Source organism: Micromonospora sp. LZ34 (assembly GCF_052981855.1).
The window spans coordinates 1-57671 of record NZ_JBRIQN010000028.1 but is presented as its reverse complement, the minus strand read 5'-3'; the positions used below and the strand labels follow the sequence as shown (position 1 = coordinate 57671).

Genomic DNA, 57671 nt, shown 5'->3' with positions numbered 1-57671 from the left:
TCGTTGAGCACCTTGGGGCTGACCCCGCCGATCCGGGTGAGGAGCACCGCCGGACGCATCGGACCGTGCGCGGCGATCGTGAAGACAACGACGCTGTCCCAGCGGTTGGCGAGCACCTCGAATGCCACGCGGGCCCGGCAGTCGGAGGTGTAGTCATCGTCGAGCTGGTCAGCGGGATTACCCATGCGTTCATCCTGCCCGGTGTATTGCACACCGTTCGGTGTGCATCGACCTGCCTATCGTCCTGCACAGCGGTGTGTACCGAGCCGCCGCAGAGCGAGAAAACGGAGCAGGCGGATGAAAATCGGCATACTCGGCACGGGCGGTATGGCGGCGGCGCTCGGCGGCGCATGGACTGCGGCCGGGCACGACGTGGTGATCGGCGGCCGGAATCAGGGGCGGGCGAAGCAGACCGCCGAACGAATCGGCGCCGCCGGGCACGGCAGCCTCACGGACGCGGCGGGCCACGGCGATGTCATCCTCGTCGCTGTCCCGGCGGCAGAGGCGCCGCAACTGGTGGGCGGCCTCGCCGAGAATCTCGCCGGTCGGACGGTCATCGACTGCACCAACCCCGTCGTACCGACCAGCGACGGGTTGATGCTCAACACCGGTGGCACCACGTCTATGGCGCGGCAACTGGCAACTGCCGCGCCCGACGCGCACGTGGTCAAGGCGTTCAACCTCTGCCACGTGAGCATCTGGACACTGCGTCCACCAACCTTCGAGGGCGTACCGCTGGCCGTGCCCTACTGCGCCGACCAGGCCGAGGCAGCCGCAGCGACGGAGAACCTCATCAGCTCCCTCGGCTGCACCCCGGCGCCGTGCGGCGGGCTGGCGCGGGCGGCGTACCTGGAGGCGACCGCGGCGCTTGCGATCGGGCTGTGGTGGGCGGGCCAGCAGCCGCGCGCCGCGTTCCCCTCCCTGACAGAGGTGCCGCATAGCTGAGTTACGGCGGATCCAGGAGACGTGGGCCCGGGCTCAGCCTGGCTCGGGTACCCCGCAAGCAACCACCGCCCCGGGCGCCGCGCGGAGCATCCGCACATGCCCCCACCCGGGCGTCATTCTCCGTGATGGAGGTAAGGCCTCGCTCGTTGCGCTGTCTTGCCGATTGGCGGTACTACTCGGACGGTTTCCTCCTCAACGTCCTCGGGAACGTGCGGTCGTCGCGTAACAGGTAACTTGCGAACGGACGAGGTGAGGAGGAGACAGGTGACTACTGGTGGCTTCTCGCTGAAACGGCTGGCTCGGGTGCGAGAGCTGCTCGAGCGTCACGTCGACTCCGGCTTCGTCCCGGGTGTGGTGGCCGTCCTCGCGCGCCACGGCGAGGTGCACATCGAAGCAACGGGCAATCTCGCGTTCGAGGGCGCAGGGTCGAGGACGCCGATGGCGGGCGACACGATCTGTCGCATGGGCTCGATGACGAAGCCGATCGTCGCCGCGTGTGCGATGACGCTCGTCGAGGACTTCACCCTCCGCCTCGATGACCCGGTCGACGACCTCCTCCCGGAGCTGGCGGACATGACCGTGCTCGCCGATCCCGCCGGGCCACTGGACGACACGGTTCCGGCGAACCGCCGGATCACGCTGCGGGATCTGCTGACCTACACCCTCGGCACCGGCATGGTCCTTGCCGAGCCGGGAACGGTCCCGATCGCCGACGCGCTGAACGCACTCGGCAAGCCGCCGCTGGACGAATGGATGCGCCGGCTCGGCACGCTTCCGCTCGTCCACCAGCCAGGTGAACGCTGGATGTACGACACCGCCGCCGACGTGACGGGCGTGCTCATCGCCCGGGCCACCGGCAGGTCCTTCGGGGATGCCTTGCGCACGCGGATCTGCGATCCGCTCGGGATGAAGGACACCGCCTTCCGCGTGAGCGGCGAGAGCATCGGCCGGTTGGCGACGGCATACGAGCGCGACAACGCCGCCACCGGTGAGCCAGTCGTCGAAGACGGCCCCGACGGGCGGTGGAGCCGACCACCGGCGTTCGAATCAGGTGGCGGCGGGCTCGTCTCGACCGCCGACGACTACCTCGCCTTCGCCTCGGCTCTGCTCGCGGGCGGCACCCACCACGGCGAGCGGGTGCTCTCGCGGCCATCGGTGACGCTGATGACCAGCGACCACCTGACCCCGGCGCAGAAGGCGGGCTCCGGGTTCTGGCCGGGATACTTCGACACCATGGGCTGGGGTTTCGGGATGTCAGTCCGCACCCGCCGCACACACCTCGGCCCCTCGGTCGGGAGCTACGGATGGCCCGGCTTCTACGGCACCGCCTGGTACAACGATCCAGCCGAGGACATGACGACGATCTTCATCATGCAGCGGGCGCACGCGGGCGACCAGAGGCTGCCGATGTGGCACGACTTGTGGACCGCTGTCTACCAGGCAATCGACGACTGACCACGCGAGCCGAAGACGCCAGTTCACGCGGCGGTGTCCGCACGCGCCGCCCGCCGACCGGACCAGTGACCTACTCATTCGAAGGTGTTCTCCCGGTTCGGGGGGCGGGACCTGGCCGCGATGACGACCAGCCGCACGCTCATGGGCCGATGAGAGCACGATTGCCGCGAGCAACGACGGATCAAGTTGATCCCGCCGCTATGCTGCCGTCGGGTGACGATCGCGCATCCGCGACATAGTCTTCGGCAGTGGACACACCGGCCCTCACACCCCGCGTGCTCGTGATCGGACTCGATCCGTATCGGGTGCCCGGGCCTTGGGACCCCAAGCCGGTAGCAGACGGCATCGACGTCGGACGCACCCGCTTTACCGAACACGGCGTGGGGGCCGAGTTCTGCTTGTTCGGTCTCGACGGCAGCGACGACATAGATGCGGTCGTCACGGCCCCCCTTCGCGCGCAGCTTGGGAATGCGTCGTCATCGGTGGCGGTGTCCGCGGTCAGCTGGAACTGTTCGAACGCGTGGTGAACCTGGTGCGTCGGCATGCTCCCGACGCAGCGATTGCCTTCAACACCACCCCGGCGGACACCTTCGAGGCAGCCGCCCGCTGGGTGGAGATCCCCGAATGATTGCCCACTCGGCCGAGCGGGCGGCCCGCTGCCGGGGTGGCTGGTTTCGATGAGGACCGTGGCCCACCTACTGCAGCGGAGCGCAGAGAGTTGGCGGGTCGGCTGTCACGGCGGTCAGTGAGCCTTCTCCAACCTGATCTTGCAGGTCAGGGCGGGTGTGGCAGACCCGGACATCGATGAGAGCGAGGCTCCAGGTAAGACAGCAAGCGACCAAGACCCTCTTCGGTGGACCTCGTGCCGTGCCCGTGCGTCCATGCCCGCCGCGTCGTCGTGAACCAGGCCACCCCGGCACGCGCCAGGCGGTCGCGCACCCGCGCCCACTCCGGCGGACCGCGCCCTCCTCGCCTACCGCGCGTCGTGCTCCGCCACCGGATCCCTCACGCGATCAGCCATGCCGACCGACCCTAGTGATGAGTTGTCGCGCCCGCACCCGTCACACCTACGACGGGACACGACGAGGCGGAAGGATGACGTGATGAGTGCGGACACGCGGCTGGAGGAGCTGGGCGTGAGCGGTCTGGGCGAGAGCAGGCTGGGCCGGAGCGGTCTGGGCGAGGTCGACGAGCCAACGTTCTCGGGGCTGGCGGAGCGGCACCGGCGGGAGCTGCACGTGCACTGCTACCGGATGCTCGGGTCGTTCGAGGACGCCGAGGACACCGTGCAGGAGACGTTCCTCCGTGCCTGGCGGCGGCGGGAGACCTTCGAGGGGCGGTCGACGTTCCGGGCCTGGCTGTACCGGATCGCCACCAACGCCTGCCTGGACCTGCTCGCCAAGTGCCGCCCGGAGCCTGCGACCGGCGGCGAGGTGCTGTGGCTGCAGCCCTACCCGGACCGGCTGCTCGACGAGCTGCCCGCGGGCGACGCGGACGAGCCGGAGACCGTCGCCGTCGCGCGGGAGACGATCGAGCTGGCGTACCTGGTCGCAGTCCAGCACCTCGCGCCGCGCCCGCGGGCCGTGCTGATCCTGCGGGACGTGCTCGGCTGGCCGGCGAAGGACGTCGCGGAGCTCCTCGGAGACTCCGTCAACTCCGTGAACAGCGCGCTGCAGCGGGCCCGCGCCGGCATGCGGGAGCACCTGCCCGCCGAGCGGCAGGACTGGACCGGCGGCGAGGAGGACGCCGGGACACGCGAGTTGGTGCGCCGCTATACCGACGCCAGCGTGGCCACGGACATCGACGGGCTCGCCGCACTGCTGCGGGACGACGTCCGCTGCTCGATGCCGCCCACGCCGGGCCTGTACGTCGGTCGCGACGCGGTGGTGAACGACTGGGTCGAGAGCGGCTTCGTGGGCATGAAGCACCTGCGCGCCGTCCTCACCTCCGTTAACCGGCAGCCCGCCGTCGCCTTCTACCTCTGGCGGAAGCGGGAGGGCGCGTACCTGCCGCTGACGATCGACGTCCTGCGCGTCACCGGCGGGGCGATCACCGAGATCGTCACGTTCCACGACGACCAGTTCCCGCGGCTCGGGCTGCCGGAGCGCCTGCCGGCGGACGGCACGGAGTAGTCCCGGTGTGGACCCTCGCGCTGCGCGGTGGCGCGCGTGTCGCGGTGGTCGCGGCGGAGTGGTGCGACGCGTTCGGCGTCGTCACCCGCGGGCGGGTGCAGCTGGAGCTGCGCGACGGCGAGCCCGGGCCGGTCCTCGGACGCGACGCCGGGTTCTGGCTCCGCGGCGCCGGCGTCCGCGCCCTGCGGAACCCCGGCCGTCGCACGGCGAGGGTGCGCATCGTCACCCCCAGGGCCAGGACCGTCACATGCCAGTCAACACACCCCGTACGCCAGTTACCGAGTGATGGAGGAACGACATGAGCAGCATGAATGACACCGGGGGCGTCGCAGGCCCGGCATCAGGCCAGACCAGCCACACCCACCGACTCCGCGGGCTCGCCGGCACCGGCTTCATTGCCACGCTCGCAGCGATGGTGGCCACCACCCTCGCCGCTGCGCTTGCCCAGGCCCTTGGCGTCGACTTCGAGGTCCCCGATGGTGGCCAGACGATCCCGCTGTCCGGGTTCGCCGTGGTGACCGGCTTCTTCTCGGTCGTGGGCATCGTCATTGCCGTCGCTCTTCTTCGTTGGAGCGCTCGCCCCGCCGAGCGATTCGTGTGGACGGCAGTGTCGCTGACCGCGATCTCGCTGGTCCCGCCCCTCCTCTCCGGGGCAAACACCGCCACCACCACCGCCCTCCTCGGGCTACACCTCGTCCCTGCGACGGTGATGATCCCCACCCTGGCGCGGAGCCTCCGCACCCGGACCGATTGACGATCCCGCAACGGGACAACGCGCGGCGCAAGGGCGTGCGCGAGCGCACTAACGTGGGCCCCCGGTGCTGCCACCCTCCATTCCAGGTTTCTTTTCTTGGCCAATTCGACGTCGTGACGAGTCATCGGTGGCCCACTGGGCGCCGTTGGAGGGAAAGTGTCTGGGGTGGGCGATAGCGTCACCGCCATGAGCGTGCTCGACCGCCGCACCCTCAACCGGTCGCTCCTGACCCGCCAGCTCCTGCTGCAGCGGCACGACATGCCGGTCGCCGACGCCCTCGAGCACCTGGTGGGATTGCAGGCGCAGGAGCCCCCGGAGCCGTACGTCGGGTTGTGGAGCCGGCTGGCCGGCTTCCAGCCGTCGGCGCTGGCCGAGCTGCTGCTGAGCCGCCGGGCGGTCCGCACGCTGCTGATGCGCCGCACCCTGCACCTGGTGACCGCGCGCGACTGCCTCGCGCTGCGGCCCGTGCACCACTCCATGCTGGTCTCACGCATGTGGTCGACACTGCGCCGGGTGCTGCCCGGTGTCGACCTCGACGAGCTGGCGAGACTGGGCCGGCCGCTGTTCGAGGAGCGGCCGCGGATGCTGACCGAGGCGGCCCGCGTAATCGCCGACCGCTGGCCAGGGGTGGAGCCGCGCTCGCTGGGTGATGCGCTCAGCACGCTCGTGCCGCTCGTGCAGGTGCCACCCCGCGGCGTCTGGGGCGAGCGTGGCGCCGCGTACAACACCACGATCGAGGCGTGGCTGGGCCGCCCGCTGGAGCCGGAGTCGCCAGCCACCGTCGACGCGTTGGTCCTGCGCTACCTCGCCGCATACGGCCCGGCGGCCAGTGCTGACATCCGCGCCTGGTCGGGGCTGAGCGGGCTGCGGGAGTCCGTCCAGCGGTTGCGACCGTCGTTGCGGACGTTCCGCGACGAGCGCGGCCGCGAGCTGCTGGACGTGCCCGACGGCGCGCTGCCCGACCCGGAGACCCCGGCGCCGCCGCGCTTCCTGCCAGCGTTCGACAACGCGGTGCTCGGCTACGACGACCGCAGCCGCGTCATCGACACCAAGCATCGCGGGCTGAGCGTCGCGGGTGCCCGCTTCCTGCTGGTCGACGGCCGGGTCGCGGGCACCTGGGCGGTCACGGTCGACGACGGCGCGGCGACGTTGCGGATCACGCCGCTGCGCGCGCTCACGACGGGCGAGCGCGACGCCGTCGTCGCCGAGGGCGAGAGCCTGCTGACCATGTTTCAGCCCGAGCCCCGGCACGCCAATCACGTCCTGATCACGGACGCCTGACGCAGGTGTAGGCGCCGTAGCAGGGGTGCCTCTGGCTTCGGGCGGTGGTCGAGGCGGCCGATTCCGTCGGGTAGGCAGTCGGAGCATCGGGGCGGCCGCAATCTCAGCGAAGGGAAAACGCCTGTCGAAGCCCGACGCGCGCTCTAACGACGCCTCACCAACGTCCTTTACCGACACCTCATCATTGATTCATGCCTGGCCGAGCTGCAGTCGTACCACCAGTAGATAAGTAGCTGCTGAGCGTGCACTGTGTTTGATTGGGGCTGTTGCGGTCCTGCACATGACCGCTGCGCCTGATTGAGAGCGGCCACCAGGATTTCCCGAGGAACGGCCAGTGAGCGGTGTGGCCCTGAGTGACGAGTCTCGGCGTGGCGGCCTCCACCTGCAGCGCTCGCAGGTGTGAGCCGTACTCGTTCTGGCAAGCTGTCGGTCAGCGCCTTCGGGCTCTGGCCAGGGCGTTCTCGGCCTGGGCGGCCAGGGCGGTGACCAGGTTGGCTGCGGAGGGCACGTCGGTGATGAGGTCGACGGCTTCGCCGGCCCAGACCGGTAGTGGAGGGATGGCGCCTCGTGCCAGGTCGCTCTGGTAGTCCTGTCTGGCCTGGGAGTCGCCAGCGAGCTCGGCATCGCGGCCGCGCCATTGGTCAAGGTAGGGGTGGCCGAGGGTACGGGCGGTGTACGTCGACGGCCATCGGGAGCCACGGGCGATGTCCAGCACACTGCTGCGTTCGGTGTCCTGCCCCCGTCCTTCGATGATCGCCTTGGTGATCTCGGGAGCGACCAGAGCCTCGGCGGTGGCCTGGAAGCGGGTGCCGATCAGGGCTCCCGCAGCGCCCAGGGCCAGGGCTGCGGCGAGGCCGCGGCCATCGGCGATCCCGCCGGCCGCCAGGACCGGCACCGGCGCGGCGAGGTCCACCACGACGGGTACGAACGGCAATGTGGATCGGCCGCGCCGGGCTCCATGGCCGCCGGCTTCGGTGCCCTGCGCCACGATGACATCGGCGCCCAGGTCCACGGCCCGGTGGGCCTCCTTCAGATCGGTGACCTGGATCATCAGGACTGCCCCCGCCTGACGGACACGTTCCACGAACGGGCTCGGGTCGCCGAAGGACAACATGACCGCCCTCGGCCCGTACTCCAGGGCACGCTCCACCGCACCGACGTCGATCGCCCAGGTCAAGAAGCCGACACCCCAAGGCTGGTCCGTGCCCGAAGCGACGATCGGCGCCTCGCGATCCAGCCACTCCCGATCCCCGTCAGCTGCGCCGAGCATCCCGAGGCCGCCGCCGCGCGAGACGGCCGCCGCCAACGCGCCACCGGCCGACCCGCCCATCGGGGCCAGCACGATCGGATGCCGCACCCCGAACAACTCCGTGAACTCCGTCGACAACGCCATAGCCACATCATCAGCTCAAGAGCGCGAGGTGATCCGGGCCGCGGCGTCGCGGAGCAGCCCGGGTACCAGTCGACGATGGATGGCGGACAGCGGGGGCCACACGCCATGGCCCAGGCGCCGGTCATAGTGCAGGAAGGTCGCCAGCGACACCCGCCCACCGGCTGTCTGCACGAGGAGGTTTCCGGCCAGGAAGCAGGAAGCAGCCTCGAGCCGGATCCAATCGTCGCCACGGTCGCCGATCTGCCATCCAGCCACGGTGGCCGGCGATCGTCCTCGGGTGAGTCGCAGGCCGAGAAGACCACGCCAGATCAGCAGCTCAGCGACGCTGGGGACGTCGCCGAACATCGCTCGGGCCCACTGCTCCGGTGTGGCGTCCGCGTCCGTGCAGAGGGTGAACTGGTCGGCGTAGTCGATGTCAGGCAACGAGCTGAGCGCGCGGACGGACTCGGGGATGTTGTGCGCCCCCACGGCACTGGCAAGAAGGCCGACGGTCATCTCGCTGCCTCCATTCATGTATACGATGCCGTATAAGACCAGGCTAGCTCAGGTTATACGGTGGCGTATATAGAAAGGTGAGGTGAGACATACCGTGGGCGCGACTCGCACGCCGCGTGGCAGGTGGATCGAGGAAGGGCTGCAGGCGCTGGCCGCCGGCGGTCCGGATGCCGTCCGCGTCGAGTCGCTGGCGAAGAAGCTCGGCGTCACGAAAGGCGGGTTCTACGGGTCTTTCGCCGACCGTGACGCGCTGCTGGCGGCGATGCTGGACGCCTGGGAGCGGGAGAGTATCGACGAGGTGATCGACCGCGTCGAGCGCGAGGGCGGCGACCCGAGGACAAAAATCCAGCGCGCGGGCGTGCTCACCTTCTCCAGCGACCGCCTGCTGCCGATCGACCTCGCGATCCGAGACTGGGCTCGGCGCGACGAGGCGGTCGCCGAGCGCCTGCGCCGGGTGGACAACCGGCGCATGGCACTACTGCGCCAAATAATCGGCACCTTCTGCGCCGATGCCGACGAGGTCGAAGCCCGCAGCCTGCTCGCCTTCTGCGTAGCGATCGGCGAGCACTTCCTCGCCGCCGACCATGAGGGCCGCACCCGCGCCCAGATCCTCGTCCTCGCTGCCGACCTGCTGCTCAACCGCCCCACAAAGACCACGGCCACCGATCCGGGCCCCTTCGTTGAGGGCTCAGCGAATTGTTGATCAAGCGCGAGGAAGAGCCCTCTAATAGCGCCGCCACCCCTGCGACAGCGGTCAGCACGCTGGCGATCAGGTCGTGGCCGTAGAAGTTCTCCTCCTCGATGAAGTGGTCGAGCGCCTCGTGTAGAGCCGGTATCACTGCGTCGGTGAGCGGCCGTGGGCCGGCGGAGTGTGGCGACGAGGTTGCCGGGTAGGGGTAAAGAACGCGGACGAGGAGGTGCATCATGCAGGACAAACACGAGCAGGCCGAGCAGATGCGCGAGTACGTGCCGTCGACCGTCGCCCGCTCGGATGACAAGGCGGTACGGACCTACAAGAAGACGCTGGAATCGGCCGAAGAGACCTACGGCGATGGCGAGCGCGCCCACCGCACCGCGTACGCCTCCTTGAAGCACACACACGAGAAGGTGGGGGACCACTGGGAGCCCAAGGAACATCCGGGTCCATCCGACCCGCAGGCTGCCTTGGGCACGCCGGCGTCGCGCGAGCGGACCCGCGAGACGGCCCAGGGGGTCGATGTCTACGCGAGCAAGGGTCACCTCGACGACGTGGCCCGCAAGGTCGGGATCAGCGACCCGGAAAGCCTGAACAAGGACGATCTGATCCGCGAGATCGAGAAGGCGAACGCCCGGGCAACCGCCCGGGCGCGAAAGAAGTGACCTGATCCGGCGGGTCGCCGGATCGGCCGGTTCATCTGGGCAGCTGGCTGCCGGAACGAACCATCTGACGGAGATCCGCCGGGAGCGCCTCCCGAAGGCGGTCCATGACCCGGCCCTGCGTCGCGTCGCCGACGACGTCGAAGACGACGCGGGCGGCATCCGAGGCCTGTGACCGGCTCATCCCCGCTCGATCGGACACTCGAGCGAGGAACTCCTCCTTGTCGAACCGAACGCCCTTGCTGGGCGACGGCGCGGTCATCCGCAGGTATTCGCCGATCTCCCGGGGAAGGTCAGCGGCTACGTTCCCGGCCAGTCCTTCGGGGATCCGCTCGCCAAGTGTCTGCAATGTGGCGCGAATAGCGGATGTCGCCTCACCGATGTCGGCAAGTTGTGCCCTGGCCTGAACCTGACCAACGAACTCGTGATGTTGCACGTTGGACCACCTCCGGTCATCGTCCACTCTTCAGTTCGTCGCAGAGCTTTTCCGGATCATGAAAGAACGGCTTCTTCGAGTCTCGAAGCCGGGAGAAGTCGTCGATCATGCGCCGCACTTCGCCAGGGGTGAACCGCCGGTCGGCATCCCCCTTCACCTCGAGCCACTGAATCACCTCGTCGTAGCTTTGCCAGTCGCGCTTACCCATGAGGCGCTCGATGTCTGTTACGTCGTAGTCCTTTTCCTTTGCCTGACTGGCCGGGTCGTGGATCTTCAATGGTTCCCTCCGAATCGACAAGCAGCCGGACCGGACGCGCGGAGCGGCTTGAGCCGCCGTCGCGCCGACGCGTCTTCCCGTTGGGCCTTGGACCAAACTCGCTCCGTCGCCACTGCAGGTCCTCGACGACGGATCTGCCGCCGAGCGAGCACGCTCGGCACGGTTCAGGTCGCGTCTGCTGCAGCGTGCGCCTACGAGACTGGTGAGGCGAGCCGCATCGTACGGATCGACGGCAAGCGGTTGATCGAGCTGCTGGCGCGGTCAAGAGTGCCCCAAGCCGCACCGCCGGCTCTGAGGAGCGGGACGTCCGCTCTTGCCGCTGGTGACGCTGATCCGCAGCTGGGCCTATGGTCTGGCGCCATGGCAGGCAGTCCCATCCCATCCGCACCCCCATCCCGATCCAGGCCGACCCCGCGGCCAACCGCCGCAGGAACGGGTCCCGCGGCGGCCGGCCACCGACCTTCGACCGGGAACGCTACAAGCAACGCAACACCGCCGAACGAGCGTTCAACAAGCTCAGACAGTTCCGGGCGGTCGCCAGGCACGACGAGCGCGACTACATGTACAAGGCCACTGTCGACATCGTCACGACAAAGATCTGGCTACGCGAGCTCACCCAAGATCGACGAGCCACCGCCTGGCGCTACTCCGTCCGGAGTGCGGTGGCGACCCGGGTACGGGCGGCCCAGCCAGCCGGCACGAGTGCGCCGAGTACGGCCAGGACCACGCCAGCCAGCCCGAGGGCGGCCAACAAGCCGGGCTGGTAGACGTCGCCGACGCTGTCGGGAAGGCCGGTCTCGGCCGCGTCGGCCATCACCGGGAGGACGCCGCGGTGCAGGGCGAGCCCCACGGGAACCGCGAGGGCGCCGGCGAGGAGCCCGATGCCGCCCACCGAGGCGATCACCATGGTGCGCACCTGGCGGGGTGTCATGCCGATCGACTTGAGGACGCCGATCTCGTGTGTCCGTTCGCGGGTGTTCAGCACGGCGGTGTTGAACACGCCCAGCGCCGCGACGATCGACAACAGCAGGGTGAGCGTCCCCACGAGGGCGAGCATGATGTCGATGACCTCGTTCCGCTCGTCCCGTAGCTGGACCCCGTCCGACACACCCGCCAGCGCCACCGACAGCGAATCCGCATAGGACGCCGGGTCGGTCCCGGACGTCAGCCCGATCTCGTAGGCATCCGGTGCCGCATCGGTGGACAGACCGGTCCGGACGGCGGCCCCGCCGACCAGTGTGTAGCCGCCGTTGTCGCTGTCGAGGATCTCGCCGACGACGAGGACCTGGCGCTGGCCCTCCTCGGAGGTGAGAGTCAGCGTGTCACCCACCGCATGGCCGGTGGTGCGCAGCAGGTGCGAGCCGGCCACGACCTCGTCCGCGGAGGCGTACCAGCGGCCGGAGATGAGCTGGTACCCCATCCACGTGGCGTCGGCGTCGTAGCCGGTGACCTCCACGTCCTCGTCGACGCCGGACATCTGGACCTGGCTTCGCCAGGCGGCCACCACGCGTGCCGTCCCGGGCTGCGCCTCGATGATCGGGCGGACGGCCGCCGGATCGGCCGCCTCGCGGGGGGCGCTCCTCTCCATCCCACCGGGGCCGGGCCCACCCAGCCGCACCTCGACCGGCACGGCGTCGGTCCGGGCAAACCCGGCTGTCACCTGGTTCAGCGAGGCGGACAGGCCGACCGCGAAGACCACGGTCGCCGCGCCGACGAGCACCGCGAGCAGCGTCGCGGCGGAGCGGGCGGGCCGGGCGAACGGCGTACCCAGGCCGAAGCTGACCGGCCGGGGCAGCCGGGTGGCAGCCAGCCAGCGGCGGACCCGGAAGCCGCGGCCCGCCCGGGGCGCCCGCCCCACGCTGATCGCCTGCACGGCGGGAAGCCGCCCGGCCCGCCAGGCCGCCGCCACCGCGGCGACACCGACCACAGCCAGCAGCACGAGGACGACGATCACGTCGACCCAGGGTGGCAGGATCGCCGACGCCTCGGCCCCGTACGCCTCCTGGGCGTCACCCAGCAGCGGCATGGCCAGCGCGTTGCCCACCGGCACACCGACCAGGCAGCCCAACAGCCCCGGCCCGAGCACCTGCCCGGCGTAGACCGCGATCACCTGTGGCGGGGTGAAGCCGAGCGACTTGATCACACCGATCGTGCGGTACCCGGCGACGACCGCGCCGCTGACCACGTTCGCCACGATGAGCGCCGACATCACCAGACCCAGCACGGCGAACGCGACCACGAACGGCACGATCGGCCCCGCGGCGCCGTCGGCGGCGCGCTTGCTGTCTAGGTACGACTCCGAGCCGAGCACGGCACCCACGGGCAAGCCGGCGACGGCGGTGGCCAGGCTGTCCTTCAGGGCGGCATCGTCAGTGGCGGACCCGAACCGGTACAGCATCTGGCGGCCGGTGACGGCGTCACCGGTGTGCAAGACGTCGTCCTGGCTGGGCCAGACCCAGGCGTCGGCCGTACCCGTGACGGAGTGGGCGATCCCGACCACCCGCAGGGTGGGCGAGCCCGGCAGGTCCACGGTCATCGAGCCGGCGGCGCCGGACCCGACCGGCGCCCGCCCCCGGGCGAGCACGATCTGCCCCGGACCGGTCAGCCATCGGCCGCTGTCGAGGGTGATCCGGTCGACCGGACCGCCCTGCTCCGCGCGGCCCACCACCCGCGTGCTGGCGAAGGGCGCCCGCTGCGCGCCGGTCGGACGCAGGCCGACGGTGACCGTGTCGAACGGACCGGCCGCCGCGCTCACCCCGGGCCGGCCGCCGGTGGCCGCGAGCGCGTCACCGCCGACCGCGGCCGCGTCGAAAGAGACCGCGGCGTGCGCCCCGGACTGGCGGGCGAAGGCGCGGTCGAAGGGCGCGTTGGAGACCACCAACAGACCCACCCCAAGTACGGCGGTGCCGGTGGACAGCAGCAGCACCACGCCGACCACGAGGCTCTGCAGGCGACGGCGCACCACCGCGGCCCGGACCGCCGTCGCGACCGCCCTCACGATGCCACCCCCGCCGGCGCGGACGTGCCGACCCGGCCGTCGGACAGTTCGACGACCCGGCGTGCGCACCTGCCGGCCAGCGTGCGGTCGTGGGTGACCAGCAACAGCGTCTGGCCGTCGCCGTTGAGCTCCCGCAGCACCTCGGTCACCTGGGCACCGGTGCGGGCGTCGACCGCCCCGGTGGGTTCGTCGGCCAGCAGCAGCGCCGGCCGGTTCACCAGCGCCCGGGCGATGGCCACCCGCTGCCGCTGGCCGCCGGACAGCCGCGCCGGGTAGGCGTTGGCCTTCCCGCCCAGGCCCAGCACGTCGATCAGCTCGGCGGCGCGGGCCCGCGCGGCGCGGGCCGGTACGCCGGCGAGCTGGGCCGGCAGCAGGACGTTGTCCCGCACGGTCAGGTCGTCGAGCAGGTGGAAGAACTGGAAGACGATGCCGATATGGGTACGGCGGAATACGGCGAGCCGCTTTTCGGACAACCCTCCCAGGTTCACCCCGGCGACCTCGACCGTGCCGCCGGTCGGCCGGTCCAGTCCGCCGACGAGGTTGAGCAGGGTCGACTTGCCGCTGCCGGACGGTCCCATGACCGCCACCGCCTCACCGGTGCCGACCTCGACGTTCACCTCGTCGAGCGCCGGCGGCCCGGTCGGTTCGTACCGCTTGCTGACGCCCGTCAGCCGGACCAGCTCCGTCATCGGTGACCACCCTCTCGTGACTGTCTGTGCCCGGTGACGCTAGGCGGACGCGCTGCCGACGGGCGTCGCGCGCGAGGATGCTTCCGGATACATCGGCGGGTGGACCCGGCCACGCTGTCATCCTCGGGATGTAGGCAACGCGGTTGACGCCGGGTGGACGGGGCCGCCGCCACAATGGGGGGATGTACCGGCACGTACCCTCGTGGCTGGCGCGGCACCGCAGCCTGGCCACGGGCCTGTGGGCCGAGCGGACGTACCCGTTCTGGGTGGACCCTGCGGTGGCGCTGCTGCTCAGCGTCGTGGCGGTGTGGCTCGCCCTGGGCGGCGCCGGGGCACCCGAGTTCGCCGACGTGGCGCGGCTCGGCCCGGAGCCCAACGCGCCGGCGCCACCCGTCGGCCCATGGCGCGAACCCGAACCGGATCTTCTTCCCCTCGTGGCGGGCACTCTGCTGGTCACGATCCCCCTGGCGGGCCGGCGCCGGTGGCCACTGCCCGCGTTCGCGGTGCAGTTCGCCGCGGTCCTGGCCGTCGGCGACGACAACACGTGGGTAACCGTGCTGGCCCTCCTCGTCGGCGCCTACTCGCTGGCCGCGTGCGGCCGGTCGCCGCTGATGTCGATCGGCGCCCTGCTCGCCGCGGCGAGCCTGGTGGCGGTCGCCTTCGGCCCCGTCGAGCTGCCGGTGCCGGACTGGGCCACGCCGTTCGCCATCCTGCTGCCCTTCGGCCTCTTCGGCGTCATGGTCCGCGCGCTGCGGGCCCGAGCCGCGGCGTCGGCGGAGCGTGCCGAGGCCCTGCGCGCCGGTCAGGAGGCGGCCACCCGCGCGGCGGTGGCCGACGAGCGCGCCCGCCTGGCGCGGGAGCTGCATGACGTGGTCAGCCATCATGTGAGCGTGATGGTGATCCAGGCCGGCGCGGCCGACAAGGTGATCGAAGCCCGCCCGGACCTGGCACGCGACGCCATCCACGCCGTCACCAACAGCGGCCGCCAGGCCATGACCGAGCTGCGCCACCTGCTCGGCGTGCTGGCGCCGGACACCGGGGGCGACGACCTGCTGCGGCCACAGCCCGGCCTGGACCAGCTCGACGCCCTGGTCGACAAGGTCCGCGCCGCCGGGCAGCCGGTCACCGTCGCGCACACCCCGGTCAGCCTGCCCCGCGGGGTCGACCTCGCCGCCTACCGGGTGGTGCAGGAGGCGCTGACCAACGCCTTGCGGTACGCACCCGGCGCGCCCACCACCGTGGTCGTCGAGCCCGACGGCGGCGCGCTCAGGGTCGAGGTCACCGACGCCGGCACCGCCAACGGCGTCCCGACCACGGTGGGTGCCGGCTCGGGCCTGCGCGGGCTGTCCGAGCGGCTGCGCCTCTACGGCGGCACACTGCAGGCCGGCCGCCGGCTCACCGGCGGTTACCGCGTGTCCGCACGCTTTCCGCTCGAAGCGGCAGCGACCGCGGCGGGACGGCCGGAGTGAGCGCGACACGAGTGGTCATCGCCGACGACCAGGCCCTGGTGCGCAGCGGCTTCGCGATGATCCTGGCCGCCGACGGGATCGACGTCGCGGGCGAGGCCGCCGACGGGGAGCAGGCCGTCGCCGCCGTCCGCAAGCTGCGCCCCGACGTCGTGCTGCTCGACATCCGCATGCCGGTCATGGACGGGCTGGAGGCCACCCGCCGCATCCTGGCCGAGCGGCCCACGACGACGGCCGGCGAACTCACCCGCGTCATCATCCTGACCACCTTCGACCTCGACCAGTACGTCTACGCCGCGCTGACCGCCGGCGCCAGCGGCTTCCTCCTCAAGGACGTCAGCCCGGACCAACTCGTCCACGCGGTGCGCGTCGTCCGCACCGGCGACGCCCTCCTGGCCCCCGCCATCACGCGCCGGCTCGTCGAGCGCTTCGCCCGGCCCGACGACCGCCGCCACGCGGCGCACCGCGACCTCGACGCGCTCACCCCGCGTGAGCGTGAGGTGTTGACCCTGCTCGCCGGCGGCCTGAGCAACGTCGAGCTGGCCGGCCGGCTGCACCTCAGCGAGGCAACCGTGAAGACCCACATGACCCGCATCCTGACCAAGCTCGGCCTGCGCGACCGGGTACAGGCCGTCGTCCTTGCGTACGAGACCGGCCTGGTCACGCCCGGCCAGAGCGACACCGGCGCCTGAGAAAGCGCTGTGTAACCGATCGACTACCTAAGGTCGTCGATCCCGGAAGCCCTGGCACTGACCGGTGTGTTGCCAACCGACGGGGTGGGAACGAAGATCGCCGTATGGCAGTTAGCAGGATCGTTCCGGACCTCAAGAGCATGTCGCTGGAGGCGGCCAAGGCCTTCTACACGCAGGTCCTCGGGCTGCAGGTGGTCATGGACCACGGCTGGATCGTGACGCTGGCGGACCCTCGGCGTCCCCACGTGCAGTTGAGTCTCATGACCCATGACGCGACGGCTCCCGTCGTCCCGGTTGCCTCGATCCAGGTCGACGACGTGGAGGCGAGCTACCAGGCCGCCCGGGCCGCAGGAGCCGAGATCGTGCACGAGTTGACCGAAGAACCGTGGGGTGTGCGACGATTTTTCGTCAGGGATCCCGACGGCCACGTGATCAATGTCCTCGCGCACGACTGAGCCGAGGGAGTGTTGGCCCGGATCGGGGTCGCGCCGTGACGGCCGTCGTGCAGTTGGCCCGCGCCCTCGGGCCGTAGACCGGTTACGACGAGGCGGCGCGGATGTACCGGGAGGCGCTGCGGGACCACCCCGACGACGATCCCGCTGCGGCTCCCGGGACCGCACCCGCCGATATCCGGCCTCCCCCACCCGTACCCGCCGCCCACGTATCCGTCAGAAGTGGAACACGCCGACGAGCAGGGCCACCGGGTCGGCGCCGGTGTGCAGCTGGTCGAAGACCCGGAAGGCCATGGTCACCGCCGTACCGCTGGCCGGGTCGACCACCGACACGGTGCTCCCGTCCGGGGTGCCGTCGCCGCGGACACCGGTGAGGATCCGCACGTGCGAGATCTGGTTGTTCTCGATCCCGTCGTCGCCGACGTCGAGCACCGGGCCGACCGTCTCGATCAGCCGGGCGAGACCCTCCGGCGTGTAGCTCACCGGGCCGTCCTCGGTCAGCCCCACGGCGGTGAGGAAGGCCCGCAGTTCGGCGACGGTGACCGCCTGGTTCAGGTCGTACTTGCTGCGCCACGAGCCGCCGAGACCGTCGAGGACCTGTTCGACGATGGCTGACTGGCCGATCTTCCAGTTCGACATCATCGTGCCGCCGGCGGCCCAGCAGACCAGCGACGACTTCTGCTTGATCGGTACGACCGGCGGGTCGACCGCGACGTCGAGTGCCGGCCGCCCGGCGGCAGCGCCGGTCTTGACCGACACCGTCCCCTCGGGCCGGGTGACGCGCAGCGAGCCCTGATCGGAGGTGGCCACCCGGTCGATCGCGCGTTGCACGGCTGGGGAGCGGGTCGCGCTCGGGGTCGCCGGCCGTACCTCGCCGATCGCTCCCCGCAGGGTGCTCTGGGTCAACGTGCGCGCCTCGTCGTCGGAGACGAGCCCCTTGTCGCGCGCGTCCTTGATGTGCGCGAGGGTGCGGTCGAGTTCCTTGTTCAGGAACCGCTGCTGGGCGAGGGCGCCCGCCTTGGTGGCGAAGCCCTGCGCCGCGGTCATCGACGTCTTGAGCGCCTCGGCGGCGTTCTGCTGGTTGACGGCCAGCCCGGTGAGGTCCTTGAAGATGGTCGCGCTGCCGAGTGCGGTCATCGCCGCCGTCAGACCGGTCGGGTCGGGTGTGGTCGGCACCTGCTGCAGGCCGACGACGGGCGTCGGCAACGCGTCGGGCGTCAGGTTGGGCGGGGTGGTCCGCCGGCTGGCCGTGCTGAGGGGGTCGATGCCGGGTGGCCGGTCCGGGATCGGGGCCTCCTCCCACCGCCAGAACTTCGTGTCGTCGATGACCTCGCAGCTGTTGCACTTGCTGAGCACGGCCTCGGCGAAGACGCCGGAGGTCGGCAGGCTGATCCGCATCGGCGGCGCCGGGTCGGCGGCGTAGAGGTGGCGCAGGTCCGCCGGGGTCGACCGGCCGAACTCGTACGTCGCGTCGAGCTTCAGACCCGGCGCGACCGGCATCACCAGGCTGTTGCCGACGACACCGACGACCCGGTTCTCCACCACGGAGGCGACGCTGCGCCCGCCGGCGTCCGGCGCGACGAACCCGTCCAGCAGCAGGTAGCGGCGGTTCGGATCCATCATGAGCCAGATCGCCCGGTGGTAGTGCTCGACATGTTCGTCGAGGTGGTCGAGGAGCCGCTCGGCCAGGCGGCGGTCCCGGTCGCGCGGGTTCCGCTTCTCGACGGTGTCCAGCGGCACCGCGATCTCGACGTCGTCGCCGAGGCTCAGGTCGTTGAGGATCCGCCGGTTGAGGAACAGGTGGTGGCTCAGGTGGGCGGTGCGGTAGCGCAGCGACCCCGAGTCGACCACCAGCCGGGCACCCGGCGGCAGGTTGCTGATCGCCAGGGAAAGCCGGACCCGGTCGATCTGGGCGCGCAGCACGGTCGGTAGCGGGATGCCGGCCTGCAATCCGATCAGCATGGGTCGGTCCTGCCCGAACAGTCCGACCATCGCCGGGTCGACCGCCACCGTCCGGGTGGCGGACCCGTCCTCGATCAGCGACATGGTCATCGTCTCGAGCAACCGTTGGGCCACCCCGGGTGCGATCCGGCTGTCCCAGATGGCGTCGCGGGACGCCGGCAGGGCGACTCCCAGATACCGCTCCCAGATGTTGGCCGGCTGGTCCCAGAGCAGGTCGGCGTATCCGTCCCAGTTCGCCTCGACGAACTCGCCGGACTCGCCGTCCGCCGGCCGCGGCAGGGTGGCCCGCACCATCAGCTCGCCGTCGAGGTCGACCAGCGCCTCGTCAGCGTACCGGGCGGGCGGCACGTCCGCGCCGGCCCAGTTGGCGCGGACCCGCGCAAGCGCGTCGAAGGCGGCCCGCAGGTCGCGGCGGCGCAGCCCGCGCTCCAGCGGTTCCCGCCAGCGCAGCGCCTTGTCGGCGGTGAACGGCGATACGGCGAACGGGATGAACAGGCACTCCTGCACCGCGGCGAGTTCCTGGCTGACCTGCAGGTGGCGCAGCACCTCAAAGTATTCGACGGTCAGCGCGTGGCAGTGGTTGTAGTTCGCCACCACCTCGGTCTGCGCGCGCACCGACTCACCCTGGCGGGCGGTCTGCACGACGGTGGACCGCTGGCTGCGTACCGCGCTGGCGGACTGCAGGGTGCGGTCGCGGACCTGGTTGAGCGCGATGCCGGTGAGCGCGCGGGCGGATGTCTGGTTGGCCGTCGAGCCGGCCGACGAGACTCCGCCCGCGGCGCCGAAGACCAACGGCCCGACGAACCCGGCGATACCGGCCGCCACGGACGAGACGTCGGCCGAGGAGCGTCCGCGCATCGACTCGGTGAGGGTGGACCGGATGACGTCGCTGATGTCGCTGTCGTGGCTCAGGTCGGCGACGAGTTCCTCCGCCACGGTCCGCTCGGCCCGCCGGCTGGTGACCTCCGACCGGTTCCAGTCGAGCACGGAGACGAGCTTCTGCTGCCCGGGCGCGAGCGGCAGCGAGTAGAGCAGGTCGCCGAGGGAGTAGCCGTCGGCCCGCCACACCTGTTTGATCGTCAACAGGTGGCCGTGCGCGATGGTGGCCGCCTGGTAGCCGTACGGGATCTGGTCCCACTGGAGCTGGCGGTTCGGGTCGAGGGTGAATCGGCCCGGTTCCGGCTGCGCGAGCAGCCCGACGGCGACGCGGAAGCGGCGTACGACGCTGGTCTGTTCGGCGGTCACCAGCCGCAGCGGCGTGACGTCATCCGGCTCCCGGGCCAGGTCCGCGAGCACGCTGGCATCCAGCCGCAGCGGGTCACCCGCCAACGCCCGCTGTTCGAGGACCCGGCTGGCCAGGGTGTCGGGGGCCGTCGACGCCCACCGGCCGTCGAGCTCGATGCCGGGCACGAAGCGCTGCGCCGCGGTGAGCGCGCGCGGCACGACCTCGGGTTGCCGGGCGGCGGAGCGGGCTTCCGGCGCGCCGGAGGCGAGGCCGGCCGCGGCGCGGGTGGCTGCGGCGCCGAGGGCGAACGGGCCGGTGCGCGGCAGGTTCGCGACGGGGTCGGCGGCCGGGGCCGGCGCGACCGGCGGCACCGGGTCCAGCACGACCGGGCGTACGCGGGCCAGCCGCACCAGTTGGTCGACCAGCGCGCCGGGGATGGTCGGCCGGCTGCTCGGGGTGACGCCCTTGAGCTGCGGTTGGGTCGTGCGTACGACGGCCTGGTACGTCACCTCGTCGAGGGTGCGGTTGGGCACGGTGAAGTCGACGCAGCGGGCCCCGTCACTCGCGTACGCCTCGACGTTGCCGACGACATCCACCTGGTCCGGGGAGCGGGGCGGGGAGCTCGGATCCGGGCAGTCGCAGTCGTCGGGTTTCGGCGGCGGGGCCGGCAGCGCCGGCGCCTGCAGCACGATCCGCCGGGGCAGCAGCCCGTCCTCCAACGGGATCGGGATGGGCGCGCTGCCGGACAGCACCGCGTACGCCTCGGCGAACCCGCGGCTCGGCCAGGGCCCGGAGAAGTAGCCGCCCACCGCCGTCCGGGTCACCGACACCGGGGCGGCCGCCGGTTCCGCGTCGCCACGCGCCCAGATCACCAGCAGCAGGTCGCTGGGCACACCCCGCCCGCGCGGATCGATCGCCAGGCCGGTGTACTTCAGCTGCTGGCCGAGGGTGAGGTCCTCGCTCGGTGGCACCTCGGTGGCCGGCCGCGCCACGACGGTGATCTGGACCGGTTCGGCCGGGAGGTCGGCGGAGACGACCCGGTCCCCCGCCGGCAGCCCGTCAGGGGCGAAGGCCGTCAGGGTCACCGGCCCGCGCCGGTCGGCGGGATCGGGCAGGTCGAGCGCGAAGGCGCCGTCGCGCTCGACGACCGCACCGCGGCGTCCGGCCACGAAGACGGCCTCGGCGGCGTCGACGGTGAGCCGCTCCTCGAACCGGGCGCTGACCGCGTAGCCGGTGAAGTCGCGCACGCCCGTCGCGTCGAGCGTGCCGCGCAGCAGCGTTGCCATCTCGTCCTCCTACGCGTCCGGGGTGCTGAACGTGACGCCGGTGGAGACGAGGGGCAGGCCGGCGTATCCGATCTTCAGCTCGTCGCCGTCGGTCGGCGCGGTGGTCAGGAAGCCGAGCACGACACCCTCCTCCAGGGTCGGCATCAGGCCCTGCACTTCCTGGGGCCCCAGCTCCGCGACCATCGGGGTGCCGCCGAAGACGAGGCCGCTGCCGTGGATGACGACCCGCATCACCCAGTCCGTGGGCAGCGGCGTGGTGATGGTTTCGAAGTCAGCGCTCTCAACCTGCATGGCGAGCTCCTAGTGCCGGACGAGCTGGATGGAGTCGAAGAACAGGTGCCGGAGCATGCCGGGCGCGGCCATCAGGCCGACCTCCGCGATCTGATCCTTTTTGATGCCGGTGAGCGCGGCCACCGGGAGCGTCATGGTTTCCAAGCGCAGGACGGTGGAGCTTCCCACTGTCCAGTGCCAGACGGGTCGGCGGGGAACGAGCGGTCCGCTGAGGGTCGACGCGGCGATCGTCATGCTCGCCCTGTCCCGGTCGGTGATGACCACACTGAAGTCCGGCAGTTGTCCGGCGTCGATGGTGTCCTGGCTAGTGAAGTCGTAGTCCGCGCACACCCGGAACGTCAACGCGTTGTAGTTCGTCCAGTCCGACTCCGACCCCGGTGGCAGCGCGATGGAGTACGCCACGCCGGACGTCACCGGTGGCTCCAGAACCAGGACCGTGGTCACGTGGTTCGTCTCCTTGTCCAGCAACCGGGTGCCGATCACGACGTCCGGGAACGGGTAGATGAAGCCACCGGTGAGGGTGCGGGGCTTGCCTGGGTCCTCCATGTCGTCGAGGACCTGGATCTGTTCGCCGAACGACCACTGCAACGACACCCCCGCGCCGAGGGTGTTGGTCGCGGTGCCGTTGAAGAGCCCCTTCGGCTTCGCGTCGCCGAGCAGCCGCCATCGGAACAGCCCGCCGATGTACTCGTCGGCGAGCTTCTCGTGATCCGTGTCGGAGAGGAGACTCGCGTTCGGGAGCAGCGCCTTGTCATCGCCAGCTTTGAACCACTCCGAGTTGAACCGGTTGTGGTTGCAGTGGTCCATGAAGACCATCGCCCTGTTGCAGGTGGCGCGATCGTAGTGGCGGAAGCCGGTCCCGATGACCTCCCTGGCACCTCTCCCGCCAGCCACGTCGCCGTCGAGTGCGCCGTAGACGACCGCGAAGAACGGGGTGTCGCTCGTGGTGAGCGTCACCGCCTCGGGGTGTCCGAACGCGTGGTCGGTCGGGGCGAGTGCGCACACCGCCTGGATGCCGTACCTGGTGGATGCCGTGCGTACGCTGTTCTTCCGAGCGGCCCGGATCACCGCGTCACCGCCCCGCGAGTGCCCCATCAGCGCGACCCGGTCGAAATCCAACCGCCGGTGCAGTTGCGACGACGGGTCCGCGTCCAGGTTCCGCAACGCGTCCAGCGCGCCGAGCACCATCTGCGCCCGCATTTCGATCTTCGCGTCGAAGAGGTTGGCGGCGTTGGTGTCGACCGAGACCGAGACGATCCCGTGTCGGGCCAACTCGTCCTGCACGCTCTGGTAACCGTTCAGGCTCGGAATGAGCGTGCCGGGGACCGTGTACTGCCCGTGCACGATGACCGCCACCGGCAACCGCCCGGTCCCCGCGACCCGCCGAGGCGTGGACGGGTCGGCCGGGTACACGATCCGCAGCCGCCGCTCGACGGTGTACCTCGCCTCGTCGAGCGGGTCCTGCTTGACCACCCCGAGGGCTTCGGCATCGGCAAGACGAGTACCGAGGAGGGCCTCCAGGAGGTCGTAGGTGTCGAGCACGTAGGGGGTCATGCTCGTGCGCGACGGCTCCACGATCACCGCCTGCCGGATCTGCTCGCGCAGCTCGAGGGGCGGCGACGGCGTGAACCCGCCGCCGACCACACCTCGGTCGTCCGCGAAGCTCACCTCCACCGTCTCGCTGGGGCTGGTCACCTTGATGTCGGCCTTCGCGCCCTGCGCCGCCTTGTCGATCACGCCGTCGACAACCGGGTCCGTGGTCGGGTTCTGCGCGCCCGGCCGCGGCTCCCCGACCAGCCCGCGCAGCGCGGACGTGGCCAGATCCTGCGCCTCGCTCTGGCTGAGCAGGCCGTCGCCCCGCGCCTGGTTGATGCGGTCCAGCATCCGCTCCGCGTTGCGACCGAGCTCCTGCTGGCTGGCGAGCTTCGCCGCCTCGTCACCGAGCGCCGCGGCGGCCGACAGTGACGCCTCGAACGCGGCCGCCGCGTTGCGCTGGGTGCCCTCCAGCCCGGTGACGTCCTGGAACAGTCCCGGCTTCGACAGCAGCTCGAAGGCGGCCCGGAGGCCAACCGGATCGGGCACCGCGGGAGCGTTCTGGATCTGCACCAGTGGCGCCGGCAGCGGGGTCGGGGTGAGGTCCGGCTCTTCGCCGGCCCGGCTCTCGGTGGAGACGGGGGAAATCTCCGGCAGCTCGAGCTGACCGTCGGTGCTCCACCGCCAGTAGCGGGTGTCATCGACGCTCTCGCAGGCGTTGCACGAACCGGCGACGGCTTCGGCGAAGACGCCACGGGTCGGCACGCTGACCCGCAGTGGCGGCGCGGGCGGGGCGGCGTAGGCGTTGACCAGCGGCACGGGGGCCACGTCGCCGCCGGCCTCGGTGAGGGTGGGGTCGAGCCGCAGCCCGGGCGCCACCGGCAGCACCAGACTGTTCCCGACGATGCCGATGACCTGGTTGCTGCACAGGCTGGCCACGCTGCGGCCATCCAACCCCGGCACCTCGACCGCGTCGAGCAGCATGTACCGGCGCTGCGCGTCCAGGCTCATCCAGATCGCCTGGTGGTAGAACTCGAGGTGGTCGTTGAGGTGGGCGACCAGCAGGTCGGCCAGCTTCACGTCCTCCTGCCGAGGGTTACGCAGCTCGCTCTGGGACAGCGGCGCGGCGACCACGACCGCGTCGCCGAGCTTGATGTCGTCGATGATCCGGGCGTCGTCGAAGAGCACGGCCGACAGGTGCGGCGCCCGGTAGCGCAACCGGCCGGAGTGCACGATCACCTGAGCGTCGGGCGGCAGCGGCGGGCCGTCGTACCAGATCTTGACGTGCGCGATGTCGTCGCGCGGGACGCTCGGGACCGCGCCGGCCTGGTTGACGGTGACGTAGAGCGGCACGCTCTCGGCGTAGCGCGACACCAGGGTGGCGTCGACCGGCACCTCGGACTCGCCGCCGTCCGGCCCGACGAACGCCAGGCGCAGCCGCTGCACCAGACGCTCGGCGATGCCGGGCGCGATCTCGGTACGGAAGATCCGGTCCCGCTCGCGCGCGGTCCGCTCGTTCAGCTTGGCGGTGAACAGCTCCAGGGTGTCGACGTTCAGGAACGGCGCCAGCGGCTGCCACATGTCGACCTGGTATCTGCCGTCGGCGGCGTCGCGGGGACGGGGCAGCAGGAAACTGATCCGCAGCTCGCCCTCGATCGACTCGGGTGCCTCCTCGCTGTAGCGGGCCACCGGAAAGTCCCAGCCCACCCAGTTGTCGGCGATCCGCTCGATGGCGTCGAAGCCGCCACGCAGCTCGCTCCTACGGAGGAAGCGTCCCAGCACCTCGCGCCAACGCAGCGCCTTCGCCCGGTCGAACGGTGCCAGCGGCAGGGGCACGAACAGGCACTCCCGCACGTCCGCCAGCTCATGGGTGACCAGGAAGTGCCGCAACACCTCGAAGTACTCGACCGTCATCGCGTGGCACCGGTTGTAGTTGGCCACCACCTCGGTCTCGGCCCGCAGCGTCTCGCCCTGGCTGACGCTCTGCACCACCGACGAGCGCTGGCTGCGCAGCGCCGAACTGCGCTGGGACACCCGGTCACGCAACTGCTGCATCGAGTCGGCGGCGAACGTCCGCGCGGCGTCCTGCCAGGACAGGGAACTGGACCCGCTGGTGCCGCCGGCGACGCCGCCGAAGATGCCGAAACCACTGCCGATGAAACCCGCGCCGATCCCGCCGGCGACCCCCCAGGTGGTGTTGCGCGAGCCGGCCGCGACCTCCTCGTGCAGGTCGGTGCCGACCATCTCCAGCACGGCCCGGTCGCGGCTGAGCAGCGCGTCGAGGTGCTCCTCGTACTCCAGCCGCTCCTCCCGGGCCGACGACGTGCGCCGGTCCCAGTCGACCACCGCGACCTGGCGGCGCTGTCCGGGCGCGAGCGGCAGCGAGTAGAGCAGGTCGCCGAGGGAGTACCCGTCTGCGCGCCAGACCTCGCGGATCTGCAGCAGGTGGCCGTACGCGATGTCCACCGCGGGGTGGATCCTGGGCGTGTAGTCCCAGTCGATGGCGTGCTCCGCGTCGAGGACCGTCCGGCCGGACGCCGTCTGCAATCCGGCGTCGATCATGTCCGTGGTCGCGGTCACCTCCGACAGCCACGCCGCGCGCGTGATCGCGGCGACGCTCGGCGGCCGGTCGGTGCGGACCAGCGAACGCGCCGCGTGCACGTCGAGGGTGAGGTTCGTGGTCTGCAGGGCCACCGACGTCGGCCGGGTCAGCCCGAGGGCCTGCGACGCGATCGACACGCCGAGCAGGTCGGCGAGCAGGTCCGACGGAACGGCCCGGCGGGGGTTCAGGGTCAGCCCGGCGACGCGCGGCTCCGAGGTCCGTACGACCTGGAAGTAGGCGAACTCCTCGATGACCCGGTTCGGCATCGTGAGATCGACACAGCCACCACCCAGGTCCTGTGAGAACGCCTCCGGGCTGCCGGTCAGGTCAGCCTGGTCCGGCATCCGCGGCGGCGTCGCGGAGCAGCCGCAGTCGTCGTCCGGCATCTCGTCGTCGTCAAGGCCGACGACCAGCAGGATCGCCTGCGGCAGCCGGCCGTCGGCGGCCAGTGGCACAGGCTGCCGCGCTCCCCCGGCAACGCTGCCGGAGGCCGAGGCCAGCACGTCGTCGACCCAGTCCGCGCCGAACCGACCGTCGGACCGGGTGGCGGTGATGACCAGGGGCCGGGCCGGTCGGCTGTCACCACCACTGTCGGGCTCGGCTGCGGGGTCGACGCCCCAGATCACCACCGGCAGGTCGGGCGGAACCCGCCGGCCCTCCTGGTCGACGACCTGGCCGGTGATCCGGGTGCGGGCACCCAGGTTCGGCTCGTCGCTGGGCACGACCTCGACCCGGTCGACAGTCTGGACCCGCAACCGCAGTGGTTTGGTCACCTGCTCCAGCGAGCGCCGCAGCCGGTGCACCTCGACGCCGGTCGCGGCCGCCACGGAAATCTCGACCGGGTCGACCGGGACGCCGTCCGGCGTGACCTCGATCCGGAACTCGCCGTCGGCGGGCAGCCGCGCCGAGCCGACGACGGGGAACCGGAGCACCTCGTCGCCGAGCGTCCGTTCGGCCCGGAGACTGACTTGCACGCGGTAGCCCGCTACCGACCCTCCGGTCGCCCGGGGCCGGACTGTGCCGTGCACGACGAGTATCTCGGCCATCGTGACCTCCGCGCAGCGTCGGTGGCGATCGCGTCAGGCCGACTCCGGTCGTGTCTCGCCATGCCGGGTATCTGCCGGCTACCGCCGACGCCATGCCGGGCAGACAAGGGATGAGCAGCACATTCGCGTCTCGCAAGGCTCATCGTCCGCCGCCCCGAAGGGTAGGTAAAGCCATCGGTCGAGTCAGATCACGGACCGACGCCCGCCGGCCGTCCCGCGTCGACGACCGGCGGACGGACCTCATCTGATCTCGGACGTCGTCCACCGTGCGGAGGCGTTGGTGACAGGCACGGTGTCACCAACCAACGTGGTCAGCGCCTGCGCGTCCCGCAGCGCGCTCGTACCGACCCAGACCTCGACGTCACCAGGCTCCACGACCCGGGTGAGCGCGCGGTCCGAGAAGGCCAGACGCGTCGTGGGCACCGTCAGCTCGACCGTGACCGACTGGCCGGGCTCCAGATGGACCCGCCGGTATCCGAGCAGCTGCGCCACCGGCCGGGTCACCGAGGCAACCAGGTCACAGCCGTAGAGCTGGACCACCTCGTCGCCGACGATCGCACCGGTGTTCGTCACGCGTACGGTCACGGGCAGCGCCCCGTCGGTCGGCACCGTGGCCGGCACGGCCAGGTCGGTGTACTCGAACGTCGTGTAGGACAGGCCGTGGCCGAACGGTGCCGCGGGCGTCGTCGGCAGGTTGGTCACCTCGCTGCCCTCGCCGAGCGCCGGGTGCAGGTACGAGTACGGCTGCGCCCCGGCCGACCGGGGCAGGCTGACCGGCAGCCTGCCGGACGGGTTGACCCGCCCGGAGAGCACGCCAGTGATCGCCCCGGCGCCCTCCTCACCGGGGAAGAACGCCTGGACCACCGCCGCGCAGCGCTCCAGCGCCCAGTCGACCGCGTACGGCCGGCCGGTGAGCAGCACGAGGACGACCGGTGTGCCGGTCGCCAGTACGGCCTCGACGAGTTCGCGCTGGACGCCCGGCAGCTCCAGGTCGTCCCGGTCGCAGCCCTCACCGACCGTGCCGCGCCCGAAGAGGCCGGCATGGTCGCCGACGACCAGTACGGCGACCTCCGCGGCGGCCGCCGTGGCGACGGCCTCGTCGAAACCGGACCGGTGGTCGTCGTCCACGTCGCAGCCACGCGCCCAGGTCACGAGATCGCCGCCGAACTCGACGCGCATCGCGTCGAGGACCGTCGGGACCTCGATACCGGTCTCCACTGCGGGATGCTGGACGAGCACGTGGTTGAGGAAGGAGTAACACCCGAAGAGCGCACCCTGCCGGTCGGCGTTCGGGCCGATGACCGCGACGCGCCGGCCCGCTGGCAGCGGAAGCGCGTCCCGGTTGGAGACCAGGATGATCGACTCCTCGGCGAGGCGGCGTGCGATCGCCCGGTGCTCGGGCGAGTCGAGCTCGACCGCCTGGGTCGGCTCGTCGGTGAACGTGGCGTCGAGCAGCCCGAGTTCCAGCTTCTGGCGCAGGACCCGCAGCACCGCCCGGTCGATGAGCGCCTCGTCGAGCTTGCCGGCCTTCACCGTCTCCCGCAGGGTGAGGTAGGCGTCGCCCGTCGGAAGCTCGACGTCGAGTCCGGCGGTCAGCGCCTGCACGGCCGCCTCCGCGTGGTCGCCTGCCACGTGGTGCAGCAGGTTCAGGAATGCCACCCCGTAGTAGTCGGCGACCACCGTGCCGTCGAAGCCCCACCTGTCCCGCAGCACGCCGGTGAGCAGTGTCGGATCGGCGGCGACAGGCACGCCGTCGATCTCGGCGTAGGAGTGCATGACGGAGCGTGCGTTGCCGTCGAGGATCGCCATCTCGAACGGGAGGAGCAACACGTCGGCGAGTTCCCGCGGGCCTGCGTGCACCGGGGCGAAGTTGCGCCCGGCGCGTGAGGCGGAGTAGCCGACGAAGTGCTTCAAAGTGGCGTGCACCCCCCGCGACTGCAGGCCACGCACGTACGACGTGCCGAGGGTGCCGACCAGGTAGGGGTCCTCGGAGATGCACTCGTCGACCCGGCCCCAGCGCGGGTCACGGATCACGTCGAGCACCGGGGCAAGACCCTGGTGGATGCCCAGGGCCCGCATCGACGCCCCGATCGCCTCAGCCATCTCGGTGACGAGGTCGGGATCGAAGGCGGCTCCCCACGCCAGCGGAGTGGGGAAGGTGGCCGCCTTCCACGCCGAGAGGCCGGTGAGGCACTCCTCGTGGACGATCGCCGGTATGCCGAGCCGGGTGCCGGTCACCAGGTCCGACTGGAACTTCCACAGCCAGGACGCGCGTGCGGCGGCGTCGACCGGGCGGGTGCCGTAGGGCCGGGTGAGGTGGCCGAGCCCGTGCCGGGAGAAGTCCTCGAGCTTGGCGCTGTCGCCGAACTCGCCCTGCAGGGGCGCGACGGCCTCGCCGTCCTCCTTCTCCCAGAAGCCGACGAGCTGCGCGACCTTCTCCTCGATCGTCATCCGGCCGAGCAGTTCCCGGACGCGCGCCTCACCGTCCTGCCCGTCCCGGCGGTCGTGGTCCGGAACTGCCTGGACCGGAGCCGACGTGCCCACCGCATCGCGGACCTCAGTCATACCGTGCTTCCCCTTTTTTGCTCATGCCGCTGCTGCTCATCCCTTGACCGCACCCTGCAGGCCACCGACGATCTGCTTTTCGGCGAACGTGAAGAAAAGAAGTGCCGGCAACATCGCCAGCGAGGTGAAGGCGAGGATTCCCGCGGTGTCCGAGGTGTACTGGCTCGAGAAGTTCTGCACGCCCAGCGGCAGGGTGTGCAGCCCGGCGTCGCCGAGCACGAGCAGCGGCAGGAGGAATGCGTTCCAACTCGCCACGAACGCGAGGACGCCGACGGTGACGAGCGCGGGTCGCGACAGCGGCAGCATGATGCGCCAGAGGAACCCGAGCCGGCCGGCACCGTCGATCGCGGCGGCGTCCTCAAGCTCGCGGGGTACCGCGGAGAGGAACGGACGCAGGATCACGATCGTGAGTGGCAGCTGGAAGGCGACCTGCGGGAGGATCACCGCGTAGTAGGAGTTGATCAGGTTCAGGTCGCGCAGCATCAGGTAGAGCGGCAGGATCGCCGCCCCGGCCGGGAAGAGCAGGCCGAGGGTGAAGAAGGTGTAGAGCCCCTCACGCCCGCGGAAGGTGTATCGGGCGAGCACGAATGCGGCGCAGACGCCGAGCACCACCACGCCGAGCGTCGTACCCAGGGCGATCACGGCGCTGTTGAACGCCTGCTGCCAGAAGTCGCTCTGCGTCAGCACCCGGGCGTAGTTGTCGAAGACCCACGGGTCGGGCAGGCCGGCCGGGTCCGCGATGATCTGCGGGGTGGTGCGGAAGCCTCCGACGATCACGTAGACCACGGGGGTGATCGACACGGCCGCGACCGCGAGCGCCAGCACGTAGGTGAGCGGGGTGCTCCACGCCACCGGGCGGCCGGACGGCGACGGAACGGGATTGACGGCCACGGTCAGTTCACCCTTCCGGTGATGGCGCCCTCGATGTCCCGGCGGAGGAGGAAGCGCTGGAACAGCAGTGCCGCGACGAACGAGATGACGAACAGGATCACGGCCACCGCGTTGCCGTAGCCCCACAGCCGGGCGAAGAAGCCGTTGTCCACCATGTACGTCGCCATGGTGGCCGAGGCGCCGAGCGACCGCACCGCGGGCACCGAGGTCACCCAGATCACGTCGAAGACCTGCAGCGACCCGATCATCGACAGGAACATCCAGATCCGGATCGTCGGGCCCAGCAGCGGGAGCGTGACGTGGCGCTGGGTCTGCCACCAGCTCGCGCCGTCGATCGCGGCGGCCTCGGTCAACTCGGGCGGAACGTTCGACAGGCCGGCGAGCAGCAGGATGATGGCGAACCCGACGTACTTCCAGGTGAGGACGAACAGCAGCGTCCAGATGACGACGTCGAGGTCGGCGAGCCACGCCTGCACCAGGCCGCCCAGCCCCAGCGACCGCAGCAGCGCGTCGACCGAACCGCCGCCGGTCAGCAGCAGCTTCCACATGATGCCGACGGTGACCTCGGCGAGCACGTAGGGCACGAACACCAGCAGCCGGAACACGGTGCGCCCGCGGAAGCGGCGGTTGAGCAGCAGGGCCACGCCCAGGGCGATCGGGCCCTGGAGCACGAGTGACCCGACCACGATGATGGCGTTGTTGCGCAGCGCGTCGAGGAAGATCGGGTCCTGGAAGGCGAGCACGTAGTTGTCGAGGCCGACGTAATCGGTGGGCGGCCCGACCCCGCGCCAGCGGAAGAGGCTGTAGTAGACCGCGAAGCCCATCGGCACGAGCACGAACATCACGTACACGACAATCGCGGGCGTCGTGAGCCCGATGATCTCGTACCACTTGCGTCTGGTCTCGGCCGCGCGGGAGGACGGGCGCCGCGCGGCCGGGGGGCCCGCCGGCGGCGCGAACGCACCGCCGGCGGGGTTGAGGGTCGGGTTGGTGGAGGTCACTTCTTCGCGGCCGCCTTCATCGCCGAGACGACCTGCTCAGGGCTGCCGTTGCCGGCGAAGATGGCGACGATCGCGTCGTTCATCGCGTTGCCGACGGTGCTGCCGAAGGCCGTGTCCAGCCAGAGCTGCACGTAGGTCGCGCCGGACGTGGCCTCCAGGATGGACTTCAGCGAGGGGTCCGCGATGCCGGCCTCCGCGCCCTTGGCGACGGGCAGGCCGGTGCCGGTCTCGGCGTAGCCCTTCTGCACCTCGGGGCTCACGATGTACTTGAGGAACTCGACGCACTCGGCCGGGGCGTTCTTGGCGCAGGAGAACCCGTCGCCGCCGCCGAGGGCCGCCTTCGGGTCACCCGCGGAACCGGAGATCGCCGGTACCGGGAACCAGCCGAGGAACTTCTTGACCGCCGCCGGGTCCTCGGCGGCCGTGTCCAGGGTGCCCCGGTTCCAGTCCCCCATCAGCTCCATCGCGGCCTTGCCGTTGGCGAGCAGGCCGTTCGCGCTGGTCGGGTCGTTCTGCCCCGGGGTGGCGATGAAGTTGGGCTGGAACGGCTTGGTGTCGATGAAGGCCTTCAGGTCCTGGCCGGCCTTGACGAAGCACGGGTCGTCGAAGACCAGGTCGACGGACGCCTTCTTCAGCGTGTCGACCGAGCAGGCGCGCAGCGCGAAGTTGTACCACCAGTGCGCGGCGGGCCACTTGTCACCGGCACCCAGGGCGATCGGGATGACGTTGATGGCCTTGAGCTTCGCGACCGCGTCGTTGAGCTCCTCGAACGTGGTCGGCGGTGTGGTGATGCCCGCCTTGGCGAACAGGTCCTTGTTGTACCAGATGCCCTCGATGCCCATCCGGAACGGCAGGCCGTACTGCTTGCCGTTGACCTGCCAGATCTCGGTCGCGCTGCCGATGTTGGCGACCTCCGTCTTGACCTGGTCGGTGATGTCCTTCAGGTAGTCGGCCTCCACCTGCTCGCGCATCTCACCGCCGCCCCACGCCGCGAAGATGTCCGGCGGGTCACTGGTGAGGAGCGCGGCGGGGAGCCGGGTGCGCTGGAGCTGATTGGTCTCGATCGCCTCGATCTGGATCGTGACGGTCGGATGGAGCGCGGAGAAGTCCTTGGCGACCTTCTCCCAGTAGGTCTTGCCGGGCCCGTCCTGGGAGGCGTTGTGCCACCAGGTCAGGGTCACCGGGTTCTTGTAGAGCTCGCTCTCGGCGGGCGCTTCGTCCTCGCCGCCATTACAGGCGGTTACAAGAAGTGCGCTGGTCAGGAACAGCGCTAGGACGGCGCCCGCACGGCGCTTCATCGCCATCGGTGTCTCCTCGACTGGTCAGTCGCGATACTCGGCTGCTTGGTGGCCGAGTTTTACAGCCGTGTAACTCAGTGTCAATCGTTATCGATAACGTTTTCGAATCTCCGGTGACGGGCTCCAGGGGGCCCTCTATCATCGTCGGCGTGGCGTTTGCGCAGCGTGTCAAGATGTCGGACGTGGCCCGTACGGCCGGCGTCTCGGTGGCGACCGTGTCCAAGGTCGTGAACGGCCGGTACGGCGTGGCAGAAGCGACCGTGGAACGCGTCCAGCAGGTGATCCGCCAGCTCGGGTACGAAGCCAGCCTGGGGGCACAGAGCCTGCGCAGTCACCGCACGAACGTGCTGGGCATCCTGGTCGCCGAGTTCGAGCCGTTCTCGACCGAGCTGCTCAAGGGGGCGTCCAGGGAGGTCGCCGGCACCGGCTACCAGCTGCTGGCCTACTCCGGCGGCGACGGCGACGGCGCGGCCATCGGCTGGGAGCGCCGGTCGCTGGCCCGCCTGTCCGGCACCCTCATCGACGGGGCCGTGATCGTCACGCCGACCGTGGTCGAGACCAAGCAGGGCTTCCACGTCGTGGCCGTCGACCCCCACACGGGCCCGTCCGGCCTGCCGACCGTCGACTCCGACAACTTCGCCGGCGCCGTGCTCGCCACCGAATACCTGCTGTCGCTCGGCCACCGCCGTATCGGGCACATCAGCGGACGCCCCGACCTCGAGTCGGCCCGCCTGCGCGAGGCGGGCTTCCGCAAGGCCATGGCCGATGCCGGCGTGGCGGTGGACGAGCGGCTCGTGCGCGTCGGCGGCTTCCGGACCGAGAGCGCCGCCGGCACGGCCGCGGAGCTGCTCGCACTCCCCGACCGGCCGACCGCGATCTTCGCCGGCAACGACCTCTCCGCCATCTCCACCATGGACGTCGCCCGGCGCATGGGCCTCACGGTGCCCGACGACCTGTCCGTCATCGGCTTCGACAACGTCCCGGAGTCGGCGCTGGTCGACCCGCCGCTGACGACCATCATGCAACCGCTGCAGCGCATGGGCGCCGAGGCACTGCGCCTGCTCGTCGACCTGATCGCCGGCGTCGAGCGCGACACGCACATCCGGCTGCCCACCGAGCTGGTCGTCCGCGCCTCCTGCCGCCCCTTCGACCCTGCCGCGCAGCGCAGCCTGCCCGTGTCCCCCGACGCCGCGACGGCGGGTGGCTGAGGTCGTGGCGTAGCTCCGGGACGGCGGCGGGGCCGCACGACCTGCTGACGTACGAAGGCCCGTGCGGCCCCGCCTCCGCCACTGACTCACCGGCGCGGCTTGTGCGGGACGCGCGGCAGGACGTACGGCGGGCCGGCGTAGATCAGGTCGGCCTTCAACTCGTGGTACGCCCGCTTGGGCTGGTAGTTCTCGTCGTAGATGGTGGCCAGGCCCTCCGGCGGGTTGTTGAACCAACCGGGAACCCAGGAGTGCTTGTCGGTGAAGCCCCAGACGGTGAACGACAGGCAGTGCCGGTCGGCCAGGCAGGCGCGCAGCAGCACGCTGAAGTTCGCCGCGGACGCCTGCAGCCGTGGATTGATCTCGGCGGAGTCACCAGCCTGGACCCCCTCGGTCAGTTGGCTGCGCACGTCGACCTCGGTGAACGCGGTGGCCAGGCCCAGCCCGGAGAACTTCTTCAGCGCCGCCGCCACCTGGAGGGTGTCGTAGTTGCCGTACTGGGTGCCGAGGTGGCCCTGGCTGCCGACGCCGTCGATGGGCACGCCCTCGGCCCGCAGTCGCCGGGCCATGTCGTAGACGAACTGGGTCTTGTCGTTGGTCGGGTCACCTGAGCCGAACGCCTCGATGTTGTAGTCGTTGTAGAACAGCAGCGCCTTCGGATCGGCGGCGCGCGCCCAGCGGAAGGCGTCGGCGATGTAGCCGGGCCCGAGGTGCTGCGCCCAGAAGCCCTTGTAGTGCAGGGCCGGCGGGTTGTCCCACGGGTCGCTGACGGCCTCGTTGACGACGTCCCACTGCCAGATCTTGCCCTTGTAGCGGCTGACCACCGTCGTGATGTGCCTCTACAGCAGGCTCCGCAGCTCCTCCTTGCTGATCGAGCCGTCGGCGACGCCGCTGGTCAGCCAGCCCGGCAACTGGTTGTGCCAGACCAGCACGTGACCGCGTACGCGTTGGTGGTTCTGGCGGGCGAAGGTCACGAGTTCGTCGGCCGGCCCCCAGTTGTAGGTGCCCCGGGCGGGCTCCAGGCTCTCCCACTTCATGGCGTTCTCGGCGGTCACCGAGGAGAATTCCGACGCGGCGATCTGGCGGTACCGCGGGTCGGCGGGGTCGTTGAGGGCGGCCAAATCGACCGCGGTGCCGATGTGGAGGCCGTGCCGCAGACCGAGCGTACGCAGGCTCTGGTCGGCCGGGTCGAACGGACGGCTCGCCGTGGCGGGCAGGGCGTTGAGCGCCGCGACGGTCGCGACGGCGAGCGCGCCGGTGGCTATCCACCGTCTCAACTTCATGGGCGTTCCTTTCGGGCGGACCGTGGACCGGCGCCGAGGATCAGGGGCGGAGTTCGCGCTGGTGCCGGGCCTGGCGGTCGCAGGGTGGGTGGGGTGGGCACGGGCCGGTCCGATGGCCGCGACGCCGGAAGTTTCGGAACTTCACCGGAACTTGCTCGAAACGGTAGGAGTCGATGTGTGCGGTGTCAACCAGGAGTTCTGGAGGATCGCTGACGTTGTCTCGGCGCTGACGGAGCCCGGCACGGTGTCGAAACTTTCGAGCTGCCGTCCAGGTAGGACATCGACAGACGGTGCCTGGTGGGACGGCGCAGACCGGCCCGCGTCCGGCGGACGGCCCGGTCGGTGCGGACGGTCCGCGCGTCCCGGCGTCCGTGACGGTTCAGTGTTCGCGGTACGTCGCGTGGTCGAAGTCGGCGTACACCCCGTCGCCGCCGAGGTCCTGCACCCACAGCCCGAGGAACGAGCCGGTGAAACCCCACGCGGCCGGCTCGTCGTCGATGATCAGTGCGGCGTGCTCGTCCGAGAGGATGGTGGCGTCCAACTCGACGGGGAGGTGCCGCCAGCCGTCGCCCAGGTCGTAGCCGAACCGCAGCACCGGCCCGTCGAAGTCGACGCGCAGGCCGACGCGGCCGGTGGCGCCGGCGTCGACGGTGAGCTCCGGGTAGGTGGTCCGCCTGCCGGTGTCCGAGCTGAGCAGTTCCAGCACCACCCGGCCGTCGTCGGCCCGGGTCAGGTAGAGGTAGTACCAGTTCAGGGTGTTGTAGTAGCCGGTGATCCCGGCCAGGTGCCGGTGGTCGATCGGGTCGAACTCGACCACCGTCTCCAGCGAGCAGCGCGCCGCCCCGGCCCGCCGGGCGACCAGACTCGGTGTCTGCTTACCGACCGGGGACTGGCCGCCGTAGACGCGCAGGTGCGAGGGGCGGGCCCGCAGGTCGACCCAGTCGGTGGTCGCCGGGCGGCGCAGCGTGGACCACGAGGTGGCAAGCTGCGGCGCGTCGAAGTGGTCGGTGGCGGGCTCGCCCGGCCATGGGTGGGCGGGCAGGTCCGGGGCGGGGATCTCGGTGGCGGGCACGCCGTCGGGAATGCTGGGCCAGCCGCCGCGGGACCAGTCGACCTTCTGGATGGCGGTCTCCCGCCCCAGGACGCAGTTGCCCAGCGGAGTGTAGGGACGCCCCACGAGGTGGGCGAGGTACCAGTCCCCCTGCTGGGTCCGCACCAGACAGCCGTGACCGGCCTTCTGCAGCGCGAGGTCCGGCCGGCCGACGGAGGTGAGCAGCGGCCCGTCCGGGTGGACCTGGTAGGGGCCGTGCAGGTTCCGCGAGCGGGCGACGGTGACCTGGTGCTCCCAGCTGGTGCCGCCCTCGGCGGTGACCAGCCAGTACCAGCCGTCGTGGCGGTAGAGGTGGGGCGCCTCGGTCAGGCCGGCGTCCGTACCGCTGAAGATGATCTTTGCTTCCCCGACCAGTCGCCGCCGGGCGCGATCGTACCGCTGGATCTCGATGCCACCGAACCGGTCGCGTCCCGGCCGCCAGTCGGCGCTCATGGACAGCAGCCAGCTGGAGCCGTCCTCGTCGTGGAAGAGCGAGGCGTCGAAGCCGTGCGCGTGCAGTGCGACCGGATCCGACCAGGGGCCGGTGATGTCGGGCGCGGTGGTGAGGAAGTTCTGCGCGTCCCAGTAGCCGCTGGCGAAGCTGGCCACGTCGCTGTAGACCAGGTGGAACAGGCCGTCGTGATAGGACAGGTCGGGTGCCCACACCCCGTTCGAGTCGCCGCACCCGCGTAGGTCCAGCAGGCGGCGCTCGGTGATGATCCCGCCCAGCGCCCGCCAGTGCACGAGGTCCCTCGAGTGGTGCACGCGCACTCCCGGGTACCACTCGAAGGTTGAGGTGGCCAGGTAGTAGTCGTCGCCCACGCGCAGGATCGACGGGTCCGGGTGGAATCCGGTGAGGACGGGGTTGCTGATCGACCGGGCGGTGGTCACCTCTGCGATCTCGGTCGACATGTTCGACTCCTTCAGGGTCTACTCCCGGCATTTTTCCGGAATCCGGGCGCCGGGCAGGTCAGAATTCCGCCCACCGTAACGGCTTGAGTCCAGATGCGAACAGACCCTTGACCGGTGACGCCCACGTCATGACGCGCCCGCCATCACGCCGGAAGGCACCGGCTGGAAGTCGAAACTTTCGGTCCCCCGGATCTCCCGGCGAATCGCTGCTGGGTCTGGCCGGCGTCGGCGCCGACGCACTCCTGCTCGGCGCCTCGGCGAGGACGAGCCTGCAGTAGCCCTGGCGCGGGCCGCGGCATCTTGCGACGCTTGCGGTTGTGTATGACTACGACCTGTTGGTGCTGGGCTCCGGACCCAGCGGCCAGAAGGCCGCGATCGCCGCCGCGAAGCTCGGCAAGCGGGTCGGCATCGTGGACCGGCGCGACATGATCGGTGGGGTCTGCATCAACACCGGCACCGTCCCCTCGAAGACGCTGCGCGAGGCCGTGCTCTACCTCACCGGCCTGACCCAGCGGGACCTGTACGGCAGCAGCTACCGGGTCAAGGAGGAGATCACGGTCAGCGACCTGGCCGCCCGAACCCAGCACGTGATCAGCCGACAGACGGACGTCATCCGCAATCAATTGGCCCGCAACCGGGTCGCGATGGTCACCGGCACGGGACGGTTCGCGGACCCGCACGCGGTCTGGGTCGACGGCGGCTCCGGGCGCGAGTCCAGAATCACCTTCGACAAGATCATCATTGCTGCGGGTACCCGCCCCGCCCGCCCGGACAGCGTCGACTTCGACGACCGGACGATCGTGGACTCGGACGGCGTCATCAACCTCCAAGCCGTACCCCGCAGCATGGTCGTGGTCGGCGCCGGCGTGATCGGCATGGAGTACGCCTCCATGTTCGCCGCGCTCGGCACCAAGGTGACCGTGGTGGAACGCCGCGACCGGATGCTCGAGTTCTGCGACGAGGAGGTCGTCGAGTCGCTCAAGTACCACCTGCGCGACCTGTCCGTGACGTTCCGCTTCGGTGAGGAGGTCGCCGCGGTGGAGAAGCACCAGACCGCGGCGCTGTGCATCCTCAAGAGCGGCAAGAAGATCGTCGCGGACACGGTCATGTACTCGGCCGGCCGCCAGGGCCAGACCGACGACCTCGCGCTGGAAGCCGCCGGCCTGGAGGCGGACACGCGCGGCCGGATCGCGGTCGACGCGAACTACCGCACCGCGGTGGACAACATCTACGCGGTCGGTGACGTGATCGGCTTCCCCGCGCTGGCGTCCACGTCCATGGAGCAGGGCCGGCTCGCCGCCCAGCACGCCTGCGGCGAGCCGGTCCGCGCGATGCACGAGTTACAGCCGATCGGCATCTACACGATTCCGGAGATCAGCTTCGTCGGGAAGACCGAGGAAGAGCTGACCGACAGCTCAACCCCGTTCGAGGTGGGCATCGCGCGCTACCGCGAGCTGGCCCGCGGGCAGATCGTGGGCGACTCGTACGGGATGCTGAAGCTGCTCGTCTCGCCCGACGACGGCCGGCTGCTCGGCATCCACGTGTTCGGCACCGGCGCCACCGAGATCGTCCACATCGGACAAGCGGTGATGGGCTGCGGCGGCACGGTCGACTACCTGGTCGACACGGTGTTCAACTACCCGACCCTGGCCGAGGCGTACAAGGTGGCCGCCCTCGATGCGTCCAACAAGATCCGCAACATCACTCGGATCGACGGTTGACGGGTCTCCGGCACCCGCCTGAACCCCTCCCCTCCCCTACCGCCGGATCACCAGGCAGGGCGGGCACTTCGATTCGGCCCAGGGCAGCGTGAGATCGGCGTAACAGTAGAAGAGCCGGTGCTCCGGGCGGACCCCGACGTACCGTGAAACGGTGCCAACGAGAGACGTGATCACCACCGCCGACCTCGCCGAACTCCGCCGCTCGGCGCTCGGGGCGGCCAATCCGCTCGGCGTCGCCGCCGAGCTGGCCGAGGCGGTGGAGCAGGGCCGGCTGGCCGAGCCGGCTGACGCCGGGGACGCGCTGACCCTGGCCGCCGAGATCGCCGAGATCCGGGTGAGGCTGGACGCCGCGCTCCGGTACGCCGACCGGGCCGTGGCGGCGTACCCGTCCGGGGACGACCCGCGGGCCGGCATCGCCCGGGCGCTGCGGGCGCGGATCCTGTTCCGGTCCGGCGGCCGGGAGGACGAGGCGATGGCGGAACTCACCGCGCTGCGCCCGCTGCTGACCGAGCTACCGGACGCGCCGGCGTACCTCAGCGCGGCGCTGGACGCCGGCGGCCGCACGGCGCTCGCCGAGCAGTGGCTGAGCGAGGCCGTCGACACCCTGCTCGGCGAGCGCGCCACCGCGACCGGGACGCCGGCGGCGGCCGTGACCGCCGTCGAACCGGCGGTGGAGGTCGGCCCGCCGGAGGCGCCCGGTGTCCTCTTCTTCCTGCTGCAACAGCGGCACCGGGTACGCCGGGACCTCAACCTGCCGCACGACCGCAACGACGATCTGGCCGACCGGCTGGAGGCTCGGCTGGTCCGCCGGGCCGAGGAGCGGCAGGCCACCGAGCCCGACCTGCTCTTCTGGCCGCGGGCCGAGTTCGACCGCCTGCTCGCCGAGCAGCCCGCGCTGACCGAGACGTACGGCCCGGACTGGGACGCGCACCGGGCCCGCCTGGAGAAGCAGTTGGTACGGCTGGCCAACGCCGGCGGGACCGGGCTGAGCGTGCTCAGCGGCTCGGTCGACGGGCTGGCCGGCTTCGCCGGCAGACGCGACGGCGACCCAGCGGATGCGGAGATCCGGGCCGGTTACGCGCGGGAGCTCGCCGCCCGGCCCGGCGCGCACATTCCCTGGCCGCCGGAGCGCAACGACGCCTGCTGGTGCGGCTCGGGCAACAAGTACAAGAAGTGCTGCCTGCCGCGCTCGCGTAGCTGACCCGTCCCGCCTCCCGGCGGCTCCCGCAGCCGCCTCCCACCGGCTGCGTGTCCTTCCTCCCTGGCGCGCAGCCGCGATGCGTCCCGGATCCACGATCACGGCGGTGTTGCCCGCATGTGACGGCTGCAGCCTGCGGTAGCGCGCGGGTGTCGACGCGGGCCACCGCGGATGGCGAAGATACGTCAAGTCCGTGCCTCGCCTCGATCATGACGGTCCACCGGGCCCCCGACCGGCCGAGAATCTCCGACGGCGGCGCCAGCCCTTCTCGGCGACCGCCCGGAGGAGGGAACGTCGTCATGTTCAGATCCAGGCGCGGGACAACCCGCGTGACGGCCGGTGTCGCCGCGGCACTGGCCGTGTTGCTCGCACTGCCCACCGGTGGGGCCGTGGCCGCGCCCACCACCCCGGCGGACCCGCTGCGCAAGGTGGACCCCCAGGTACTCGCCCCGGCCCGCGCCGGTGGCAGCACCAGCTTCTTCGTCGAGCTGGCCGAGGAGGCCAAGCTGGACCAGACGGAGCTCGACCGGGCCGGGCGGTCGGCCAACGGCAAGGACGGCCGGATCGCCCGCACGAAGCGGGTCTACGAGGCCAAGGTGGCGCACGCCGAGCAGACCCAGCGCGGGCTCCGCTCGCTGCTGCGGGAGCGTCGCGCCACCTTCACCCCGTACTGGATCGCGAACGTCATCGAGGTCACCGGCGACCTGGACCTGCTGACCGAGCTGGCCGGGCGGGCGGACGTCGCGCGGATCACCGCGATCGGCGGGACCAAACTGGAGGAGCCGGTCCGCACGGCGGGCGCGGCCGACGACACGCAAGTGCCCTGGAATCTCACCTCGATCGGCGCGGACAAGGTGTGGCACGAGTACGGCGCTCGCGGTGCGGGCATCGTCGTCGGCAGCATCGACACCGGCGTGCAGTACGACCATCCGGCGCTGGCCCGCCAGTACCGGGGCAACAACGGTGACGGCACCATCAGCCACGACTACAACTGGTTCGACCCGACCGGGTTCTGCCCGCCGTCGGCGCCCTGCGACAACTACGGGCACGGCACGCACACCGTCGGCTCGGTGCTCGGCGACGACGGCGCCGGTACGGTGACCGGCGTGGCCCCGGGCGCCACCTGGATCGCGGCCAAGGGTTGCGAGTACAACTACTGCACCGACCCGTCGCTGCTCGCCGCCGGCCAGTGGATGCTCGCGCCGACCGACCGCAACGGGCAGAACCCGCGCCCCGACCTCGCCCCCGACATCATCAACAACTCCTGGGGCGGCCCGGACGACGGCGAGACGCACTACGACGAGATCCTCGCCACCTGGGTGGCCGCCGGCATCTTCCCGGTCTTCTCGGTCGGCAACGAGGCGGACGAGGCGCCCGAGCCGTGCGGCACCGCGGGCTACCCGGCCACCAACCCGCTGGCGTACGTCGTCGGCGCGACGGACTCCAACGGCGTGATCGGCGCCTTCTCCAGCCGCGGGCCGGGCCCTGCCGGTGCGGTACGTCCGGACATCACCGCCCCCGGTGTGGGCATCGTGTCCAGTCTGCCCGGCGGCGAGTACGGCTCGGCCGACGGCACCTCGATGGCCGCTCCGCACGTCGCGGGGGCGGTCGCCCTGGCCTGGTCGGCGGTGCCGAATCTGCGCCGGGACGTGGCGACCACCCGCGAACTGCTGGACCGCACCGCGCACGACGTCGACGACCTGCAGTGCGGCGGCACTCCCGCCGACAACAACGTCTACGGCGAGGGTCGCCTGAACGCGTACGACCTGGTGACCCGGGCCTCGACGGCGCAGCTGGGCGGCGTCGTGGTGCAGGCGACCCGCGGCGGGCACCCGCTGCCCGAGGCGCGGATCACGCTCGCCTCCGGCCTGGTCACCCGGACCGCCCGCGCCGACGCGCAGGGCGCGGTCCAGCTGGGCCGGGTTCCGGCCGGCGAGTACACGCTGACCGCGACGTTCTTCGGGCAGCGTACCCAGCGCCGCACGATCACCGTGCCAGCCGACGGCACGGCCGACCTGACCGTGGACCTGTCCGAGTCCGCTGCCTGGCACCCGGTTCAGGGCACGGTCACCGACCCGGCCGGTAAGCCGGTCGTCGGGGCCCGCCTGTCGCTGGCCGGCGAGACGTTCCCGGCCTTCGTCACCGGCGGCGACGGCCAGTACAGCGGGATGCTGCCCGAGGCCGAGTACGACCTGCTGGTCGAGTACGGGCGCTGGCTGGCCCCGAAAACGGTCGCGCTGACCGTGGACGGGGCGGAGACGGTGAACGTGGCGCTCGCCGCCAAGACCGACCGGCACGGGTACGCGGCCGGAGTCGCCGCCGCCAACTGGGTCGACGGCGGTAAGCAGCTCGCGCTCACCGGCGACGCCGCCAGCCGGGGCGTCGACCTGCCGTTCCCGATGACCTTCTACGGCACCACCTACGACCGGATCACCGTGCACACCGACGGTTACCTGACCTTCGGCTCGGACGCCAGGTCGGTCGGCGGCAACGGCCCGCTGCCCGCTCCGGCGGTGTCGGCCGCGGCCGTCTACGCGTTCTGGGACGACCTGGTCCTGGACGACGCCTCGACCGTGCTCACCCGGGTGTCCGGGGCGGCGCCGAACCGACAGTTCCTGGTCAGCTGGCACCGGGCCGCGCTGAAGAGCGCACCGGAGACCCGGGTGGACGTCCAGGTGCGGCTCGGCGAGAACGGCACGGTCACCATCCAGTACCGCAAGCTCGGTGCCGCGTCGGCGGCGACCGGTGCCTCGGCGACGGTCGGCATCGAGGACGCCACCGGCCGCGACGCGCTGACCTACTCCCGGGACGAGCCGGTGCTCGACGCCCGCACCGCGGTGACGTTCCGGGTTCCCGGCCGCGGCCTGCTGCGCGGCACGGTACGCGACGCGAACGACCGCCAACCGCTGGCCGGCGCCACGGTGCGGGTCGAGTCGCCGGACGCGCCGCAGCCGATCACCGCGACCACCGACGCCGACGGCTTCTACCAGTTGGAGGCGCCGGCCGGGGCGGCCACGGTGAGCGCCCTGCAGCCCGGATACGACCTGCCGGCCGCCTCCGTCACCATGGTCGAGACGGAGGTGGTCACGCGTGACCTCGCCCTGCGTACGCCGCTGCTGGTGGCCAACAGGAGCGCGGTTTCGGTGAGCGCCCCGGCCGGGACGACCCGGACCGCGACGGTGACCCTGACCAACCGAGGTGGCCTGCCGGCCACCTGGTTGGCTCGGGAGATCAATTCGGCCACGCCGCCGCCCGGCGTGCCCGGCAAGCTGCTCAGCTCGTTCGCGGTGAACGAGATGTACAACGCATTCGGCGTCGGGTACCGCAACGGCGAGCTGATCGTCTCCAACTCGTACCTGTGGGGGCAGATGCAGCGCTTCTCCACGGACGGCAGGTCACTCGGCAAGGGCGTGCTGGAGATCGGCGGCTGGCCCTCGGACATGGCGTACGTGCCGAGCCGGGACCTGCAGTGCGCGCCGAAGATGTCGTTCGTCGGGGAGCTGCCGATCGTCTGCTTCGACCCCGACACGCTGGAGGTGAAGGAGACCATCACCGGGCCGTGGGCCGGCAAGCTCTACTACGGGCTGGCCTACCGCGCCTCGGACGACACCTTCTACCTCAGCGGGGACAACGTCATCCGGCACCTCGCCGGGTTGTCCCACGCGCAGCCCGGATCGGTGCTCGGGGAATGCACCCCGCCCATCCCGTGGATCACCGGGCTGGCCCTCAACGAGGAACACGACGTGCTGTGGGGCATCAACCAGGACTCCACCGAATCGATCTGGGCCTTCGACCCGCAGACCTGCCAGCCGCTCGCCTCGGTGCCCGACCCCGACCCGAACCCGCTCAGCGGCGCCGGACTCGACCTCGACGAGCAGGGCAACCTGTGGGTGCTCGCCAACGCAACCTGGCGTCCGTACGGCAGCAAGGCCTACCACGTCGACGGGTCGCTCCCGGCCTACAGCGACGTGCCCTGGCTGTCCGTCGCGGCCTCCGGCGAGGTGGCGCCGGGGACCGGGGCCGAGCTGACCTTCACGGTCGACACCACCGGGCTGACGCCGGGTACCCACGTCGGCACGGTGCTGGTCACCAACAACGGCGCCAAGGGCGCGGCGACCCCGATCACCGTCTCGGTCAAGGTCACGGCGTGAGGACGGGGCCCTGCTGACGCCTCCGGGACAGCAGGGTCCCGGCACACCCCCAGCCAATGAGGTACGTCGTGGCTCGTCCCGCCGATGTCCGGTGGGACGAGCCACGACCGTCCGGGTGTCGGTAGCGGGTTCAGAGCCAGTCGTTGCGGGCGGCGAACCAACCGAGCTGCATCCGGGTGGCGCTCCCGGTGACGTCCATCAGCTGCCGCAGCCGCCGCTGCACGGTACGCACGGACATGCCCAGCTGGGAGGCGACCGCCTTGTCCGGCAGCCCGGTCATCAACAGGGACAGGATCTGCCGGTCGGCCGGGGTGGGCACCGACCGACGGTCGACGTCGTCGACGACCGTGCTGGCCGGGGCGAGTCGAAGCGGCGACGCCCGGTCCCACACCTCGGTGAACAGCGCCACGAGCACCTCGACCCAGGTGGCGCCACGCACCATCAGCGCCCAGGGTTCAGTGCTCTCGTCCCGGCCGGGAAAGGAGAGCAGCGCCATCCGACGGTCGGCCACGGCCAGCTTCCCGGGCACGTCCATCGCGACCCGGGCCTGCTCCCCCGCGGCGACGAACCGGCCGATCTGCGCCAGGGCTCCCGGTCGCTCCAGCCCCCGCCGGTCGTACACCACCCGGAAGCGCACACCCCGGCCGAGCAGATCCAACTCGGTCGGATTGTCGTACAGATCGGCCGCGTACGGCGGACGGTCGAAGCCGAGCACCTCCTGCTGCGCGCCGCGCAGGAACTGGTCGAACGTCTGCACGATCGCCGCCGCGCCGACGACCATCTGGACACCCTGGTCCATCGGCTCCGCCGCGCGCTGCTGCCGCAACCACTCCCACAGGCCGATCCGCGCCTCCTGTAGTTCGCGCACCCGCTGCGTCAGCAGCGAGTCGATGGCCAGGTCGGGCGGGGCGGCACCGGCGCGGCCGGCGACCAGCCGTACCAGCCCGGAACGCGCGAGAGCGTCGAGCCCCTGCTCGACCTCGTCGGTGCCGGTGGCGAGCCGTTCCGCCAGCTCGGCCGCGGTGCCCGGTCGACCGCCGGCCAGCTCCAGGTAGATCTTCTCCTCCAGCTCGGTCAGACCGAATGCGCCCAGCAACTGTCCACCCACACCCCGAATAGGGCGGCCCGCCCGGGGCGCGGGTCCGCTGACCTGATCTTGGAGCGCTCCCAGCAGGCCGTCAAGGCTTCGTCGCCAGCCTCAGGCCGTGAACCTGTCGGCGGCGGCGTGGCTCGCGTTGGCATGCCCGCCGATCGGTGACGTCGTGGCCGACCGGACGGCTTTCCGCCGCGCCAGTTGGCGGTGGGACGTGGCCACCACCGCCATCAGACAGATCACGGCAGCCGCCACGAGCGGTGGACGGCCGCCGAGGTGGACGGCGGCGGAGCCGAGTGGGATCGCCACCGCGATCGGCCCGAACATCGCGGTGGTCGCCGTCGCGGCCACCCGGCCGAGCATCGCCGGCGGCGTGTGCGTCTGCACCGCGGTCACCGCCGCGACCAGCGTCCACGGTAGGCCGACGCCGGCGACCACCGAGGCCGCCACCGCGACCGGCCACCAGGGCAGGCACCGCGCCAGGCAGCCGACCGCGAACAGCACGGTGCCCGCGACCGCGACGGCGACGGGGCCACGCCGGGCGATGAGCCGGCCGACGAGCAGCCCGCCGACGATGGAGCCGCCGCCCTGCGCGCTGACCAGCACGCCGAGGAACGTCGCGGGAAGGTCCAGCTCGGTGATGACGATCGCGTACGTGGCGGCGGTCGTGAAGCCGGACATGGCGATCGACACCGCGGCGAGCGTCACCGTGACCCGCGTCGCCCGCTGCCCGGCCAGGACGGCGAGCCCGGCGCGGATGCCGCGCTGCCGCTGCGTCGGCGGCTCGGGTGTGTGGACCAGTCGCACCGCCAGGTACAGGCCGGCTACCAGGACCGGCATGGCCGCGCTGAGCACGGCGACGGCGTGGCCACCGTGCCATGCGTAGAGGCCCGCGCCGGCTGCGGGAGCCACGAGCTTCATGCCCTCTTGCGCACTCGAGCGCCACCCGTTGACATCGCCGAGTTCGGCGGGTGACAGAGCGGCCGGCAGCAGCGCCGTCTCGCCCGCGTCGATGAGTACGTAGCTGAGCCCGTAGGCGCACGAGACGGCGAAGATGAGCCAGGTCTGCCCCGGGCCCCGGACGGCGAGGAGGCTCAGCAGAACGGCGGCCAGCGTGAGGTTGACGGCGATGACCAGCGGCCGCCTCGGCGCCCGGTCGAGCAGGCCACCCAGCCACGGGCCGGCGAGCACCGGGGCGTACACGCACAGCCCGGCGAGGGCGGCGAGGCTGGTGGAACCGGTGAGGTCGAGGATCCAGATGCCGGCGACCAGGGACATGGCACTGCTGCCGAAGCCGGACAGCAGCGAGATCGCCACGAACAGTCCAGCGTTGCGGCGCATGAGCCCTCCAAGGTTGAGTCGGGACGACTCACATCCTCAGTCTTGAGCGCCGGGCAAGCAATATCGGCGCCATCTGTCAATGTTCTGTTGACAGGGCGGCGCGCAGGGATGCCGCGACAGCCTGCACGGGTACGGGCAACCGTTCCTGCCCCGCTTCGGCGAGGTCGGCGGCGATCAGCAGAGCCAGCGCGTACAGCGAGCCCGGAGGGGCGTCGAGGGCGGCATCGGCGGTGCGGCGCACCAGCTCCGCCCGACGGAACCGGGTGTCCCAGCGCCGGTCGGCATCAATCCAGCGCTGCAGATCGGCAACCGCGTTGCGGATAGCCGCGATCGCCCCCGAGTAGCGGAGATCGAGGCTGCGCCGCCGCGACCACCGGGCGGCAGCCAAGCGCTGCCGCCGCTGCTCCGCGGCCTGCCGGCTGCCGAGGCCCAGGGCGGTGGCGATCTGCGCCCACGTCGCGCCGCCGTAGCGCGCCCGGTCGATGAGCTCCAGCTCCTGCTCGTCCAGTCGGGCACGGGCAGCGCGAAGGTCGGCCAACCGAGCCAGCTCCGACGTCACATGTCAACGCTACATTGACAGATTGGTGTCCGGTGGCCGGGCGGATCGACGCCCGGATTCGAGGTGCGGCACGGCGTGTTACTCCGTTCCGCTCGGGTAGCCCCTTCCGTGGGGAAGCAGATCGCAGACCACGGATTCCTGGCCGATGGTCGCAGCGCGGTGCTGGTAGATCGCGCCGGATCGGTGAACTGGTGGTGCCCTGCGCGGTTCGACGCTCCGTCGGTGTTCGCGCGGCTGCTCGACGATGACGCCGGGCACTGGGTGATCCGCCCCGAGGGCCGGTTCGAGACCGACCGGGCCTATCTGACGGATACGCTCGTGCTCCGTACCGTCTTCACCACCGCGACCGGCAGCGTGGCAGTCACCGACGCGCTGGCCCTCGAACCGGGTGCGCGGGGCCATGACGTCGGTCTGCGCTCGCCGAGGGTGCTGGCCCGGGTGGTGCGGGGGATCTCCGGCGAGGTTCGACTGCAGTTGCACTACCGGCCACGGTTTGAGTACGGCCGGATGGCCGCCCAGCTGGTGCCGCAGGACGACGCATTGGTCGCCATGGCCGCGTCGGCCCGGCTGGATCTGCGCGCCACCATCCCGTTGGTCTGCGAGGCCGGGGAGGCGTCCGGGTCGTTCACGGTACGGGCCGGCGAGACGCGTGGCTTCACCGTGGGATACGCACCGGCTTACGGTGCCGGCCCGCCGGCGGTGCTCGACGCCGAGCAGGTGGTCGACAACGCCGTCGAGGGCTGGCGCTCCTTCATGGGTCTGCACGACTACCGTGGCCGCTACCGGGACCAAGTACTACGCAGCGCGCTGGTGGTGCAGGGCATGACCTACCGGCCCAGTGGCGCGATGGTGGCCGCCCCGACGATGTCCCTGCCCGAGGAACTGGGCGGCGAGCGCAACTACGACTACCGCTACGGCTGGGTACGCGACTTCAGCTTCACTTTGGAGGCGCTCTGGCGCGTGGCCTGCACGGATGAGGTCAACCTGCAGATCGGGTGGTTGTCGCGGTCGATGGGCGTGAACGAGGGCATCGTGCCGATCATGTACGGCGTGGAGGGGGAACGGGACCTCACCGAACACCACCTCGACCACCTCGCCGGCTACGCCGGCAGCCGCCCGGTGATGGTCGGCAACGACGCCTGGCAGCAGCGTCAGAGCGACGTGCCCGGTGAGGCGCTCGCCGCTGCCTGGCTGATGCGCGAGCACCTCGACCCGATGCCGCCGCACATCCGCCAACTGCTGCGCGCCATGGTCGAGCGGGCCGAGCAGGACTGGCACCTGCCGGACGCCGGGATGTGGGAGGCACGCGACGACGCACGCCACTACGTGTCCTCGAAGGTGCAGTGCTGGACGGCGTTGGATCGAGCCGTCCGCTTCGGATCCCGCCTCGGCTCCGAGGCGGACGTCGCCAGGTGGGCAGCGGTACGGGACGAGGTACGCGGAGCCGTCCTGGCCCGGGGGTGGAGCGACCGGCTCGGCGCGTTCACCGCGGCGTTCGACACCGAGGAGCTGGATGCGTCGGTGCTGGTGATGCCCTTGGTCGGCTTTCTTGCCGCCGATGACCCGAGAATGCGTTCCACCATCCGGATGGTCGAGGACCGGTTGTCCTACAACGGGCTGCTACGCCGCTGGGAGGGCGACCCCGCCGGCTTCGTGATCTGCTCGTTCTGGCTGGTCAGTTGCCTGGCGCTGGCCGGCGAGCGCGACCGGGCCGGGCAGCTTTTCGAGCGGCTCGCCGACCGGGTCAACGACCTGGGTCTGTTCGCCGAGCAGATCGACCCGTACAGCGGGGAAGCCCTGGGCAACTTCCCTCAGGCGTTCTCCCACATCGGCCTCATCAACGCCGCCGGAGACCTCACTGACCTGGACACCGGGCGCCGCGACCTTCCGCCGGCACCGGACCGGCTCATCCCGTCCTTCGAGGAGAGCGATCGGCCGGCGAACGACCAGTGACGATGAACGGAAGGCGGGGCGGTCAGCCCAAGGGATGCTTGGTCACCACGCCGGGCCTGGTGGGGGCCAGCATCCTGCCTACGACGCCCCGGGGCGGAAGGCAGCCGCCAGTTCCTCGTCGTACGCGGCGATCGGCCGGCCGTCGGCGGCGTAGGCGACCAGCCGGCCCTGCGCCATGGTCGCCGACCGGAACGAGAACGTCCGCGTCCCCGGGTAGGCAGCCAGCAGCGGGATCTCCCGGGGCGCGCCGCCGGGCGCGGAGTAGTACTCCAACCGGGCCACCTGCGGGGCGACCACCCCGTTGACCCGTACCTTCGTCTTCTCCACCCGGGTGCCGAAGGTGACCGGCGCGCCGGCGCCGAAGGTGGCGCACTCGGCCGGCCCCCGGCACACGAAGAAGTAACGCGGGTTGACCACGTCGTCGAGGTCGTACGCCTTGAAGGTGGGGTCCGCGCCGGCGGGCAGCGGCTGCACGGCGAAGAACGCCAGCGTCGCGGTGGCTGCGACACCCACCCGCAGCCAGGCCCGGCGCGGCGCCGCCGCGCGGGCCGCCCGGGTGGCGGCGACCGCCACCCCGCCGAACCCGGCCAGGCAGAGCAGGCATACGCCGAGCGTGCGCGCGTTCTCGAACAGGAACTGCACGCCCGGCCGCGTCGACACCGGGCTGAGCACGGCACCGAGCGACACCACCATGGTGACCAGCAGCGCGACGCCGGCCACCTTGCGGGCGGGGCCGGACAGGCCGATCAGCAGCATCGCGGCGAGGACCGGCCAGATCTGGTGGTGGGTCCAGGACACCGGAGAGGCGGCGACGGTGGCGCAGCCGACGAGCACCGCCGCGTGCCCCGGCCGGCCGTGCCCGGCCAGGTGCCGGGCGCGCAGCAGCGCCACCGCGCAGATGACGGCCACCAGGGCGGCCCAGACCAGGGGCAGGGACGTCTCGTCGAGCCCGATCCGCAGCAGCATCCCGTGCACGGACTGATTGCCCAGCGAGGCCAGATTGCCGATCCGGGAGGTCTCCAACATGGTGCCGGCCCAGTAGGTCCAGCTCTCCTTCGGCAGCACGGCGGCGGCGATCCCCGCGCAGGCGCCGAAGGTGAGCGCCGCCCGGGCGGCGTCCCGGTACCGGCCGGTGACGAGGAAGTAGACCACGAACAGCAGCGGGGTCAGCTTGATCGCCGCCGCCACCCCGACCAGCGTCCCGCGCAGCCGCGGCGGCACGACGCCCATGGCGTCGAGCAGCGCCGCCAGGACGATGAAGATGCTCACCTGCCCGAAGCGCAGGTTGCTCTGCACCGGCGCGGACAGCAGCAGCCCGAGCGCCACCGCCGCCACCGCCAGCCGCCGCCGGGACCGGCCGGCGGTCAGGGCGGCGCCGACCGGCACGGCGACGGCGACCACCGCGGCGTACGTGCTCAGCAGCCAGATCGCCTGCGCCACGCCTTCCGGTACGGCGGTGATCGGCCACAGCACCAGCGCCGCGAACGGCGGATAGGTGAACGGGCCGCCGTTCTCCGCGACGTACCCGTAGAGCGGGCGCCCGGCCCGCAGGTCGGCCAGCGCGCCGTAGTAGATGTGCAGGTCGGATAGGCGATCCTCGCGGCGCAGCACGAGCAGCGTGGACACCAGCGCGGTCACCGCGAACCCGACCCACAGCAGCCCCACCCGGCGGTCTCGCATCACCCGAGAATAGAAGAGGAGACAACCGCGGCGGTACGACTGCCCGAGCGCGTACAACCCGGGTGGTAGGCCGATCGGCAACTCCGGCATGACGACCCGTGACCACGCCGGTACATACGCTGCCGCTGTACCCGTCATGCCAGCGAAGGGATCCCCTGATGTCCGTCCGTCACCTGCTTGCCGCCGCCCCAGCCGCCCTGCTCGGAGCGTTCGGGCTTGCCGCACCGGCGGCCGCGCACGTCTCGGCCCAACCGGCCGCCGCCAGTGTCTACACCATGAGCGCCGGGCGACTCGGGGCCAGCGTGGCCGCCGTGCTGGGACTGGCCGGCGCGATCATCGGCGGCCTCGCTCTGGCCCGCCCGTCCAGTCGTGTCGGCACCGGCAACGGGCGACTCGGCGCCACCGTGGCCCTGGTGGCGGGGCTGATCGGCATCGCACTCGGTGGACTGGTGGTGGCGACCTCCGACAGTGGCATCGGCACCGGCAACGGGCGAGGCGGAGCCTACGTGGCCCTGGTGGTGGGGCTGATCAGCACCGTCCTCGGTGGGCTGGCGCTGGCCCGCTCCCGCCGCACCCGGCTGACTGCCTGACCCGCCACGGTCCCGGATCGATGCCGGCGCCCGGGGCCGTGGCACCCGGCGGCGTAACGCGGCTTGTGGTCAGGAGCGAGCGAGCCAGCCGGGGACGGTCAGGCCGGACTCGTACGCGAGGATCACCAACTGGGCCCGGTCCCGGACCTGCGTCTTGGTCATGATCCGGCTGACGTGCGTCTTCGCGGTGGCCGGGCTCAGCACCAGCCGCGCCGCGATCTCGTCGTTGGAGAGACCGGCGGCGACCAGCACCATCACCTCACGCTCCCGCTCGGTGAGCGCGCTCAGCCGCGGCCCCGGGTCCGGATGCGTGGCCCGCGCGGTGAACTCGGCGATCAGCCGGCGAGTGATCGACGGCGCGATCAGCGCGTCACCGCGCGCCACCACCCGCACCCCGTGGATCAGCTCCGCCGGCTCGGTGTCCTTGACCAGGAAGCCGCTCGCGCCGGCCCGCAGCGCGCCGTAGACGTAATCGTCCAGGTCGAACGTGCTCAGGATGACCACGCGGACATCGGAACTCGCGGCGATCTCCCGGGTGGCGGCCAGGCCGTCCAGCCCGGGCATCCGGATGTCCATGAGGACGACGTCCGGCCGCAACTGCCGGGCGAGCCGCACCGCCTCGGCACCGTCGGCGGCCTCGCCGACCACCTCGATGCCGTCCTCACCGTCCAGGATGGAGCGGAACCCGGCGCGTACCAGGGTCTGGTCGTCGGCGAGCACGACGCGGATCACGCCGGCGCTCCCGCCGGTACCGGGCCGGGCCGCAGCGGCAGGCGGGCGCACACCCGGAAGCCGCCGTCCGGCCGCGGGCCCGTGGTCAGCGAACCGCCCAGCGCCCGGGCCCGCTCACCCATGCCGAGGATCCCGTTGCCGGGCGGGCCCGGTGCGCCGCTGCCGTCGTCCTCGACCTCCACCAGCACGTCGTCGCGGTCGGGCCGGACCCGGATCACCGCGGCGGTCGCGCCCGCGTGCCGGGTCACGTTGGTGAGCGCCTCCTGGACGATCCGGTACGCCGCCAGGTCGACCTCCGGCGGCAGCGGCCGGGTCTCGGCCAGCTCGGTGCGGATCTCCAACCCGGACCGCCCCGCCGTCGTGACCAGCTCGTAGAGGCGGTTCAGGCCGGATGCGGGCGCGGTCGGCGCCTCGCCCTCCCGCCGCAGGATGCCGAGCGTCGTACGCAACTCACGCAGCGTCTCCTTGCTCGTCTGCTTGATCGCGGTGAGCGCCTGCGCGGACCGGGCGGGGTCCGGGCGATGCAGCGCGGCGCTGGCCTGCACGTTGATCAGCGAGAGATGGTGGCCGAGCACGTCGTGCAGCTCGCGGGCGATGCGCAGCCGCTCCTCGGTAGCCCGGTTCCGGGCCTCCTCTTCCATCCGCTGCTCGGCGGCGAGCGCCCGGGCCTGTGCCTCGGCGAGATACGCCCGGCGGTTGCGGGTCACGCCGACGATGACCGCGACGAGCCAACCGGCGTGCAGCAGCGTCGCCCCGTTCGCACTGTCGGCCGTCCTGTTGTAGCTGTCCGCGACGGCGAAGGCGAGCACCGACGCGAGACCGAGCCCGATGGCGACCGCGAGGTGCCCCTCGTCGACGACGGTGTAGAGCGCCACGACGAACACCAGCATGATCGGCCCGGGCCGCTGCAGCAACGCTCCGTACGCGCCGACGGCGGCCAGCGCCACCAGGCCCACCGGCACCGGATGGCAGCGGCGGACGTACAGCGCACCGGCGGATGCCAGCACGGCCAGCAACGCCGCCCATTCAGCGTTGGTGTCGATGCCGCGCGACTGCACCAGCAGGCCGAAAAAGGCGACCAGACCGACGGCGAGCACCACGGCCGTGTCCGCCGCCCGGCCACGCCATGGCCACCTCGACATGCGCCGAAGCCTATCCCCCCGCAACTCGGCGGGAGAAGGCCCGGCCGGCCGGCATGACGGCTCCCCAGTCGTCGGCCTCGGGCGGACCGAGCCGGCTGACGATCGCACGCCTGGCCGGAGCGCGCCGTCGGCACGGTCGACCTGGCGTACGCCATCGAGTTGGGCTGCCCGCCGGCATCCTCAACTGCCGAGCGGGTGCGCTGGGGGGCACGAAGGCTCGTCACCCTCGGTGAGGTATCGACCACGGGCATGGATCAACTTCCAGCGCACGGACGTGCCGATGAGCGGGTGTTCCGTGGTGAACCGCAGAGGTGGCCCGGGCCTCGGTCAGTGGACCTCAGCCCGGGTTCTGTGTCGGACCTCAGTTCAAGGAGATGTAGAGCCGTTGACCGGCGGGTCGGTAGCCGACGCGCTCATATACCCGCCACGAATCCTCGCCGGAGGCCTCCAGCCAGGCGATTTCCGCGCCTGTGGTGAACAGCCGCTGGGTTATTTCGGCGGTGATCGCGCCCGCCAGTCCCTGGCGGCGGTAGGGCGTGCGAACGGCGATGCCGGCGACCTCGCTTACCGCGCCGGTGGGCGGGGCCGCCCCGCCGCCTCCCGCACAGGTGCCGTCGTCAGCGACGGCCATGACGGCCACGCCGCCGGCGCCCTGCAGGCGCCGGAGCCGAGCTACGTCAGCCTCGGAGGCCACCGGGTCGCCGCCGAAGGCTTCGTTCTGCGCGCTGATCAGCACGGCGCGCTGAGAATCGGTGCTCGGTTCGTGCAGATTGAGGTGGTCGAGCGTGGGTGGTGTCTTCAATGTGCCGGGCGCACAGAGCAGATAGGTGTGCCGGGCTTCCACGATGAAACCGGCGGCGGTCAGAAGTGCCTCCAGGCCGGGGGCGCAACTGATGACGTACTCCAGGCGGGGTTTGCGATCAGCCGCGCGGAAGGCTGCGACCAGGGCGGTGACGTCGGCCGCGGTGATGGCAGTACCGGGACGCGGCGTCGCGTAGTTGATGCTGGGACTGGTCGTTGTCGGATCCATCCCAAACACGAACGGCCCCACCTCTACGGGCGCGGGTCGGTTGGACAGGTTGGCGACGACGGACTGCTGGATGCGGACATCCATGATCAACGTAAACCTCGATGCATGAGAGAAGCTGCGGTGGGCGGAAGCGTTGGACCGCTCAACCGTGATAGAGCCGCGCGACGATCATCCGTCGCGTGGTCAACACTCAGGCGGCCGCTCGGCCTACCCGGATCACAGGCGTCATTCCCTCATGCAGAGTGCCCACGCCGATCGCGTGGTCGGCCGCAAGGTTGCCGCAGCCGGCTTGAGCTTGTCAACCCTTGATCACTTCGGCTTAGCCACCGATTGCCGAAGGCCCTGGCTTGCTGCCACTACTGGTCGGCGGGAGATCAAGCGACGATGGTCCTCGAACGCCACGTACGAGGCGAACATGAGCAAGTTCGGGTGGACCTGCGTGGGCTGGTCCAAGCGTCAATAGCCTGGCGCACCCTGCCGATGCGAAACACGGTCGTGCGAAATCGGGTCCAGTCGAAGTACAAGCGGGTCGTATCGTGCCGGCATGATCGATGAGCCGATTGATCCGGACGATCACGTCGAGTGGCTGGTCGAGCAGGGGCGGGTGGACGAGGCGATCACGATTCTCGAGGCCCGGACCCGCGGCGGGGACTGGCTGGATGTGGACCTCCTGACCGACCTGCTGATGGAGAACGGCCGCGTCGATGAGGCGGAGGCGCACTGGCGGGCCGCCATCGAGGCCGGTCTGCCTCGGGCGTACGGCGGCTTCGCGGACATGCTGGCGGATGCTGGCCGGACCGACGAGGCCATCGCCGGGTGGCGGGCGGCGGTGGAGGTGGGTGAGCCACGAGCCCGGGCCCGTCTCGCCGCGTTGCTCGCCAGGACGGGCCGGGTGGACGAGGCGATCGCCGAGTACTGGACGGCGATCGCGGCCGGTGACGCGGCGGCGGGCGTCCGGCTGGCCAAGGTGTACGCCCGGGCGGGCCAGCTGGACGAAGCGGTCCGCGCCTATCGGTCAGCGATCGGCGCGGAGGGTGTTTCTCGATGGCCGCTGGGTGCGCTGTTGGAGAAGCTTGGCCGCGTCGACGAGGCGGTAGCCGCCTACCGAGCTGCCGTTGACACCGGTGAGGGTCACGTTCGCGTGCGGCTGCTGGCGGCACAGGGCCGCCTGGAGGAGGCGACTCAGCTCGTCCGGGACATTCTCGCCGAGCCGGGCCACAACGGTTCCTACCGGCAGATGGGCTGGCTGCTGACCGAGCAGCGGCGCTTCGAGGAGCTCGAGGCCGAGGCACGGCTGCTCAAGGACGGCAACCTGGTAGGGCTGTCATATCTCCTCTCCGGTGCCCAGCAGTCCTCGAACTTCCACGAGGACTGTCCAGCTGAGTGCGAGGGCAGCACCAGGGTGGTCCGATACCTCCCGGAACGCCGATGACGTGCGGCGGGGCCCTGCTGAATTCGTAGCGGCGGTGCCCAACGCTAGAGCCCGAGAATCTGAACACGTAGGTCGGGTTTTCAGGCTGCGGTTTTGAGCCGTGCTCGGGCGATGTAGTCGTTGACGTGCTCGTCGATGGCGGTCAGGGCTTGGCGTAGAGCGGGTGGTGCCTGGGGCTGGTCTGCGGCAAGCAGTGGTCGCAGGAGGCGGTCGTTGAGTTTGGTGTAGAAGATCGCCAGGCGTTGCCCGTCGGGTGTCAGGACGTAGGTGTGGGTGTGTTCGATGCGTCGGATCAGACCGTTGAATCGGAGGCGGCGTAGGTCGTAGGTCATCTGGTTGGTGGTGTAGGGGGTGCCGAGCAGCCGGGCGGTCAAGGCGCGAAGGCTCTTGTTGGTGACGCCGGTGACGGCGAACAGGGTGAGGGTGAGGGCGCCGGTCAGGGCCATGACCCGAGGGTCGCCGAAGCGTAGGGCTGGGGCCCTCCTGCCGTCCTCGGTGAGGGTGGGCTGTGCGACCCGCTCGATGACTGGGTTCGCAAGGACGCAGCTCTGACCGGCACGGATAGTGTCTAGCAGTCGCTGGTTGGCGTCACGGGCTTTGGCGATGACGTCGTTGAGGTGTTCCAGGCGGCGGAGCACGCCGATGTCGTAGGTGTCGTTGATGACGGTTTCGATGCGTAGTGCCCGTCGGTCTTTGAGGTAGTACTTGATCCGGCTGTGGCGGTAGAAGGCGTTGACCACGACGGCGTCATTGTCGCGGTCGATGGCGGTGCGGAACACGCCTTTGGTGGTGGAGCGGATCTGCCGGTTTGAAGATGATCTCCATGTTGTCGGGGCGGCCGATGTCGAGGTTGTCGGCGGCGAGGGCTTCGAAGAAGGCACGGGCGTGGCGGGGGGCGGTGAACACGATGTCTTGGCCACCTCGACCTGCCGCATGGAGATGTCCCACCAGTAGCCGGCCGCCCGATCGGCTGCGGTGAACGGCAGCGGCAGGCGGGCCCACCAGCGCTCGGTGAACACAGTGATGGTGCCGGGTCCGAGCCGGTCACAGATCTCCTGCAACCCGGTGGGGTCGTCGCAGGCGGCGAAGCCGTTGGACAGCTCGCGGAAGCTGATGCCGGCCCTGACGGCTTGGCGTTTGGCCCACTCGTGCCCGTTGAACCAGATCTTGCCCGGGTAGGGGAAGTAGGCGCAGACCTTGATGAACGCCGGCCCGACATCGGCGTCCCACAGGTAGAAGTAGTAGCAGGTGACCCGCCGGTCGACCCGGTTGTAGGTGAACCACACCGCCCCAGTTGCGGTGGCGGACTTCGATGCGGTGAACACCCGCTGGTACTCCTGCGCCACACCGATGGCTACGACCTGGGACCTGCCGGTAGCAGCGGCTTCGCGCATCAACGGCATCACCTGATCGATCTTGCGTTCCGGCCATGGGCTGTCCGCCAGCACACCAGGCCTGCTCTTCTCCTTCTTGCCGGTGAAACTGATGATCGGGATGTCGTTGGCCTCGGCAAAGGACATCACCGCCCGGCGGAAGGTCTGCCCGCGGCGTTCCAGCAACGCCGGTGAAGGCACCGGCTTGCCCTCATGCTGGGTGAGGAAGCTGACCACCTGCCCGCCCACCATGAGATTCGGCACTGACATGGTCAGATAGGCCCGGTCCACGCAGTCGATCTCCAGCAGCTTCTGCCCGTCGAGCACATCGTTGACGGTGACCGAGTTCGTTCTCGTCAGACGTGAGGCCATGACCATCCTCCGCATCCGCGCCTACGAATGCCAGGATGAACCCACCGCCAGTGGCCCGACCAGCCCAGCCACCCACCTCGGCGGTCCGAGGCGGAGCCTCTCTGGTGCGGTGGCCATTAACGTTCGCCGGGTTGTCGGGGTTGGGGAATTGTCGTAGGGGTGGTGTTGGCTGTGGTTTGTGCCTCGCCGTCGGGATCCTGCCGCGCCGCGGGTTGGGCATTGCACGGCTCGGGTGGGGTTGCGGGTGACGGCGGGGCAGCGGCGGCGGTGTTTCGGCCTGTTGCGCTCGGCGG

41 protein-coding genes and 1 pseudogene (1 of these 42 running past the window's edge) are annotated in these 57671 nt (G+C 71.0%); 18 read left to right on the top strand and 24 right to left on the bottom strand.

What is annotated here, in order from left to right:
* On the bottom strand, positions 1–185 hold the start of the coding sequence (locus tag ACVCAH_RS25475) for a winged helix-turn-helix transcriptional regulator (protein ID WP_447138729.1). 229 nt of this gene lie to the left of the window's left edge; only the first 185 of its 414 coding nucleotides appear in the window; it begins with the start codon at positions 183–185; its stop codon lies beyond the left edge, outside the window.
* On the opposite strand from ACVCAH_RS25475, the gene ACVCAH_RS25470 reads away from it, so the two are divergent.
* The 6 genes from ACVCAH_RS25470 to ACVCAH_RS25445 all read left to right on the top strand — a co-directional run bounded on the left by ACVCAH_RS25470 (position 184) and on the right by ACVCAH_RS25445 (position 6567).
* Positions 184–945, top strand: coding sequence for an NADPH-dependent F420 reductase (locus ACVCAH_RS25470; RefSeq protein WP_447138728.1), 762 nt, complete (start codon positions 184–186; stop codon positions 943–945). The genes ACVCAH_RS25475 and ACVCAH_RS25470 overlap by 2 nt on opposite strands.
* Before the next feature lie 264 nt (positions 946–1209).
* Positions 1210–2400, top strand: coding sequence for a serine hydrolase domain-containing protein (locus ACVCAH_RS25465; protein WP_447138727.1), 1191 nt, complete (start codon positions 1210–1212; stop codon positions 2398–2400).
* 248 nt (positions 2401–2648) lie between these two features.
* Positions 2649–2927 carry a hypothetical protein gene (locus tag ACVCAH_RS25460; protein ID WP_447138726.1) on the top strand — a complete coding sequence of 93 codons (279 nt, stop codon included), beginning with the start codon at positions 2649–2651 and terminating at the stop codon, positions 2925–2927.
* Between the two features lie 576 nt (positions 2928–3503).
* Positions 3504–4532, top strand: a complete 1029-nt coding sequence (locus tag ACVCAH_RS25455; protein ID WP_447138725.1) for an RNA polymerase subunit sigma-70 — start codon at positions 3504–3506, stop codon at positions 4530–4532.
* 298 nt (positions 4533–4830) lie between these two features.
* On the top strand, positions 4831–5286 hold the full coding sequence (locus ACVCAH_RS25450) for a DUF6069 family protein (protein ID WP_447138724.1): 456 nt from the start codon (positions 4831–4833) through the stop codon (positions 5284–5286).
* 186 nt (positions 5287–5472) lie between these two features.
* Entirely contained in the window at positions 5473–6567 is a 1095-nt protein-coding gene (locus ACVCAH_RS25445) for a winged helix DNA-binding domain-containing protein (RefSeq protein ID WP_447138723.1), read from the top strand.
* 430 nt (positions 6568–6997) lie between these two features.
* Here the strand turns inward: ACVCAH_RS25445 and ACVCAH_RS25440 are convergent, their stop codons facing one another.
* Both ACVCAH_RS25440 and ACVCAH_RS25435 read right to left on the bottom strand, forming a co-directional pair.
* Positions 6998–7960, bottom strand: a complete 963-nt coding sequence (locus ACVCAH_RS25440; protein ID WP_447138722.1) for an NAD(P)H-dependent flavin oxidoreductase — start codon at positions 7958–7960, stop codon at positions 6998–7000.
* Positions 7961–7975: 15 nt separating this feature from the next.
* A complete protein-coding gene (locus ACVCAH_RS25435) occupies positions 7976–8455 on the bottom strand; it encodes a hypothetical protein (protein ID WP_447138721.1) in 480 nt (159 codons plus the stop codon).
* Positions 8456–8549: 94 nt separating this feature from the next.
* Between ACVCAH_RS25435 and ACVCAH_RS25430 the strand changes: the two genes are divergently transcribed.
* Together ACVCAH_RS25430 and ACVCAH_RS25425 are read left to right on the top strand one after the other, a co-directional pair.
* Positions 8550–9158 carry a TetR/AcrR family transcriptional regulator gene (locus ACVCAH_RS25430; protein WP_447138720.1) on the top strand — a complete coding sequence of 203 codons (609 nt, stop codon included), beginning with the start codon at positions 8550–8552 and terminating at the stop codon, positions 9156–9158.
* 221 nt (positions 9159–9379) lie between these two features.
* Positions 9380–9814, top strand: a complete 435-nt coding sequence (locus ACVCAH_RS25425; protein WP_447138719.1) for a ChaB family protein — start codon at positions 9380–9382, stop codon at positions 9812–9814.
* A 31-nt stretch (positions 9815–9845) separates the two neighbouring features.
* On the opposite strand, the gene ACVCAH_RS25420 is transcribed toward ACVCAH_RS25425, so the two are convergent.
* From ACVCAH_RS25420 to ACVCAH_RS25405, 4 genes are all read right to left on the bottom strand, one after another.
* Entirely contained in the window at positions 9846–10247 is a 402-nt protein-coding gene (locus ACVCAH_RS25420; RefSeq protein ID WP_447138718.1) for a DUF2267 domain-containing protein, read from the bottom strand.
* A gap of 16 nt (positions 10248–10263) precedes the next feature.
* Entirely contained in the window at positions 10264–10524 is a 261-nt protein-coding gene (locus ACVCAH_RS25415) for a hypothetical protein (protein WP_447138717.1), read from the bottom strand.
* A gap of 643 nt (positions 10525–11167) precedes the next feature.
* Entirely contained in the window at positions 11168–13522 is a 2355-nt protein-coding gene (locus tag ACVCAH_RS25410) for an FtsX-like permease family protein (RefSeq protein WP_447138716.1), read from the bottom strand.
* Complete coding sequence (locus ACVCAH_RS25405; protein ID WP_447138715.1) at positions 13519–14211, bottom strand: ABC transporter ATP-binding protein; 693 nt, start codon at positions 14209–14211, stop codon at positions 13519–13521. Before ACVCAH_RS25405 ends, ACVCAH_RS25410 begins: the two co-directional genes overlap by 4 nt.
* Positions 14212–14393: 182 nt before the next feature.
* On the opposite strand from ACVCAH_RS25405, the gene ACVCAH_RS25400 reads away from it, so the two are divergent.
* From ACVCAH_RS25400 to ACVCAH_RS25390, 3 genes are all read left to right on the top strand, one after another.
* Positions 14394–15680, top strand: coding sequence for a sensor histidine kinase (locus tag ACVCAH_RS25400; RefSeq protein WP_447138714.1), 1287 nt, complete (start codon positions 14394–14396; stop codon positions 15678–15680).
* Entirely contained in the window at positions 15677–16369 is a 693-nt protein-coding gene (locus tag ACVCAH_RS25395) for a response regulator (RefSeq protein ID WP_447138713.1), read from the top strand. Before ACVCAH_RS25400 ends, ACVCAH_RS25395 begins: the two co-directional genes overlap by 4 nt.
* 104 nt (positions 16370–16473) lie before the next feature.
* Positions 16474–16824 (top strand): VOC family protein, encoded by a 351-nt coding sequence (locus ACVCAH_RS25390; protein WP_447138712.1) that lies wholly within the window; start codon positions 16474–16476, stop codon positions 16822–16824.
* A gap of 213 nt (positions 16825–17037) precedes the next feature.
* Here ACVCAH_RS25390 and ACVCAH_RS25385 read toward each other — a convergent pair whose 3' ends face one another.
* The 7 genes from ACVCAH_RS25385 to ACVCAH_RS25355 all read right to left on the bottom strand — a co-directional run bounded on the left by ACVCAH_RS25385 (position 17038) and on the right by ACVCAH_RS25355 (position 32527).
* Positions 17038–21294, bottom strand: coding sequence for a papain-like cysteine protease family protein (locus ACVCAH_RS25385; protein ID WP_447138711.1), 4257 nt, complete (start codon positions 21292–21294; stop codon positions 17038–17040).
* A 9-nt stretch (positions 21295–21303) separates the two neighbouring features.
* Positions 21304–21585, bottom strand: a complete 282-nt coding sequence (locus ACVCAH_RS25380) for a hypothetical protein (protein ID WP_447138710.1) — start codon at positions 21583–21585, stop codon at positions 21304–21306.
* A 9-nt stretch (positions 21586–21594) separates the two neighbouring features.
* Positions 21595–26694 (bottom strand): poly(ethylene terephthalate) hydrolase family protein, encoded by a 5100-nt coding sequence (locus tag ACVCAH_RS25375; protein WP_447138709.1) that lies wholly within the window; start codon positions 26692–26694, stop codon positions 21595–21597.
* 312 nt (positions 26695–27006) lie between these two features.
* On the bottom strand, positions 27007–29331 hold the full coding sequence (locus tag ACVCAH_RS25370; protein WP_447138708.1) for a beta-xylosidase/alpha-l-arabinosidase: 2325 nt from the start codon (positions 29329–29331) through the stop codon (positions 27007–27009).
* A 36-nt stretch (positions 29332–29367) separates the two neighbouring features.
* Complete coding sequence (locus tag ACVCAH_RS25365) at positions 29368–30228, bottom strand: carbohydrate ABC transporter permease (RefSeq protein WP_447138770.1); 861 nt, start codon at positions 30226–30228, stop codon at positions 29368–29370.
* Positions 30225–31223 carry a carbohydrate ABC transporter permease gene (locus tag ACVCAH_RS25360; RefSeq protein ID WP_447138707.1) on the bottom strand — a complete coding sequence of 333 codons (999 nt, stop codon included), beginning with the start codon at positions 31221–31223 and terminating at the stop codon, positions 30225–30227. The genes ACVCAH_RS25365 and ACVCAH_RS25360 overlap by 4 nt, the downstream gene beginning before the upstream one ends.
* Positions 31220–32527 (bottom strand): ABC transporter substrate-binding protein, encoded by a 1308-nt coding sequence (locus tag ACVCAH_RS25355; RefSeq protein WP_447138706.1) that lies wholly within the window; start codon positions 32525–32527, stop codon positions 31220–31222. The genes ACVCAH_RS25360 and ACVCAH_RS25355 overlap by 4 nt, the downstream gene beginning before the upstream one ends.
* 167 nt (positions 32528–32694) lie before the next feature.
* On the opposite strand from ACVCAH_RS25355, the gene ACVCAH_RS25350 reads away from it, so the two are divergent.
* Positions 32695–33729: a LacI family DNA-binding transcriptional regulator gene (locus tag ACVCAH_RS25350; RefSeq protein WP_447138769.1), complete on the top strand. Its 1035-nt coding sequence runs from the start codon at positions 32695–32697 to the stop codon at positions 33727–33729.
* 86 nt (positions 33730–33815) lie between these two features.
* Here ACVCAH_RS25350 and ACVCAH_RS25345 read toward each other — a convergent pair.
* Together ACVCAH_RS25345 and ACVCAH_RS25340 are read right to left on the bottom strand one after the other, a co-directional pair.
* Positions 33816–35009, bottom strand: a pseudogene (locus ACVCAH_RS25345) (endo-1,4-beta-xylanase).
* Between the two features lie 379 nt (positions 35010–35388).
* Positions 35389–37011 carry a glycoside hydrolase family 43 protein gene (locus ACVCAH_RS25340; protein WP_447138705.1) on the bottom strand — a complete coding sequence of 541 codons (1623 nt, stop codon included), beginning with the start codon at positions 37009–37011 and terminating at the stop codon, positions 35389–35391.
* 317 nt (positions 37012–37328) lie between these two features.
* Here ACVCAH_RS25340 and sthA point away from each other — a divergent pair, with 317 nt between their 5' ends.
* The 3 genes from sthA to ACVCAH_RS25325 all read left to right on the top strand — a co-directional run bounded on the left by sthA (position 37329) and on the right by ACVCAH_RS25325 (position 44081).
* On the top strand, positions 37329–38732 hold the full coding sequence (gene sthA / locus ACVCAH_RS25335) for a Si-specific NAD(P)(+) transhydrogenase (protein WP_447138704.1): 1404 nt from the start codon (positions 37329–37331) through the stop codon (positions 38730–38732).
* A 151-nt stretch (positions 38733–38883) separates the two neighbouring features.
* On the top strand, positions 38884–39933 hold the full coding sequence (locus ACVCAH_RS25330) for an SEC-C domain-containing protein (RefSeq protein ID WP_447138703.1): 1050 nt from the start codon (positions 38884–38886) through the stop codon (positions 39931–39933).
* Between the two features lie 326 nt (positions 39934–40259).
* Positions 40260–44081: a S8 family serine peptidase gene (locus ACVCAH_RS25325; protein ID WP_447138702.1), complete on the top strand. Its 3822-nt coding sequence runs from the start codon at positions 40260–40262 to the stop codon at positions 44079–44081.
* A 130-nt stretch (positions 44082–44211) separates the two neighbouring features.
* Here the strand turns inward: ACVCAH_RS25325 and ACVCAH_RS25320 are convergent, their stop codons facing one another.
* The 3 genes from ACVCAH_RS25320 to ACVCAH_RS25310 all read right to left on the bottom strand — a co-directional run bounded on the left by ACVCAH_RS25320 (position 44212) and on the right by ACVCAH_RS25310 (position 47074).
* Positions 44212–45177, bottom strand: a complete 966-nt coding sequence (locus ACVCAH_RS25320) for a hypothetical protein (RefSeq protein ID WP_447138701.1) — start codon at positions 45175–45177, stop codon at positions 44212–44214.
* Positions 45178–45279: 102 nt separating this feature from the next.
* The gene (locus ACVCAH_RS25315; protein WP_447138700.1) at positions 45280–46515 is read right to left on the bottom strand and encodes an MFS transporter; all 1236 of its coding nucleotides are present in this window, start codon (positions 46513–46515) and stop codon (positions 45280–45282) included.
* A gap of 76 nt (positions 46516–46591) precedes the next feature.
* Positions 46592–47074: a hypothetical protein gene (locus tag ACVCAH_RS25310; RefSeq protein WP_447138699.1), complete on the bottom strand. Its 483-nt coding sequence runs from the start codon at positions 47072–47074 to the stop codon at positions 46592–46594.
* A gap of 108 nt (positions 47075–47182) precedes the next feature.
* Between ACVCAH_RS25310 and ACVCAH_RS25305 the strand changes: the two genes are divergently transcribed.
* A complete protein-coding gene (locus tag ACVCAH_RS25305; protein WP_447138698.1) occupies positions 47183–49027 on the top strand; it encodes a glycoside hydrolase family 15 protein in 1845 nt (614 codons plus the stop codon).
* 78 nt (positions 49028–49105) lie between these two features.
* On the opposite strand, the gene ACVCAH_RS25300 is transcribed toward ACVCAH_RS25305, so the two are convergent.
* Positions 49106–50707: a glycosyltransferase 87 family protein gene (locus tag ACVCAH_RS25300; protein ID WP_447138697.1), complete on the bottom strand. Its 1602-nt coding sequence runs from the start codon at positions 50705–50707 to the stop codon at positions 49106–49108.
* A 158-nt stretch (positions 50708–50865) separates the two neighbouring features.
* On the opposite strand from ACVCAH_RS25300, the gene ACVCAH_RS25295 reads away from it, so the two are divergent.
* Positions 50866–51297, top strand: coding sequence for a DUF6223 family protein (locus tag ACVCAH_RS25295; protein WP_447138696.1), 432 nt, complete (start codon positions 50866–50868; stop codon positions 51295–51297).
* Between the two features lie 69 nt (positions 51298–51366).
* Here ACVCAH_RS25295 and ACVCAH_RS25290 read toward each other — a convergent pair whose 3' ends face one another.
* The 3 genes from ACVCAH_RS25290 to ACVCAH_RS25280 all read right to left on the bottom strand — a co-directional run bounded on the left by ACVCAH_RS25290 (position 51367) and on the right by ACVCAH_RS25280 (position 54285).
* The gene (locus ACVCAH_RS25290; protein WP_447138695.1) at positions 51367–52029 is read right to left on the bottom strand and encodes a response regulator; all 663 of its coding nucleotides are present in this window, start codon (positions 52027–52029) and stop codon (positions 51367–51369) included.
* Positions 52026–53171, bottom strand: a complete 1146-nt coding sequence (locus tag ACVCAH_RS25285) for a sensor histidine kinase (RefSeq protein ID WP_447138694.1) — start codon at positions 53169–53171, stop codon at positions 52026–52028. The genes ACVCAH_RS25290 and ACVCAH_RS25285 overlap by 4 nt, the downstream gene beginning before the upstream one ends.
* 361 nt (positions 53172–53532) lie before the next feature.
* Positions 53533–54285 (bottom strand): GNAT family N-acetyltransferase, encoded by a 753-nt coding sequence (locus ACVCAH_RS25280; protein WP_447138693.1) that lies wholly within the window; start codon positions 54283–54285, stop codon positions 53533–53535.
* Positions 54286–54745: 460 nt separating this feature from the next.
* On the opposite strand from ACVCAH_RS25280, the gene ACVCAH_RS25275 reads away from it, so the two are divergent.
* Entirely contained in the window at positions 54746–55633 is an 888-nt protein-coding gene (locus ACVCAH_RS25275; RefSeq protein WP_447138692.1) for a tetratricopeptide repeat protein, read from the top strand.
* Between the two features lie 80 nt (positions 55634–55713).
* On the opposite strand, the gene ACVCAH_RS25270 is transcribed toward ACVCAH_RS25275, so the two are convergent.
* On the bottom strand, positions 55714–57378 hold the full coding sequence (locus ACVCAH_RS25270) for a hypothetical protein (protein ID WP_447138691.1): 1665 nt from the start codon (positions 57376–57378) through the stop codon (positions 55714–55716).
* Positions 57379–57671: the final 293 nt, after the last annotated feature.

Coding starts and splice junctions, on each gene's coding strand:
- ACVCAH_RS25455 (WP_447138725.1), top strand. CDS start 3,504: ATGAGTGCGGACACGCGGCTGGAGGAGCTGGGCGTGAGCGGTCTGGGC.
- ACVCAH_RS25440 (WP_447138722.1), bottom strand. CDS start 7,960: ATGGCGTTGTCGACGGAGTTCACGGAGTTGTTCGGGGTGCGGCATCCG.
- ACVCAH_RS25450 (WP_447138724.1), top strand. CDS start 4,831: ATGAGCAGCATGAATGACACCGGGGGCGTCGCAGGCCCGGCATCAGGC.
- ACVCAH_RS25275 (WP_447138692.1), top strand. CDS start 54,746: ATGATCGATGAGCCGATTGATCCGGACGATCACGTCGAGTGGCTGGTC.
- ACVCAH_RS25390 (WP_447138712.1), top strand. CDS start 16,474: ATGGCAGTTAGCAGGATCGTTCCGGACCTCAAGAGCATGTCGCTGGAG.
- ACVCAH_RS25370 (WP_447138708.1), bottom strand. CDS start 29,331: ATGACTGAGGTCCGCGATGCGGTGGGCACGTCGGCTCCGGTCCAGGCA.
- ACVCAH_RS25355 (WP_447138706.1), bottom strand. CDS start 32,527: ATGGCGATGAAGCGCCGTGCGGGCGCCGTCCTAGCGCTGTTCCTGACC.
- ACVCAH_RS25385 (WP_447138711.1), bottom strand. CDS start 21,294: ATGGCAACGCTGCTGCGCGGCACGCTCGACGCGACGGGCGTGCGCGAC.
- ACVCAH_RS25295 (WP_447138696.1), top strand. CDS start 50,866: ATGTCCGTCCGTCACCTGCTTGCCGCCGCCCCAGCCGCCCTGCTCGGA.
- ACVCAH_RS25380 (WP_447138710.1), bottom strand. CDS start 21,585: ATGCAGGTTGAGAGCGCTGACTTCGAAACCATCACCACGCCGCTGCCC.
- ACVCAH_RS25405 (WP_447138715.1), bottom strand. CDS start 14,211: ATGACGGAGCTGGTCCGGCTGACGGGCGTCAGCAAGCGGTACGAACCG.
- ACVCAH_RS25400 (WP_447138714.1), top strand. CDS start 14,394: ATGTACCGGCACGTACCCTCGTGGCTGGCGCGGCACCGCAGCCTGGCC.
- ACVCAH_RS25270 (WP_447138691.1), bottom strand. CDS start 57,378: ATGGCCTCACGTCTGACGAGAACGAACTCGGTCACCGTCAACGATGTG.
- ACVCAH_RS25340 (WP_447138705.1), bottom strand. CDS start 37,011: ATGTCGACCGAGATCGCAGAGGTGACCACCGCCCGGTCGATCAGCAAC.
- ACVCAH_RS25350 (WP_447138769.1), top strand. CDS start 32,695: ATGTCGGACGTGGCCCGTACGGCCGGCGTCTCGGTGGCGACCGTGTCC.
- ACVCAH_RS25425 (WP_447138719.1), top strand. CDS start 9,380: ATGCAGGACAAACACGAGCAGGCCGAGCAGATGCGCGAGTACGTGCCG.
- ACVCAH_RS25280 (WP_447138693.1), bottom strand. CDS start 54,285: ATGGATGTCCGCATCCAGCAGTCCGTCGTCGCCAACCTGTCCAACCGA.
- ACVCAH_RS25435 (WP_447138721.1), bottom strand. CDS start 8,455: ATGACCGTCGGCCTTCTTGCCAGTGCCGTGGGGGCGCACAACATCCCC.
- ACVCAH_RS25445 (WP_447138723.1), top strand. CDS start 5,473: ATGAGCGTGCTCGACCGCCGCACCCTCAACCGGTCGCTCCTGACCCGC.
- ACVCAH_RS25285 (WP_447138694.1), bottom strand. CDS start 53,171: ATGTCGAGGTGGCCATGGCGTGGCCGGGCGGCGGACACGGCCGTGGTG.
- ACVCAH_RS25300 (WP_447138697.1), bottom strand. CDS start 50,707: ATGCGAGACCGCCGGGTGGGGCTGCTGTGGGTCGGGTTCGCGGTGACC.
- ACVCAH_RS25315 (WP_447138700.1), bottom strand. CDS start 46,515: ATGCGCCGCAACGCTGGACTGTTCGTGGCGATCTCGCTGCTGTCCGGC.
- ACVCAH_RS25470 (WP_447138728.1), top strand. CDS start 184: ATGCGTTCATCCTGCCCGGTGTATTGCACACCGTTCGGTGTGCATCGA.